Annotated in this window: 47 protein-coding genes, 2 tRNA genes and 1 pseudogene; 22 read left to right on the top strand and 28 right to left on the bottom strand. The window is 64.9% G+C overall.

The window, feature by feature from the left end; all coding sequences use genetic code 11:
* Window positions 1-106 precede the first annotated feature (106 nt).
* Window positions 107-274 (top strand): annotated as a pseudogene (locus tag ACTIFP_RS17210) (hypothetical protein); the annotation flags it as partial.
* A 53-nt stretch (window positions 275-327) separates the two neighbouring features.
* On the opposite strand, the gene ACTIFP_RS17205 reads toward ACTIFP_RS17210, so the two are convergent.
* Together ACTIFP_RS17205 and ACTIFP_RS17200 are read right to left on the bottom strand one after the other, a co-directional pair.
* Entirely contained in the window at window positions 328-540 is a 213-nt protein-coding gene (locus ACTIFP_RS17205; RefSeq protein WP_439569915.1) for a hypothetical protein, read from the bottom strand.
* A gap of 205 nt (window positions 541-745) precedes the next feature.
* On the bottom strand, window positions 746-1,456 hold the full coding sequence (locus tag ACTIFP_RS17200; RefSeq protein WP_439569913.1) for an SDR family NAD(P)-dependent oxidoreductase: 711 nt from the start codon (window positions 1,454-1,456) through the stop codon (window positions 746-748).
* A 107-nt stretch (window positions 1,457-1,563) separates the two neighbouring features.
* On the opposite strand from ACTIFP_RS17200, the gene ACTIFP_RS17195 reads away from it, so the two are divergent.
* On the top strand, window positions 1,564-2,472 hold the full coding sequence (locus tag ACTIFP_RS17195; RefSeq protein WP_439569912.1) for a LysR family transcriptional regulator: 909 nt from the start codon (window positions 1,564-1,566) through the stop codon (window positions 2,470-2,472).
* 78 nt (window positions 2,473-2,550) lie between these two features.
* On the opposite strand, the gene ACTIFP_RS17190 is transcribed toward ACTIFP_RS17195, so the two are convergent.
* The 5 genes from ACTIFP_RS17190 to ACTIFP_RS17170 all read right to left on the bottom strand — a co-directional run bounded on the left by ACTIFP_RS17190 (window position 2,551) and on the right by ACTIFP_RS17170 (window position 7,060).
* Entirely contained in the window at window positions 2,551-2,979 is a 429-nt protein-coding gene (locus ACTIFP_RS17190) for a pseudoazurin (RefSeq protein WP_439569911.1), read from the bottom strand.
* Between the two features lie 52 nt (window positions 2,980-3,031).
* Complete coding sequence (locus tag ACTIFP_RS17185; protein ID WP_439569910.1) at window positions 3,032-4,120, bottom strand: phosphotransferase; 1,089 nt, start codon at window positions 4,118-4,120, stop codon at window positions 3,032-3,034.
* Window positions 4,099-5,241 carry an acyl-CoA dehydrogenase family protein gene (locus ACTIFP_RS17180; RefSeq protein ID WP_439569909.1) on the bottom strand — a complete coding sequence of 381 codons (1,143 nt, stop codon included), beginning with the start codon at window positions 5,239-5,241 and terminating at the stop codon, window positions 4,099-4,101. The genes ACTIFP_RS17185 and ACTIFP_RS17180 overlap by 22 nt, the downstream gene beginning before the upstream one ends.
* 52 nt (window positions 5,242-5,293) lie before the next feature.
* Window positions 5,294-5,674, bottom strand: coding sequence for a DoxX family protein (locus tag ACTIFP_RS17175; RefSeq protein ID WP_439569908.1), 381 nt, complete (start codon window positions 5,672-5,674; stop codon window positions 5,294-5,296).
* 195 nt (window positions 5,675-5,869) lie between these two features.
* Entirely contained in the window at window positions 5,870-7,060 is a 1,191-nt protein-coding gene (locus ACTIFP_RS17170) for a hypothetical protein (RefSeq protein WP_439569907.1), read from the bottom strand.
* A gap of 192 nt (window positions 7,061-7,252) precedes the next feature.
* Here ACTIFP_RS17170 and ACTIFP_RS17165 point away from each other — a divergent pair.
* Window positions 7,253-7,328, top strand: a tRNA-Thr gene (locus tag ACTIFP_RS17165).
* A 79-nt stretch (window positions 7,329-7,407) separates the two neighbouring features.
* Here the strand turns inward: ACTIFP_RS17165 and ACTIFP_RS17160 are convergent.
* From ACTIFP_RS17160 to ACTIFP_RS17150, 3 genes are all read right to left on the bottom strand, one after another.
* Window positions 7,408-7,773: an MbcA/ParS/Xre antitoxin family protein gene (locus ACTIFP_RS17160; RefSeq protein WP_374396576.1), complete on the bottom strand. Its 366-nt coding sequence runs from the start codon at window positions 7,771-7,773 to the stop codon at window positions 7,408-7,410.
* A 20-nt stretch (window positions 7,774-7,793) separates the two neighbouring features.
* The gene (locus ACTIFP_RS17155; protein ID WP_374396579.1) at window positions 7,794-9,011 is read right to left on the bottom strand and encodes a tyrosine-type recombinase/integrase; all 1,218 of its coding nucleotides are present in this window, start codon (window positions 9,009-9,011) and stop codon (window positions 7,794-7,796) included.
* Window positions 9,012-9,233: 222 nt separating this feature from the next.
* A tRNA-Leu gene (locus ACTIFP_RS17150) sits at window positions 9,234-9,320 on the bottom strand.
* Window positions 9,321-9,522: 202 nt separating this feature from the next.
* On the opposite strand from ACTIFP_RS17150, the gene ACTIFP_RS17145 reads away from it, so the two are divergent.
* From ACTIFP_RS17145 to ACTIFP_RS17115, 7 genes are all read left to right on the top strand, one after another.
* On the top strand, window positions 9,523-10,461 hold the full coding sequence (locus ACTIFP_RS17145) for a complex I NDUFA9 subunit family protein (protein WP_439569914.1): 939 nt from the start codon (window positions 9,523-9,525) through the stop codon (window positions 10,459-10,461).
* Between the two features lie 75 nt (window positions 10,462-10,536).
* Window positions 10,537-11,337, top strand: coding sequence for an undecaprenyl-diphosphate phosphatase (locus tag ACTIFP_RS17140; protein WP_439569906.1), 801 nt, complete (start codon window positions 10,537-10,539; stop codon window positions 11,335-11,337).
* A gap of 158 nt (window positions 11,338-11,495) precedes the next feature.
* On the top strand, window positions 11,496-12,938 hold the full coding sequence (locus ACTIFP_RS17135) for an NAD(P)-dependent oxidoreductase (protein ID WP_439569905.1): 1,443 nt from the start codon (window positions 11,496-11,498) through the stop codon (window positions 12,936-12,938).
* 23 nt (window positions 12,939-12,961) lie between these two features.
* Window positions 12,962-14,113 carry a DUF2059 domain-containing protein gene (locus tag ACTIFP_RS17130; protein WP_439569904.1) on the top strand — a complete coding sequence of 384 codons (1,152 nt, stop codon included), beginning with the start codon at window positions 12,962-12,964 and terminating at the stop codon, window positions 14,111-14,113.
* Between the two features lie 17 nt (window positions 14,114-14,130).
* Window positions 14,131-18,657, top strand: a complete 4,527-nt coding sequence (gltB, locus tag ACTIFP_RS17125) for a glutamate synthase large subunit (protein WP_439569903.1) — start codon at window positions 14,131-14,133, stop codon at window positions 18,655-18,657.
* A 231-nt stretch (window positions 18,658-18,888) separates the two neighbouring features.
* A complete protein-coding gene (locus ACTIFP_RS17120) occupies window positions 18,889-19,332 on the top strand; it encodes a hypothetical protein (protein WP_439569902.1) in 444 nt (147 codons plus the stop codon).
* A gap of 182 nt (window positions 19,333-19,514) precedes the next feature.
* Window positions 19,515-20,186, top strand: coding sequence for a glutathione S-transferase family protein (locus tag ACTIFP_RS17115; protein WP_248459872.1), 672 nt, complete (start codon window positions 19,515-19,517; stop codon window positions 20,184-20,186).
* Window positions 20,187-20,283: 97 nt separating this feature from the next.
* On the opposite strand, the gene ACTIFP_RS17110 is transcribed toward ACTIFP_RS17115, so the two are convergent.
* Window positions 20,284-20,889, bottom strand: a complete 606-nt coding sequence (locus tag ACTIFP_RS17110) for a YdeI/OmpD-associated family protein (RefSeq protein WP_439569901.1) — start codon at window positions 20,887-20,889, stop codon at window positions 20,284-20,286.
* A complete protein-coding gene (gene ubiG / locus ACTIFP_RS17105; protein WP_439569900.1) occupies window positions 20,877-21,602 on the bottom strand; it encodes a bifunctional 2-polyprenyl-6-hydroxyphenol methylase/3-demethylubiquinol 3-O-methyltransferase UbiG in 726 nt (241 codons plus the stop codon). Before ubiG ends, ACTIFP_RS17110 begins: the two co-directional genes overlap by 13 nt.
* A gap of 159 nt (window positions 21,603-21,761) precedes the next feature.
* Here ubiG and ACTIFP_RS17100 point away from each other — a divergent pair, with 159 nt between their 5' ends.
* Window positions 21,762-23,009, top strand: a complete 1,248-nt coding sequence (locus tag ACTIFP_RS17100; RefSeq protein ID WP_439569899.1) for an aspartate kinase — start codon at window positions 21,762-21,764, stop codon at window positions 23,007-23,009.
* Window positions 23,010-23,137: 128 nt separating this feature from the next.
* On the opposite strand, the gene ACTIFP_RS17095 is transcribed toward ACTIFP_RS17100, so the two are convergent.
* The 3 genes from ACTIFP_RS17095 to katG all read right to left on the bottom strand — a co-directional run bounded on the left by ACTIFP_RS17095 (window position 23,138) and on the right by katG (window position 26,775).
* Window positions 23,138-23,722 carry a septation protein IspZ gene (locus tag ACTIFP_RS17095; RefSeq protein WP_439569898.1) on the bottom strand — a complete coding sequence of 195 codons (585 nt, stop codon included), beginning with the start codon at window positions 23,720-23,722 and terminating at the stop codon, window positions 23,138-23,140.
* A 589-nt stretch (window positions 23,723-24,311) separates the two neighbouring features.
* Window positions 24,312-24,479, bottom strand: a complete 168-nt coding sequence (locus tag ACTIFP_RS17090) for a hypothetical protein (protein WP_439569897.1) — start codon at window positions 24,477-24,479, stop codon at window positions 24,312-24,314.
* A 106-nt stretch (window positions 24,480-24,585) separates the two neighbouring features.
* A complete protein-coding gene (gene katG, locus ACTIFP_RS17085) occupies window positions 24,586-26,775 on the bottom strand; it encodes a catalase/peroxidase HPI (protein WP_439569896.1) in 2,190 nt (729 codons plus the stop codon).
* A 367-nt stretch (window positions 26,776-27,142) separates the two neighbouring features.
* On the opposite strand from katG, the gene ACTIFP_RS17080 reads away from it, so the two are divergent.
* Complete coding sequence (locus tag ACTIFP_RS17080) at window positions 27,143-27,283, top strand: hypothetical protein (RefSeq protein WP_439569895.1); 141 nt, start codon at window positions 27,143-27,145, stop codon at window positions 27,281-27,283.
* A gap of 76 nt (window positions 27,284-27,359) precedes the next feature.
* Here the strand turns inward: ACTIFP_RS17080 and ACTIFP_RS17075 are convergent, their stop codons facing one another.
* Both ACTIFP_RS17075 and ACTIFP_RS17070 read right to left on the bottom strand, forming a co-directional pair.
* Window positions 27,360-29,912 (bottom strand): TonB-dependent receptor, encoded by a 2,553-nt coding sequence (locus ACTIFP_RS17075; RefSeq protein ID WP_439569894.1) that lies wholly within the window; start codon window positions 29,910-29,912, stop codon window positions 27,360-27,362.
* 90 nt (window positions 29,913-30,002) lie between these two features.
* Window positions 30,003-30,173 (bottom strand): YezD family protein, encoded by a 171-nt coding sequence (locus ACTIFP_RS17070; RefSeq protein ID WP_439569893.1) that lies wholly within the window; start codon window positions 30,171-30,173, stop codon window positions 30,003-30,005.
* A gap of 190 nt (window positions 30,174-30,363) precedes the next feature.
* Between ACTIFP_RS17070 and ACTIFP_RS17065 the strand changes: the two genes are divergently transcribed.
* From ACTIFP_RS17065 to ACTIFP_RS17045, 5 genes are all read left to right on the top strand, one after another.
* On the top strand, window positions 30,364-31,368 hold the full coding sequence (locus tag ACTIFP_RS17065; protein ID WP_439569892.1) for an NAD(P)H-dependent flavin oxidoreductase: 1,005 nt from the start codon (window positions 30,364-30,366) through the stop codon (window positions 31,366-31,368).
* 32 nt (window positions 31,369-31,400) lie between these two features.
* Entirely contained in the window at window positions 31,401-32,120 is a 720-nt protein-coding gene (locus tag ACTIFP_RS17060; RefSeq protein WP_439569891.1) for a hypothetical protein, read from the top strand.
* A gap of 352 nt (window positions 32,121-32,472) precedes the next feature.
* On the top strand, window positions 32,473-33,120 hold the full coding sequence (locus ACTIFP_RS17055; protein ID WP_439569890.1) for a hypothetical protein: 648 nt from the start codon (window positions 32,473-32,475) through the stop codon (window positions 33,118-33,120).
* A 72-nt stretch (window positions 33,121-33,192) separates the two neighbouring features.
* Entirely contained in the window at window positions 33,193-35,490 is a 2,298-nt protein-coding gene (ptsP, locus tag ACTIFP_RS17050; RefSeq protein ID WP_439569889.1) for a phosphoenolpyruvate--protein phosphotransferase, read from the top strand.
* 115 nt (window positions 35,491-35,605) lie between these two features.
* Entirely contained in the window at window positions 35,606-36,484 is an 879-nt protein-coding gene (locus ACTIFP_RS17045; RefSeq protein WP_439569888.1) for a class I SAM-dependent methyltransferase, read from the top strand.
* On the opposite strand, the gene ACTIFP_RS17040 is transcribed toward ACTIFP_RS17045, so the two are convergent.
* The 4 genes from ACTIFP_RS17040 to ACTIFP_RS17025 all read right to left on the bottom strand — a co-directional run bounded on the left by ACTIFP_RS17040 (window position 36,465) and on the right by ACTIFP_RS17025 (window position 40,834).
* Window positions 36,465-36,875, bottom strand: coding sequence for a GtrA family protein (locus tag ACTIFP_RS17040; RefSeq protein WP_439569887.1), 411 nt, complete (start codon window positions 36,873-36,875; stop codon window positions 36,465-36,467). The two genes, ACTIFP_RS17045 and ACTIFP_RS17040, sit on opposite strands and share 20 nt — an antisense overlap.
* Window positions 36,872-37,804, bottom strand: a complete 933-nt coding sequence (locus ACTIFP_RS17035; RefSeq protein WP_439569886.1) for a glycosyltransferase — start codon at window positions 37,802-37,804, stop codon at window positions 36,872-36,874. Before ACTIFP_RS17035 ends, ACTIFP_RS17040 begins: the two co-directional genes overlap by 4 nt.
* Window positions 37,804-39,063, bottom strand: coding sequence for a glycosyltransferase family 2 protein (locus ACTIFP_RS17030; RefSeq protein WP_439569885.1), 1,260 nt, complete (start codon window positions 39,061-39,063; stop codon window positions 37,804-37,806). Before ACTIFP_RS17030 ends, ACTIFP_RS17035 begins: the two co-directional genes overlap by 1 nt.
* A gap of 85 nt (window positions 39,064-39,148) precedes the next feature.
* The gene (locus ACTIFP_RS17025) at window positions 39,149-40,834 is read right to left on the bottom strand and encodes a hypothetical protein (RefSeq protein ID WP_439569884.1); all 1,686 of its coding nucleotides are present in this window, start codon (window positions 40,832-40,834) and stop codon (window positions 39,149-39,151) included.
* 188 nt (window positions 40,835-41,022) lie between these two features.
* Here ACTIFP_RS17025 and ACTIFP_RS17020 point away from each other — a divergent pair, with 188 nt between their 5' ends.
* Entirely contained in the window at window positions 41,023-41,439 is a 417-nt protein-coding gene (locus tag ACTIFP_RS17020) for a GFA family protein (RefSeq protein WP_439569883.1), read from the top strand.
* A 30-nt stretch (window positions 41,440-41,469) separates the two neighbouring features.
* Here ACTIFP_RS17020 and ACTIFP_RS17015 read toward each other — a convergent pair whose 3' ends face one another.
* The 3 genes from ACTIFP_RS17015 to ACTIFP_RS17005 are packed head-to-tail and all read right to left on the bottom strand — an operon-like array spanning window position 41,470 to window position 45,063.
* Complete coding sequence (locus ACTIFP_RS17015) at window positions 41,470-42,795, bottom strand: replication-associated recombination protein A (protein WP_439569882.1); 1,326 nt, start codon at window positions 42,793-42,795, stop codon at window positions 41,470-41,472.
* A gap of 7 nt (window positions 42,796-42,802) precedes the next feature.
* A complete protein-coding gene (locus ACTIFP_RS17010) occupies window positions 42,803-43,960 on the bottom strand; it encodes a glycosyltransferase family 4 protein (protein WP_439569881.1) in 1,158 nt (385 codons plus the stop codon).
* A 44-nt stretch (window positions 43,961-44,004) separates the two neighbouring features.
* Window positions 44,005-45,063 carry a hypothetical protein gene (locus ACTIFP_RS17005; RefSeq protein ID WP_439569880.1) on the bottom strand — a complete coding sequence of 353 codons (1,059 nt, stop codon included), beginning with the start codon at window positions 45,061-45,063 and terminating at the stop codon, window positions 44,005-44,007.
* A gap of 158 nt (window positions 45,064-45,221) precedes the next feature.
* Between ACTIFP_RS17005 and ACTIFP_RS17000 the strand changes: the two genes are divergently transcribed.
* Window positions 45,222-45,938 (top strand): hypothetical protein, encoded by a 717-nt coding sequence (locus ACTIFP_RS17000; RefSeq protein WP_439569879.1) that lies wholly within the window; start codon window positions 45,222-45,224, stop codon window positions 45,936-45,938.
* A gap of 8 nt (window positions 45,939-45,946) precedes the next feature.
* Here ACTIFP_RS17000 and ACTIFP_RS16995 read toward each other — a convergent pair whose 3' ends face one another.
* From ACTIFP_RS16995 to ACTIFP_RS16980, 4 genes are all read right to left on the bottom strand, one after another.
* A complete protein-coding gene (locus tag ACTIFP_RS16995; RefSeq protein ID WP_439569878.1) occupies window positions 45,947-46,885 on the bottom strand; it encodes a hemolysin family protein in 939 nt (312 codons plus the stop codon).
* A 17-nt stretch (window positions 46,886-46,902) separates the two neighbouring features.
* Window positions 46,903-47,409 carry an rRNA maturation RNase YbeY gene (ybeY, locus tag ACTIFP_RS16990; protein ID WP_439569877.1) on the bottom strand — a complete coding sequence of 169 codons (507 nt, stop codon included), beginning with the start codon at window positions 47,407-47,409 and terminating at the stop codon, window positions 46,903-46,905.
* Between the two features lie 168 nt (window positions 47,410-47,577).
* On the bottom strand, window positions 47,578-48,285 hold the full coding sequence (locus tag ACTIFP_RS16985) for a UTRA domain-containing protein (RefSeq protein ID WP_439569876.1): 708 nt from the start codon (window positions 48,283-48,285) through the stop codon (window positions 47,578-47,580).
* The gene (locus ACTIFP_RS16980) at window positions 48,282-49,631 is read right to left on the bottom strand and encodes a formimidoylglutamate deiminase (RefSeq protein WP_439569875.1); all 1,350 of its coding nucleotides are present in this window, start codon (window positions 49,629-49,631) and stop codon (window positions 48,282-48,284) included. The genes ACTIFP_RS16985 and ACTIFP_RS16980 overlap by 4 nt, the downstream gene beginning before the upstream one ends.
* A gap of 29 nt (window positions 49,632-49,660) precedes the next feature.
* On the opposite strand from ACTIFP_RS16980, the gene hutI reads away from it, so the two are divergent.
* From hutI to hutG, 3 genes are read left to right on the top strand one after another with little or no spacing between them, the layout of a single operon-like run.
* Complete coding sequence (gene hutI / locus ACTIFP_RS16975) at window positions 49,661-50,869, top strand: imidazolonepropionase (RefSeq protein ID WP_439569874.1); 1,209 nt, start codon at window positions 49,661-49,663, stop codon at window positions 50,867-50,869.
* Entirely contained in the window at window positions 50,866-52,386 is a 1,521-nt protein-coding gene (gene hutH, locus ACTIFP_RS16970; RefSeq protein WP_439569873.1) for a histidine ammonia-lyase, read from the top strand. The genes hutI and hutH overlap by 4 nt, the downstream gene beginning before the upstream one ends.
* The gene (hutG, locus tag ACTIFP_RS16965; RefSeq protein WP_439569872.1) at window positions 52,386-53,189 is read left to right on the top strand and encodes an N-formylglutamate deformylase; all 804 of its coding nucleotides are present in this window, start codon (window positions 52,386-52,388) and stop codon (window positions 53,187-53,189) included. Before hutH ends, hutG begins: the two co-directional genes overlap by 1 nt.
* The last annotated feature ends 31 nt before the right edge of the window (window positions 53,190-53,220 follow it).

Genomic DNA, 53,220 nt, shown 5'->3' with positions numbered 1-53,220 from the left:
CAAACGCTTCATCTGTCCGTCCTTCCTTCAAGACCGGACTCTAATCACTGTTGGAGGAAAATCAGGGGGTCACGTCAGTTGGGCTGTTGCCGCGCTCTTCATCCTCGTGGCGATCGGCCGGTGTCTGCCCTCGCCCGACACGTCGACTACTGCGGTGGCTGGGACAGCGAAGTGGGTTACCGCGCGTTCGCTCAACTGTCGCTCATCGAACTCGGTCAATGCGAGCGCCGTGAAGAGCTTTGTCAAAGATAATTCGGTGAAGGTGCTCGAAGAACGTGATGGATGGTCGCGACTGGATGACAGCAGCGGCTGCTGGGTTGCATCGCGCTATCTCACCGACACCCCTTCGACCAGCGCTCCCACAGCGCAAATTCCGCAGACCCTGCTCTCGCCGGGTACGGGATCGAGCAGCTCCAACGCAGCCCCCTCGTCATCATCAAGCAGCGGATCGGTAAGCCAGTTCGGCGCGTCATCGAACAGCCCCTCCAATTCCTTCAAAAGCAGCTCATCATCGACGAGAAAGAAGGCGTCGACGCGCAAGAAGAAGCGTAAGAAGAGGTCAAGCGGAGGATATTCAGGATCCTCCTGCCCATGCTCTGGTGGCAATGTGTGCATTGGGCCGCGCGGAGGGCGTTATTGCATCACGAGTGGCGGTAATAAGCGCTACGGCGTATAACTTCACCGCACATTCCCAGCACGGAAGTGTGACATATAAGCGCGGCATTGAAGGGGGCGGAGAAGCACCTCAACCTGGCGTCGGGACGACGACCTCGAATCCCGAACGGACCGCAACCATTTGCCAATATTGCTCGGCAAGCGCATCCGGCTCGACGGTCGGGACCTCACCCGCCATCCCGCCGTGCTCTTCCGCGAAAATTTCCTCCAGCCGGCTGCCCTTGATCATCGCCGCCACGATCAGCATGGCGGCATGGACATTGGTGCCGGCCAGTTCACCGTGCAGCGAGGAGATATAGTTGCGCAGCGCCGCCATCGGCACCGGAGCGCCGCTCATATTCGGCAACGGGCTGACTGCCAACGCGCCCGCACCCATGAGGATGGCGCCATCGCCGCGGGCGAGCATTCCCGGCAGGACGGCCTGCACAAGTTCGACCGGCGTCGACAGGAGCAGATTTGTAAGCATGCCCATTTTCTCCGCGCCAAGGTCCCGCGCGGACGCGAACGGCGACGGAAAGATCGGTGCATATTCCAGGACGTCGATGTGCCCGAAACGGTTCTCGATCGCAGCTACGGTACCGCTCGCCAGTTCGGGTTTGGAAAGATCGGCCACGAAGATATCCGATTCGATGTCGGCCGCACGAAGGGTGGTCGCGAGAGCCTCGAGGCGCGATTCAGTTCGTCCCACGAGAGCGGCCCGATAGCCTTCGCGTCCGAACCGCCGCGCGACCGAAAGGCCGAGCCCCTGCCCCGCGCCAAAGACGGCAATCGTTTTCGACATGCTTTGATCTCCATTATGCTGAGTATTCCTGCCGGATTAACGAGGACGGCCCGGAATTTTAGAGAGATAATCTGGAAAGATTATTCCGATTACCGCATAATGACTGCATGAACCTCGAAGGAATCGAAATTTTCGTGGCGGTGGTCGATGCCCGAAGTTTCACGCGCGCAGGAGAGAAGCTCAGGATTCCCGCATCGACCGTAAGCGCAAAGGTCGCCCGGATCGAAGACCGGCTCGGCGTCACCCTGATCCGCCGAACGACGCGGCAGTTCCGGATCACCGCTGCCGGCCAGACCTACTACGAGCATTGCCTGCGCGCGCTCTCCGAACTGTCGAAGGGCGAACAGGCGCTGACTCTCGACAATAGCGAACCCGTCGGCACGCTTCGTCTGACCGCGCCCGTCAATCTCTGCCACGCGTTGCTGCCGACGTTGATCGAACCCTTCCTTGTCGCTTACCCGGGAGCGCATGTCGAACTGTTCGCGACCGACCGCAGGCCCGACCTGATCGCCGAGGGCATCGATGTTGCGATATGGCCCGGCGGGCTTGCCGATTCTTCCTATATGATGCGCGTGCTGCGAACCTCGACGCTCGGCCTGTGGGCCTCCCCCGCCTATCTTGCCGCCAACGGCACACCGCGTGAACCCGGGGATCTTGCAAACCACAAGTTCGTCCTGTTCGGGCCCGTCAATGAGGCGGTGAGGCTGGAACGGCCGGACGGGACGGGGTTCGACTTCGATCTTCCAGGGCGCATCGTGACCGACGGCTTCGACACCGCACGGACCTTCGTCGCACGAGGCAATGGAATTGGGCTGTTGCCCGACGTGGTTGCGGAAGACGGCACCGCCGCGCCCCTCGCTCGCGTCCTGCCCGGTTACGGAAGCAGCGATTGCACGATCCACCTAGTATATCCCGCGCAGCGCTTCTTGCCCAAGGTGGTCCGTGCCTTTATCGACATGGCAGTCGGGGCCGTGGTCGACGATAACGAGCCTGGAGCAGCCTGCTATGTGAAGTAGCGCGGGATCGCGCGCCGGACCGGGCAGGGCGGCGCCGTTTCCGGCGCCGCGAGCGAAGATGCGACCGCGACCGCCCGCCTAGCGGACGGCGTCAAGGGCGGGCTTCAGCCTTTTGGTCGCAAGCGGCGGCATTTTGGTGGCACGGGCCGCCGTCAGATTGCTTTTGCCCGCTATAACGAGCGCCACCATGCCCATCGAATAATGCGGCAGGCATTTGATGCCGTAAATTCCAGGCGCCTTCACCTCCAGCACGACCTCCTTGTTGAGGGCGCCCTTGATCGGAGCCTGTCCGGCCGGCCATATTCCGGGAATCGTTTCGGCATTGTGCGACGGATCGGTCGGCACGAAACGCACGCGGTCGCCGACCTTGGCCTTCACGACGGCGGGTTCGAAGACCATCGTGCCGTCGGCGCCCCGGTTCTTCATCTGGACGATGATATCCCGCGCCGCAGCCGGGGTGGAAAGCAGCGCGATCGTCAAAAGGGCAAGCAGTTTCAGTTTCGGCATGGGAGAACTCCTGTTCTTGTTGCGAATGGCGGCAAGCGGGGCGGAGGCCGGTTCAGCGGCACGCCTCGAGACTTTCGCACGCGAGCGCGACCAGAAGGGGAAAGCTGCGGGCGCGCTCGCGTGCGTGGGCCGAGGCGGCGGTGCCCCGGATCGCCCTGCCCTTTATTCCATGAAAGATCGCGGCCAGCCGGAAGAAATTGAACGCGAGATAGAAGGCATAGTCGGCTTGCCCGATCGTCGGGCGGCCGACCCGGCCGCAATAGGCCGATATATATTCGGCCTCGCCGGGTATTCCGAGCGCGGCGAGGTCCGCTCCCCGCAGACCGGCGACGATCTCCGGTGGCATGCGATACATCATCGCATGATAGGCGAAGTCCGCGAGCGGATGGCCGATCGTCGACAATTCCCAATCGAGCACGGCCAGAATCCGGGGCTCGCTCGGGTGGAAAATCATATTGTCGCAGCGAAAATCGCCATGAACGATGCGCGCCTCCTCGCAAGCCGGTATGTGGCGAGGCAGCCATTCGACCAGCCTGTCCATCCCGGGATCGCGGCCAGCCTCGGCATCTGCCAGATACTGCCGCGACCATCGCGCGATCTGGCGTTCGAAATAATTGCCCGGCCGGCCATAGTCATCGAGAGAAAGGTCGTGCGAATCGAGCCGGTGCAAGGCGGCGATCGCCTCGTTCATCGCGTCGAAATAGGCCGCACGTTCATGACGGGCGACGTCGGCGAAGGTCGCATCCCAGAAGATGCGACCCTCGACCATTTCCATGACATAGAACCAGCTTCCGATCACGCTATCGTCGGTGCAGAGACCGAACACATGGGCGACCGGGTAGCCGGTCCGCCCGAGCGCCTGGAGGACACGTGCCTCGCGTTCGACCGCGTGCGCGCCCTTGAGCAGGACGCCGGGTGGCTTGCGGCGGAGGACATAGGAGCGCCGCGGCGTCACCAGCTTGTAGGTCGGGTTCGATTGCCCTCCCCTGAACTGCTCGACCGCAAGCGGGCCGCTAAAACCCTCGACATGCGCCTCCATCCAGCGGGCAAGGCGGGCCTCATCGAGCGCGTAGCCATCGCGCACGCCCGTCGTCCCGACATTGGCTGCGGTCCGCGCGGTCACGACCGCCGCTCCCGCCATTCGCGCCCAATCTTCTTCGCAAGGCTCCATTTGTGCACTTCGGTCGGGCCATCGTAGATGCGGAAGGCGCGCACCTCCCGGAATATCTGCTCGACCACCGTGTCTCCGCTCACGCCCTGCCCTCCCATCATCTGCACGCAGCGGTCGGCGATACGCATCAGAAGCTCCGAGACCGCCACCTTGGTCATCGAACTTTCGGCCGTGCCGAGGTGGCCCTCGTCCAGGATGGACGCGCACCAGTCGATCATGAGCTCGGCCTGCTGCAGGTCGATCAGATTTTCCGCGAGCATGAAACCGACGCCTTCATGCTCGATCAGCGTCTTGCCGAAGGCCCGCCGGCGGCAGGCATAGTCGAGGGCGATCTCGTGCGCCCGCTGGCACGCACCGAGCCAGCGCATGCAATGCGACAGACGGGCGGGAGCCAGGCGGACCTGGGCATAATGAAAGCCTTCGCCAGCGCTGCCGAGCATCTGGCTCGCCGGAACGCGCAGCCTGTCGATCGTGACGACGGCGTGTCCACCCGGCATCGAATTGTCGATCGTGTTCGGGACATGGTCGATCCGGATCGCCGGATCGGGCAGATCGACGAGAAACATGCACGCGCCCTCGCTGGCCTTCGCCATGATGATGCCGACACCCGCCCCGCTCGCTCCGGTAATGAAGGCCTTGCGGCCGCTGATCACCCAATGATCGCCGTCGGGTTCGCAGATGGTGGTCATCATCGACGGATCGGATCCCGCCCCGTCCTCTTCGGCCGGCTCGGTCATGAAGAAGGCCGAACGTAGACGACCGTCGACGAGCGGTGCGAGGAAGCGATCGCGAATCTCGGGACTGCCCGCGTGGGCCAGCAGGTACATATTGCCCTCATCGGGCGCCGCGGTATTGCACGCCAGCGGGCCGAGGGGCGACAGCCCGGACTTTCGCAATATGATCGCGGTCTCTCGCTGGGTCAGGTGGCTCCCGTCGGGCCGGATGTGCGGCGACAGGACGCCCGCGGCGCGGGCGCGGTCCTTGAGCTCCGCTACCAGTTCTTCGGTCGGGCAATTATGATGGTCCCGGCGCGAATCCTTTTCGAAGGCGATCACCGTGTCGCGAACGAAGCTTTCGACCCGCGCGGCCATCGCCGCCGCATAGTCGGAAATCAGCTCGTGTCTGGTCGGATTTGCCCGCACCCTATTGACTCACCGCCGCGTCGACGCTCCAGATTCCCGCGCCCCGCGCCGCGATGAACAGGAAGATGAAGCAATAGAGGATGACGGTCTCGCCGCCGTTGAGGATCGGGAAAGGACTTTGTGCGCCATGCGCGACCCAGTAAGCGACCGCCGCCATGCCGCTGGCGAGGAAGGCTGCAGGGCGAGCGAAAAGGCCGATGGCGATGAGGCTGCCCGCAACCAGTTCGATCGCTCCCGCCGCATAGAGCATCGGATTGAGCGGCATGGGAAAGTTGGCCGGAAAATTGAAGAATTTCATCACGCCATGCGCCAAAAACAGCAGGCCCGCGACGATGCGCAGCAACGCATAAGCCTGTTCGCCGAACCGGTCGAGAAACCTCATAAACACCCCCCTCTTGTCAAAATGTCGATGCCGTCCGCATCCGCCCGCTGCCCCGCATGTACGGAGCCCGGTTCCGCCCGTCTGTTTGCGAGCCGGGTCATCGATCGGCCGGTTCGGGCGCGTTGGCGAGGACCCGCAAGGCTTCCTTGAGAAGCTTCCCGTTCGGATTGCGCGGAAGCGCCTCCACGGAGATCATCACCCGTTCGGGCACCTTGTAGTCGGACAGGCGTTCGGCGCAGAAGGCGCGAACGCTCTCCGCCGTGACGGACGCGTCGCTGCTTCGCACAGGCCGAACATCCGCGAGATCACCATGTCCTGGTAGGTAGCGACGGTCGACCCGACCCACATGTTGATGAAGAAATAGGCGACCGGGCTGATCAGCGAATAGGTGAGGAAATCATTGTTGGTGAACATGAGCGGGACGATGAAGAGCGGGACGACCGCGGCGATCATGCAGGTAAAGACCCGGCCACGCGGATCGCGGGCTTTCCAGAAGTCCGAGAGCCGTCCGCCCGCGATCACGCCGATCGCCGATGCGGCCGCGCCGGGAACGCCAAAGCCGCGAACATCGCCATCCGGCGGCGAGCAAAGAGCCCCGAACATAAGTCCGAGATGTTCCAATTTCTGCGACGCCGTCTCCTCGCCCCACATGCCCTGGCGAAGCAGGCCTGATGGCGCGAGCGTCGACGTTTTGAACGCAATGAGACTGTGGACTTCGCTCTGAAGGTGGAGTGGCGCATCGCGGCAGCCAGCCATGCTCTCGTCGGTCGCACCAGCATCGACCAATGCAGTGTTCGAGAATCGGAGCGAGAAGCGCTGCTGCGTCGCTTCTCGCTGAAAGCGGCGATACTCTGTCGCGCCCTCGATGATGACCGACCGCACCCACGCCAGTATTTCCTCACGCTCGCGTTTGGGCCGCTTCGAGAAATCGCCCGGAAGGTGCCAGGCGAGTTTCCGCCGCTCGGCGACCGTAAGCGCTGCTATCGCGGGTCGCGCGGTGGCACGCCCGGTCCGATCGAGTTTCGCCTGAAAATAGCCCTCGGGCAGGCGATAGCGGCGCTCGATTCTGCTCAGGACCGAGAGGCTTTCGATCGTGCCCGGCGCCTTTACGCCGGTCGCCCACGTCTGGATCGTCTTGCGATCGGTCTTGTCGCCCGGTCCGATGATGGCACGGTGGAGATGATTGCAGCTGTCGCCGTGCCGGCGCATGTGCAACGCAAGCGCTTCGGGAAAAGAGGGCGGATCGATCCATTCTTCTCCCGTTGCTTCGGGAAATTCGACAATCAGCTTCGGTTTCGGGCCGCGCTTCTTTTTCGGATGGCCAGCGAGGTCCGCGCTCTCTGCTACGGGTGCGAGCAGCGGGCGTTCCGCCAAAATGGTGGGCACTTTCAATAAACTCCTGCATTGGTGTGGGGCGGCGCCCGATGGCAGAAGCTTCCTTTCAAATGGCAAACGGCTGGATCGCTCTCACGATCACCGCGGATTGCGGCGCCCAAACACCCTCTCGCACTCGTCGCCGGGAAACTGCGCTACGACGCTTGTCTTCGCGCCGACACGCTGGTAGAGGCGCCCCTCGTTGCCGCTTTAGCTCAGTTGGTAGAGCACATCATTCGTAATGATGGGGTCACAGGTTCGAGTCCTGTAAGCGGCACCATCGACCCCATAATTCAATGACTTAGGCCGGATTCTTTTTTCCGGTAGCCGTTGTTCGTGGTCATTTGGCGCCGCCTGAATCAGGACGCTGCCCTCCTCGTCTCCACATAGGAGAGCAGCTCGCGCAAACCGCCTTCTGTCCGGACAAGATCGATCGGCCGTCCACCCAGATCCATATTCTCCGTTTGAAGCCAGGCCATGACGGACCGGTCATCGCCAATCAGTACAGCCAGCTCCTGAAACAGACGCACGAGAAATTGACCGGCCCGGAAGGCCGGGTCCGGTCGAGCAAGTCGGAATGTCCCGTTGCGCAGGTCCGCTGCGCGACTGCCCGCGATGCCGAGTATCTCTCCAAGCAGGTCGTCACCGATACTCCAGAGCACCGCAATGCGCGCCACAGCCTCGGACAGTACACGGTTCTCCGCTTCCGACGATGTCTCCATCATCTCGTCTTTCCCCGGCACGGTCAGTCCTCCAGCAGGGCAGAGATCGCAGCTTCGTCATCGCTCCGCAGTGCATCCAGATAGTCGCTCCACCACTGGTGCATCCGTACCCGCTCCTCCCAGTAGGGCGTCCGGTTATAGATACGGCGGATCTGATTGTTGTCGGCGTGCGCGAGCGACCGTTCGATCGCATCGGGGTTCCACTTGCCGCACTGGTTGAGAAGCGACGAGGCGGTCGCGCGAAATCCGTGGGACGTCAAATCCCGCGGCCCATAGCCCATGCGGCGGTAGGCGGCGTTCATCGTATTCTCGCTGAGCGGTCGCTTCCACGTGTGGAACGCGGGAAAGACATAATCCTCGCCGCCGACATAGGGCCTAAGCTCTTCCAACAGGGCGATCACCTGCCGCGACAACGGGACATAGTGGGGCCGCCGCATCTTCATGCGCTCCGGCGGGACAGTCCAGACGGCCTTCTCGAAATCGAACTCGGCCCAGCGCGCGAGCCGTAGTTCACCGGGCCTCGCCATGACGTGCGGCAATATCTTGCAGGCGAGCAAGGTGATCGGATAGCCCGAGTATCCGTCTAGCGCCCGCAGGAACCCACCCACCTCTTCCGGCTCGACGAGCGCAGCGTGGTGCTTCGGCCTCGGTGCGATCAGCGCGCCGCGCAGAAGCGTTGTCGGATCGGAGTCCGCGCGCCCCGAGGCCGCAGCATAGCGAAACACACGGCTCGCAAAGGAGCGGCAGCGACGCGCTGTCTCGAAGTGCCCCTGCGCCTCGATTTTCTTGAGCACCGCGAAGAGATCGACGGCCTGCAGGTCCGCGATGGGCGTGCCGGCGATCGGCCGAAGCTTTTCGAGAAGCCACTTCGTCTTCTCGATCGTCGCTTCGCTCCGGCCTTCCTTCGTGACCATCTCGATATATTCCTCGGCGAGATCGCCGAAACAATTCGAGGCCTTGAACTTGCCGACGAGCTTGTGACGCTTCCGCTCCGCGAGCGGGTCGGTGCCCTCATGGATCTTCAGCTTGGCCTCGTCGCGCTTGCGCCGGGCTTCGGCGAGGCCGACATTCGGATAGGCGCCAAGCGCAATGCGCTTCTGCTTTCCATGCATCGTATATTTGAACCGCCACAGGCGCGCACCGGTCGGGTGCACCTCGATGTAGAGGCTGTGGGCATCGGAGACTTTGTAGACGCGATCCCGCGGCTTGAGGGACCTGATTTGAACATCGCTAAGAGGCACGGCTCAACTCCTTTAAAAGGGTTAGGACCGGCACCAATCACGGCGCTCGAGGCGAACGGGCCATCGAGCAAAACTCACTCCAAAAAAGACGGGCCATTATGGCTTTTTTGATGGCCCGTTTCGGGGTGAGATTGTGTGAGACACCCTCGGACAATTCGGAACAAAACCCACGGAAAACTAACATATTTCCGGGATTTTGTCGATTGCCCTGAGAAGGGTAAATGGTGCCCAGAAGAGGACTCGAACCTCCACGACCTTGCGATCGCCAGCACCTGAAGCTGGTGCGTCTACCAATTCCGCCATCTGGGCACGGGGTAGGAGCGGGCGCTTAGCGGCGGGGCTGGCGACTTGTCAACTGCGGTGCGCGGGTCACGGCACATTTTATCGCAAAGGTGCCGGTTTCAGGCGATCGAACCGCCGTCGCCCCTTGCCCCCTTCCCCGCTTCGCGGCATGGGGAAGCCGTGCGGCGCGCGCAGCGCCGCGTTCCAGAATCGATCACAGGCGGATGCAATGCAGAAATTCGACGGGCAATTGATCACGGTGCTGGGCGGCGGCGGTTTCGTCGGCCGCTATGTCGTGCAGCGCCTGCTCGCGCGCGGCGCGCGCGTCCGTATCGCGCAGCGCACCCCGCGCGCTGCGACCTTCCTGAAACCGCTGGGCGGGCTGGGCCAGACCCAGTTCGTTACCGCCGACGTCCGCGATGCCGCCAGCGTCGCGCGCGCGGTGCAGGGCAGCGAGGCGGTGATCAACCTGGTCGGCGCCTTCGCCGATATGCAGGCGGTGCAAGCGGCCGGCGCGGGCCATGTCGCCGCCGCCGCCAAAGCCGCCGGCGTCCGCACGCTGGTCCATGTGTCGGCGATCGGTGCCGATCGGGACAGCCTGTCGGCCTATGGCCGCAGCAAGGGCGACGGCGAAGCCGCGGTGCGCGCCGCCTTCCCCGCTGCAGCGATCCTGCGCCCGTCGATCGTCTTTGGCCGCGAAGACCAGTTTATCAATCGCTTTGCCGCGATGATCCGCATGGCGCCGGTCATCCCGGTCGTCGCGCCGACGGCGAAATTCCAGCCGGTCTATGTCGGCGACGTCGCCGATGCCGTCGTCGCCGCGCTGGGCGCTGCCGCGGCGGGCCAGACCTTTGAGCTCGGCGGGCCGCAGGTGCTGACGATGGGCGAGCTGCAACGCTGGATCGCCGATGCGACCGGGCGCGCGCCGCTGTTCGTCGATGTTCCCGACGTTGTCGCCGGGGCGCTCGCATCGGGTTTCGGCTGGGCGCCCGGCGCGCCGATCACCAAGGATCAGTGGCTGATGCTGCAACGGGACAATGTCGTTGCCGACGGCGCCGCAGGGCTCGCCGCGCTGGGCGTCGCACCGACGTCGCTGGCCGCGGTCGCCGACGATTGGCTGGTGCAATATCGCCGCCACGGCCGCTTTGCGGTCCAGAAGCCCGCCTGACCCCCACCACCCGGGCTCCGCCCTGCCCCCGCCCGATCGCCGGGTTGCCCGGGGTGAACAACCCCAGGACAGCAAATGCACGACCTTGCGACCATCATCATCCTCGGCATCATCGAGGGGCTGACCGAATTTCTGCCGGTGTCCTCGACCGGCCACCTGATCCTCGCCGCCGAACTGCTCGGCTTTACCGGCGACGGTTCGGCGGCGTTCAAGATCTCGATCCAGCTCGGCGCGATCCTCGCGGTGCTCGTCGCCTATCGCCAGCGGTTCTGGAATGTCGGCCTGGGGCTGCTGCGCGCCGATCCGCCGTCGATCGCCTTCACCCGCAACATCCTGATCGGCTTTCTGCCCGCAATGCTGATTGGCGCCGTCGCCTATGACAGCATCCGCGCGCTGCTCCAGTCGCCGACGACGGTCGCGGTCGCGCTGATCGTCGGCGGCATCGCGATCCTCGCGATCGAACGGCTGGTCAAGGTGGTCAAGGTCGACAGCGTCGAGGCGATGCCGCTGCGCACCGCGATCCTGATCGGCGCCATCCAGTGTATCGCGATGATCCCCGGGGTCAGCCGGTCGGGCGCGACGATCATGGGGGCGCTGCTGATGGGGGTCGAACGCAAGACCGCCGCCGAATTCAGTTTCTTCCTCGCTGTCCCGACGATGATGGGCGCCACCGCCTATTCGCTGTGGAAGGACCGCGATGTGCTGGTGGTCGACGATCTGACCGCGATCGCGATCGGGTTGGGCGTCGCCTTTGTCGTCGCGCTGGCGGTGGTGAAAGCGCTGGTCGCGGTCGTCGGCCGCTTCGGTTTCGCGCCCTTTGCCTGGTACCGAATCATCCTTGGCAGCGTCGCGCTGATCTGGTTGGCGCTTAGATAGGTCCGAAACGGTATTATCTGTGAAAGATAATTACGCTCAGCCTATCGCGGCACTGTATTGAGTGCAATTTTAGGACAGCAATCATTCCCTAAATGCAATTTCGGCCGTGACAGAGCCGGTCCGCCCATGCATCTGCCCCGCTCAGAAGGGGAATTTGCATGGCTGCCGATCGCATGCTCCAGTTTGTCGAGCGCGAACAACATTATCCGGATAAGCGATCCGCCGACGATCGCGCCCAGGATTTTCGCGAGATCGCCGAGCGCTACGCGGCGCCCGACGCCGACGCGCAGGCGGCGCGCTGCTCGCAGTGCGGCGTCCCCTATTGCTCGGTGCATTGCCCGCTGCACAACCATATCCCCGACTGGCTGCGCCTGACCGCCGAGGGGCGGCTGCGCGAAGCCTATGAGCTCAGCAACGCGACCTCGACGATGCCCGAGATCTGCGGCCGCATCTGCCCGCAGGATCGCCTGTGCGAAGGCAATTGCGTCATCGAATTTTCGGGTCATGGCGCGGTGACAATCGGCAGCGTCGAAAAATACATCACCGACACCGCCTGGGCCGAGGGCTGGGTCGAGCCGCTGCACCCCGGCGCGGCGACCGGCCAGTCGGTCGGCATCATCGGCGCCGGCCCGGCGGGGCTGACCGCCGCCGAATATCTCCGCGTCGCGGGGCACGAGGTCCATGTGTACGACCGCCACGACCGCGCCGGCGGGCTGCTGACCTATGGCATCCCCGGCTTCAAGCTGGAAAAGGACGTCGTGACGCGCCGCATCGACCGGCTCGCCGCGGGCGGCATCCAATTTCATCTGGGGTTCGAAGTCGGCCAGGACGCGACGCTCGACGCGCTGCGCCAGAAACATGACGCGCTGCTGATCGCGACCGGCGTGTATAAGGCGCGCGAGATCAATGTCCCGGGCAACGAAGCCGAGGGTGTGATCGCCGCGCTCGACTATCTCGTCGCCTCCAACCGCAAGGGCTTTGGCGATGCGGTTCCCGCCTTCGACGACGGGCGCCTCAACGCCGCGGGCAAGCATGTCGTCGTCATCGGCGGCGGTGACACCGCGATGGACTGCGTCCGCACCGCGGTGCGCCAGGGCGCCAAATCGGTCAAATGCCTCTATCGCCGCGACCGCGAAAATATGCCCGGCTCGCTGCGCGAAGTGTCGAACGCCGAAGAGGAAGGCGTCGAATTCGTCTGGCTGTCGGCCCCCGCCAGCTTTACCGCCGACAAGCATGTCAAAGAGGTGGCGGTCGCGGGCATGCGCCTCGGCGCCCCCGACGCCAGCGGCCGCCGCAGCCCCGAGGTCGATCCCGGCCGCACCTTCGACCTGCCCGCCGACATGGTCATCAAGGCGCTGGGTTTCGATCCCGAGGAACTGCCCAACCTGTTCGGCGCCCCCGACTTGAGCGTCACCCGCTGGGGCACTTTGCGCGTCGATCATCAGACGATGATGACCAGCCTGCCCGGCGTTTTTGCCGCCGGCGACATCGTCCGCGGCGCCAGCCTGGTGGTGTGGGGCATCCGCGACGGCCGCGATGTCAGCGACCAGATGGCAAAGTGGTTGAAAGCCAAAGCAAAAAGCGAAAAGAAGGCAGCATGACCAACAGGGGAAGGAAGTTCATGATGTCGACCTGGAAATATCTGCTGCTCGCCGGCGCCGCCGCCATCGCGCCCGCCACCGCCCTTGCCGCGCCGACCGAAGCGCCGCTGGCCGAGGTCGTCGCGGCCGAGGACGCGCCGACCGAGTTCAGCAGCGAAGCCGCAATGGCCGACGCGAAAGCCAAGATGCAGAAGGAAATCGATCAGGTGATCGCCCTGATCGAGAAAATCTATGGCACCGACAAACTACCGCCGGTCGCGCCAGCTCAGCTGGCGCTTGCGCAGCAGACGACCGCGGCGCTGGTGCCGCCGGGCAGCCTCGAAAAGATGATCGACAATCTGTACGGCAAGCTGTTCAAGGGCATATTGGGCGAGATGGGCGGCATGTCCGACCTGATGCTGTCGATCAAGACCGGAGTCGAAAGCGAAAAGATCGCGGCGCTCGATGAAGCGAGCAAGACCGCGGCCGCCGACCTGCTCGACCCCTATCGCCAGCAGCGTGAAGACCAGGTGATGAAGGTCGTCAAGCCGCTGATCAGCGAAGCACTGCGCGATATGGAAGCGCCGATGCGCAGCGGCATGGCGCAGGCCTATGCCCGCAAATTCACCGCGGCGCAGCTGACCGATATGAACGGCTTTTTTGCGACCCCGGCAGGTCAGGCTTACACCTCCGAATGGATGGCGCTACAGGCCGATCCGCAGGTGATGCTGGCGATGATCAAGGCGGTGCCGCCGCTGGTCACCAAATTCATGGACCGCGCCCCGGCGATCGAAAAGGACATGAAAGAGCTGCCGAAGGAAAAGCAGCTCAGCGACCTCAGCGAAGCCGAACTGACCAGGCTCGCCAAGCTGATGAAGGTCGATGTGAAGGTGCTGAAGGAACAGCGCGACATGTGGACCGGCGACGCGGTCCACACCACCGCGGTCGATGCCGCGACCGACGAGCCCGCCTACGATACGTCGGCCGATGCTGCCGTCGAAGCAGCGGCCGCCGCCGCCGATGCTGCCGCCGCATCGATCGACCCCGCCTTTGACCGCAGCAACTGGTCGGCTGCCGACCGGAAGCGCGTCGAGGACGCCGAAGCGGCGTTCGAGGCTGCGTCGGTCAGTGCAATCGATGCCGAAGAGACGGCGGTCGCCAATGCGCGCAAGCGCCTGCCCCCTTCCGCCGAATAGGCCACAGGACGAACGACATGACCCACTACCCCACTCCCGAACACGCGCGGCTTGCCGAGCAAGGCATGTATCGCCCCGACCTGGAATCCGATGCCTGCGGCGTCGGCCTGGTCGCGGCGACCGACGGCAAGGCGTCGCGCCGCGTCGTCGAGGCGGCGATCGAGGCGCTGCGTGCAGTCTGGCACCGCGGCGCGGTCGACGCCGACGGCAAGACGGGCGATGGCGCGGGGATCCATGTCGACCTGCCGGTGCGCTTTTTCGACGATGCGATCGCGGCGTCAGGCCACAAGGTGCGCCCGAACCGCCTCGCCGTCGGCATGATCTTCCTGCCGCGCACCGATCTGGGCGCGCAGGAGGAATGCCGCACGATCGTCGAGGCCGAGGTCATCGACGCGGGTTTCACCATCTATGGCTGGCGCCAGGTGCCGGTCGACGTGTCGGTGATCGGCGACAAGGCGCAGCGCACCCGCCCCGAAATCGAGCAGATCATGATCGCCGGGCCGCTGCCCGACGAACAGTCGCTCGCCGAGTTCGAAAAGCAGCTCTATCTGGTCCGCCGCCGGATCGAGAAAAAGGTGATCGCGGCGCAGATCGCCGACTTTTACGTGTGCAGCCTGTCGTGCCGCTCGATCATCTACAAGGGATTGTTCCTGGCCGAGAGCCTCGCCGATTTCTATCCCGACCTGACGAGCAAGCTGTTCGAAAGCCGCGTCGCGATTTTCCACCAGCGCTATTCGACCAACACCTTTCCGCAATGGTGGCTGGCGCAGCCATTCCGCTGCCTCGCGCATAATGGCGAAATCAACACGATCCGCGGCAACAAGAACTGGATGAAAAGCCACGAGATCAAGATGGCGAGCCTCGCGTTCGGCGAGCATAGCGAAGACATCAAGCCGGTGATCCCTGCGGGCGCCAGCGATACTGCGGCGCTCGACGCGGTGTTTGAAACCCTGTGCCGCGCCGGGCGCGATGCGCCGACCGCCAAGCTGATCCTGGTTCCCGAGGCGTGGACCAACGAGAACGACGTCCCCGGCAACCACCGCGCGATGTACAGCTACCTCGCCAGCGTCATGGAGCCGTGGGACGGCCCCGCCGCGCTGGCGATGACCGACGGCCGCTGGGCGGTCGCGGGCATGGACCGCAATGCGCTCCGCCCGCTGCGCTACACGCTGACCGCCGACAATCTGCTCGTCGTCGGGTCGGAAAGCGGCATGGTGCTGCTGCCCGAAGCGAGCATCCGCAAAAAGGGCCGCCTTGGCCCCGGCCAGATGATCGCCGTCGATCTCGACGAAGGCGTCCTCTACGAAGATCTCGCGATCAAGGACAAGATCGCTAACGCCCACGACTATCCCGCCCGCGTCCGCGGCTTCCGCACGATGGCCGACCTGCCCAAGGGCGGGAAATCGACCCTGCCGACCTTCGAGCGCAGCGAATTGCTCCGCCGCCAAGTCGCCGCGGGCCTGACCATGGAGGATATGGAGCTGATCCTGTCGCCGATGGTCGAGGACGCCAAGGAAGCGATCGGGTCGATGGGCGACGACACCCCGCTCGCGGTCATTTCCGACAAGCCGCGCCATGTCGCGCAATTCTTCCGTCAGAATTTCAGCCAGGTCACCAACCCGCCGATCGACAGTCTGCGCGAACGGCATGTGATGAGCCTGAAGACGCGCTTCGCCAACCTCGCCAACATCCTCGATGAGCGCGGGCAGAGCGACCATGTGCTGGTGATCGACAGCCCCGTGCTGGTCGGCGACGACTGGGATCGGCTGCGCGCCTATTTCGGCGATGCGGTCGCCGACATCGATTGCACCTTCAAGGTCGGCGGCGACGCCGCGACCCTGCGCGAAGCCATCGCGCGCGTTCGCCGTGAGGCCGAGGATGCGGTGCGCGCCGGGCGCAGCGAGCTGTTCCTGACCGATCAGGCGATCGGCGAAGGCCGTGTCGGCATGGCGATGGTGCTCGCCGCCGCCGCCGTCCACACCCACCTCGTCCGCAAGGGCCTGCGCAGCTATGCCTCGATCAACGTCCGCTCGGCCGAGGTGCTCGACACCCATGCCTTTGCGGTGCTCGTCGGGGTCGGCGCGACGACGGTCCACGCCTATCTGGCCGAAGCCGCTATCGCCGATCGGCACGCGCGCGGGCTGTTCGGCGGCGAATTGTCGCTGGGCGACTGTCACCTGCGCTTCCGCAAGGCGATCGACGACGGGCTGCTCAAGATTCTCGCCAAAATGGGGATCGCGGTGATCTCCAGCTATCGCGGCGGCTATAATTTCGAAGCGGTCGGCCTGTCGCGCGCGCTCGTCAACGACCTGTTCCCCGGCATGCCCGCCAAGATTTCGGGCGAAGGTTATCAGTCGCTGTTCATCAACGCGACCGAGAAGCATGAGGCGGCGTTCGACAAGCGCGCCACCACCCTGCCGATCGGTGGTTTCTATCGCCAGCGCGCGGGCGGCGAGACGCACGCCTATTCGGCGCAGCTGATGCACCTGCTCCAGACCGCGGTCGCGACCGACAGCTATTCGACCTATCTGCAATTTTCGCGCGGGGTCGCCGACCTGCCGCCCGTCTATCTGCGCGACCTGATGGAATTCAACTATCCGGCGCAGGGCGTCGCGCTCGACAGCGTCGAGGCGATCACCGAAATCCGCAAGCGTTTCGTCACCCCGGGCATGTCGCTCGGCGCGCTGTCGCCGGAGGCGCATGAGACGCTGGCGATCGCGATGAACCGCATCGGCGCCAAGGCGGTGTCGGGCGAAGGCGGCGAAGCGAGCGAACGCTACCAGCCCTATTCCAACGGCGACAACGCCAACAGCAACATCAAGCAGATCGCGAGCGGCCGCTTCGGCGTCACCGCCGAATATCTGGGCGCCTGCGACGAGATCGAGATCAAGGTCGCGCAGGGCGCCAAGCCCGGCGAGGGCGGCCAGCTACCCGGCTTCAAGGTCACCGAGTTCATCGCCCGGCTGCGCCACGCGACACCGGGGGTGACGCTGATCAGCCCGCCGCCGCATCACGACATCTATTCGATCGAGGATCTGGCGCAGCTCATCTACGACCTCAAGCAGATCAACCCCCGCGCACGGGTTTGCGTCAAGCTGGTGTCGAGCGCGGGCATCGGTACCGTCGCGGCGGGCGTCGCCAAGGCACACGCGGACGTCATTCTCGTCGCGGGCAATACCGGCGGCACCGGCGCCTCGCCGCAAACGAGCGTCAAATATGCCGGCACCCCGTGGGAAATGGGCCTCAGCGAAGTCAATCAGGTGCTGACGCTCAATGGCCTACGCCACCGCATCCGCCTGCGCACCGACGGCGGGCTCAAGACCGGGCGCGACATCGTCATCGCCGCCATCTTGGGTGCCGAGGAATATGGCATCGGGACATTGAGCCTCGTCGCGATGGGGTGCATCATGGTGCGCCAGTGCCATTCGAACACCTGCCCGGTCGGCGTCTGCACGCAGGACGAAAAGCTGCGCGCGAAGTTCACCGGCAGCCCGGAGAAGGTCATCAACCTGATGACCTTCATCGCCGAGGAAGTGCGCGAAATCCTCGCCAGGCTCGGCTGCCGCAGCCTCGACGAAGTAATCGGCCGCACCGAACTGCTGCGCCAGGTCAGCCGCGGCGCCGAACATCTCGACGACCTCGACCTCAACCCCATCCTCGCCAAGGTCGATGCGCCTGATAACCAGCGCCGCTCGCAGGGCGGTGGCCGCAACCCGGTCCCCGACAGCCTCGACGCGCAAATCCTGAACGACGCCAAGCCGCTGTTCGAGCGCGGCGAGCGCATGCAGCTGACGTATAACGTCCGCAACACCCACCGCGCCGTCGGCACCCGCCTGTCGGCCGAGGTCACCGCGCGGTTCGGGATGAACGGACTCGCCGACAATCACGTGCAGGTCCGCCTGCGCGGCACCGCGGGCCAGTCGCTCGGCGCCTTTCTGTGCAGCGGCATCACCCTGGAAGTGTTCGGCGACGCCAACGATTATGTCGGCAAGGGCCTGTCGGGCGGGCGCATCGTCGTGCGCCCCACCGTGTCGAGCCCGCTGGTCAGCCAGCATAACAGCATCATTGGCAACACCGTCCTCTATGGCGCGACGTCGGGCACCCTGCTCGCGGCGGGTCAGGCGGGCGAACGATTTGCGGTCCGCAATTCGGGCGCCAAGGTCGTCGTCGAGGGCTGCGGCGCCAATGGCTGCGAATATATGACTGGCGGCGTCGCGGTGATCCTTGGCCCCGTCGGGTCGAACTTCGGCGCCGGGATGACCGGCGGCATGGCGTTCATCCTCGATACCAATGGTCTGTTCGAACGCCACGCCAACGCCGAATCGATCGTCTGGCAGCGGATCGACAGCGCGCATTGGGAACAGGTGCTGAAGGATCTGGTCGAGGACCATGCCAAGGCCACCGGCAGCAAATGGTCGAGCGAAATCCTCGCCGACTGGGACCGCTGGCAGGGTCAATTCTGGCAGGTCTGCCCGAAAGAAATGCTCCCCCGCCTCGCCCACCCGCTGAGCGATGCGGCAGCCGAGGTGGTCGCGGCAGAGTAGATTCAAACCCATATAGGTCGTCATCCCGGCGAAGGCCGGGATCTCCGCGTCGCGTCATTTGGCGAGGGCGAGATCCCGGCCTTCGCCGGGATGACCACATAGAGAACCGAGTTGATCGCGGCATTGCGGCGTTTCATCCCATCGATATGGGGCGTTCAGCCCAGCGAAAGCGTTACATCGCTAACCACACCGCCTTTACCGAACCTTGCGTCCTCTGAAAGGATGACAGCCATGACCCGCCCGACGCCCCGATTCGCCCTGATCGCCCTTCCCCTGCTCGCGCTCGCCGCGCCGCTGCCCGCGGCCGCGGCCGACAGCGAAACGCGCGAGACCGTCGCGACGCTGAACGATCCGGTGGCGCAGGATCGCATGGCCGACACGATCACCGCGATCGTCGGCGCGCTGATGCAGATGCCGGTCGGCCCGCTGGCCGAGGCGGTCGCGCGCGTCGATCCCGATTCCGACGCCGCCTACATCCCGCGCGACGCGACGCTGGGCGAGGTTGCCGGGCGCGATCCCGATTATGCCGACCGAATGGGCGCCGACGTGCGCGCAACGACGCGGATGGCGGGACAGGCCGCCGCGGCGCTCGCGGTTTATGCCCCGGTGCTGAAGGACATGGCGCGCGACATGGCCGCGCAATGGGAACGCGAACGCGAAGCGGCGCGCCGCTAAGCGGCTCTCCCTTCTTTTCCGTTCGCCCTGAGCTTGTCGAAGGGCCGTCCTTCTTTACAACGGTGAAGAAAAGGACGGTGCTTCGACAAGCTCAGCACGAACGGTCTATTTGTAGCACGCAGCATTCGATCGACACGCCATAGCCGTTGCGCGCCCGGCCCCGCTGCCGCTATGCCAAGCCCATGTGGCAACTCTATCAATTCCCGCTCTGTCCCTTTTCGCGCAAGGTCCGCCTTTTGCTGGGCGAAAAGGGCGTCGGCTATGAATTGGTGCGCGAATCGCCGTGGGAACGCCGCGACGAATTCATCGACCTGAACCCGGCCGGGCGCACCCCGGTGATGGTCGATCAGGCGCGCGGCCAGGTGCTCATGGACAGCATGGCCATCGCCGAATATTTCGAGGAAACCGTCGAAGGCAAGGCGATGATCAACGGCACGGCGGCGAGCCGCGCCGAAATCCGCCGGCTGACGTCGTGGTTCGACCATGATTTCTATTATGAGGTCACCGGGCCACTGCTGTTCGAACGGATGCAGAAACGCATCGTCCACCGCCAGCCCCCCGACGGCGGCGCGCTGCGCGAGGCGATGAAGGCGGCGAACAACCATCTCGACTATGTCGATTATCTGATCGACCACCGCACCTGGCTCGCCGGTGCGACGATGAGCCTCGCCGACCTGACCGCTGCTGCACATATTTCGGTCGCCGACTATCTCGGCGGGATCGACTGGACGGGGCACGAACAGACGAAGGGCTGGTATTCGGGGCTCAAGTCACGTCCGAGCTTCCGCCCGCTGCTGGCGGAGCGGATGGAGATTGTGACGCCGCCCAAATATTATGAGGATGTGGACTTTTAAGCCTCGTCATTGCGAGGAGCGCAGCGACGCGGCAATCCAGGGTAGGCGTAAACCGCTCTGGATTGCTTCGCTTCGCTTGCAATGACGGGCTAAAGTCCTAGCACCCCTTATATTTCCAGTTCCGGTCCTTGCCCTCGGCTACCTGCGCGGCGATCGTTTCGATGCGTTTGGCGCGCGTTTCCTCACGCTTTGCTTCCAGCACCCATTCGATATAGTCGCGGCGCTTGCCGGGCGAGAAGGCCTCCCAATGGCCTTGCGCCGCGGCATTGGCCTTGAGCGCGGCGCCCAGATCGTCTGGCAGGTCAAGCGCCGCCTTCGGCTCAATCTTGGGCCGCTTGGGCTTGCCCTCGGCGCAGAGCGCGGCCGCCTTCGCGATCCAGGCGGCCATCTGCTTGTCACCCGGCAGGTCGGCCAACGAGGCGAGCCGCCCCATACTTCCCATCGCGCCCGTGTCGCGCGGCGATCCGGTGACTTCCTCGTCGCGCCAGAATCCGAAGGTCGCATGCTCCTTGAACGCCGCCATGCCGGCGAGATTCTGGCCGTTCAGCACGAAATGCGGCACGCCCCATTTCAGCGTCTCTTCCGCTCCCGGTGCGTATCGATGCACCAGCTCGCGCAAATGGGTCAGGATCGGCTGCGCGAAGGCTTGCCGCCTCGCAATATAGGCGTCGACGCGCGGATCCCGGCCGGTCAGCGCGGCCACCGTGCCGCCACCAGATAGTTGAGCGCCTCGCTGCCCCCAAGCTTGAAGCCCTTGGCGGCAGACGGCGAAAGGCCGGTGCGGTCGATGACCTCCAGCCCTGCGCGTTCAAGCAGCTTCGTCAGCTCCTCGGGCTTCAGGAACTGATCCCAGTCGTGCGTTCCCCGCGGCACCGCGCCGACCCGCTCGGCCGCCTCGACGAGCAGCAGCTTCGACAGCATCGTCCGGTTCGGGGTCGACAGGATCATCAGCCCGCCGGGCGCGAGCCGCGCTGCGAGTTCATCGATAAACGCAGCCGGATCGGTCACATGCTCCACGACCTCCATCGAGGTTACGAGATCGAAGGTCGCGGGCGGCAGCGCAGCGAGTTCGCCCGCAAAATAGCTGATCGCTAGCCCCTGCCCGGCCGCATGGTCGCGCGCTGCGGCGATATTTTCGGGCGCCGCGTCGACCCCCGCCACCTTCGCGCCCAGCCTTGCCAGCGGCTCGGCGAGCAGCCCGGCGCCGCACCCGACGTCGATCGCGCTCCGCCCCGCCAGCGCAAAACGCTCGCGCGCATCGACATGCCAATGCGCATCGATCTGGTCGCGGATATAGGCCAGGCGCACCGGGTTCAGCCGGTGCAGCATCGCCGACGAACCATGCGGATCCCACCAGTCGGCGGCGAGCGCGCCGAAATGGGCGGCTTCATTCGGATTGATCGTCGCGGCGCTCATGCCCTGCGATGTGGCACCGTGGCATCAACGGCGCAAGAAATTCTATCGCGCGCAGGTGTTCGCGCGCTTGCCATCGCCGTCCCCCTTGCCTAACAGCCGAGCGCCGCGGAAATGCTTGGAAAAGTTGCGGCCGAAACCAGTATAGGAAAGCGGGGCGAGATGGCGCGGATCGTGATGAAATTCGGGGGCACGTCGATGGCGGGCACCGAGCGGATTCGCACCGTGGCGAAACTCGTGTCGCGCGAAGTCGCGAACGGTAACGAGGTCGCGGTCGTCGTGTCGGCGATGGCGGGCGAAACCGACCGGCTCGTCAATTTCTGCCGCGAAGCGAACCCGCGCTACGACCCCGCGGAATATGACGTTGTCGTCGCCGCGGGCGAGCAGATCACCTCGGGGCTGCTCGCGCTGACCCTGCAGGCGATGGGCACCCCGGCGCGCAGCTGGCTTGGCTGGCAGCTGCCGATCCGCACCGAAGAAGCACACGCCCGCGCGCGCATCGCCGACATCGACACCGGCGCGCTCGGCGCCGCGATGGCGCGCGGCGAGGTCGCGGTAATCCCGGGCTTCCAGGGGCTGATGGACGACGGCCGCGTCTCGACGCTTGGCCGCGGCGGGTCGGACACCAGCGCCGTCGCGGTCGCCGCGGCGCTGAAGGCCGATCGCTGCGACATCTATACCGACGTCGACGGCGTCTATACCACCGACCCGCGCATCGTCGCGCGGGCGCGCAAGCTCGACTATGTCACCTATGAAGAAATGCTCGAACTGGCGAGCGTCGGCGCGAAAGTGCTCCAGACGCGCTCGGTTGGGCTGGCGATGAAGATGGGCGTGCGCGTGCAGGTGCTGTCCAGCTTTGTCGAGGGCGACGAGGCGCCCAAAAAAGGCACGATGATCGTCAGCGACGAGGAAATAGAGGAACATCAGATGGAACGGCAGCTGATCACCGGCATCGCCCACGACAAGAATGAAGCGAAGATCATCGTGACGCGCGTGCCCGACAAGCCGGGTGCGGTGGCGAACATCTTCGGCCCGCTTGCGGCGTCAGGCATCAACGTCGACATGATCATCCAGAACGTCGGCCGCGAAAAGGGCGAGACCGACGTGACCTTCACCGTCCCGGGCGCCGACTTGTTGCGCTCGATCGACCTGCTCGAGGGATCGAAGGAAAAGATCGGCTTCAACCGCATCATCAGCGACGACAAGGTCGCCAAGATCAGCGTCGTCGGCGTCGGCATGAAAAGCCATGCAGGGGTTGCGAGCACGATGTTCCGCGCGCTGGCCGATCGCGGCATCAACATCCAGGCGATTTCGACCAGCGAGATCAAGGTCAGCGTGCTGATCGACGAGGACGAAACCGAACTCGCGGTGCGCGTGCTGCACACAGCGTACGGGCTGGATGCGGAATAGGGAGGCAGGCCTCCCCATCATCCGTTCGCCCTGAGCTTGTCGAAGGGCTGTCCTTCTTCGGCAACGGTGAAAGGAAGGACGGTGCTTCGACAAGCTCAGCACGAACGGGTTTGGGAGGATCGGTTGAGTTATTCTGCGGCGAGCGGTTCCAGCAGGCCGCCCGCGCGGCGACGCAGCCGCGCCTGCGTGACGACATGCACCACCGCGATGTGGACCGCGAACAGCCCGAATTTCGACGCCAGCGGGAATATCCCGATAAACAGCGGCCACCAGGCGGTGAAGAAAATCGCGACGACCAGGTTCAGCCCCGCGCTGGCAAACATCATCGCGGCCCAGATAAAACCGAACCGGTCCATCACATCGCCGACCAGCGCCAATTGCTCGGGCAGGATATAGCGATTGAGCCAGCCGCGGCGCAGCATCACCGTCCCGACGATCAGATAGACGATCGTCGGCTTCGCCATGACGAAGCGCGGATCGCCGGTGAAGAGGGTCGCGGCGGCGGCGAGGAGCACCGACGCCAGGCTGATCCATTGCAGCGCCGCGACCTTGTGCCCGCGCGCGAGTTCATAGCCGACGACCGCGACCGCAACGACCGTGCCGGCGACCGTGGCGGGAACGATCCCGGCCCCAACGGCGAGCAGCACCGCAAACACGATGACGCCGAGCGAGTCGAACAGCATCGGCCCGATGGCATAAAGCAGCGTTCGCATGGCGCATCCTTTTCGCGAATCAATGTTGTCGTCGTAAACATTGCCGATCGCAACCCTCGCGGTCAAGGATAAATTTACATTGTTAACATTGAGCGCGGTGAGCGTGACAAACGAATGGCGGCTCGCGAGCGGAAGCGGACATACCACTATCGTCATCCCGGCGAAGGCCGGGATCTCGCCGGTGCAGTAAACCGATAGGGTGAGATCCCGGCCTTCGCCGGGATGACGAATATGGGACGGTCGGCAATCCACCTCAAATCAGCTATTCCCACGCCCCCAAAAACCGCTTTCCTACCTTTTTCTGCCGTGCTTCATACTGCCAGATGGAACAGACCGCCCCTCCCGCCCCGCTGCTCTCCGGCACCTGCTTCGCCTTCACCCCAGTCCCCCGGCAACGCCAGCGCGCCGACGGCTGGACACCCGCAACCCAGGCCAGTTTCATCCGCGCGCTGTCGGCGATGGGATCGGTCGGCAAGGCGGCGCGCGCCGTCGGCATGGGCCGCGCCTCGGCCTATCGGCTGCGCGAACGACCCGGCGGCGCCAGCTTTGGCGCGGTGTGGGACAGTGCCATCGCGATGGGACGCACGCATCAGTTCAGCATCGCGATGGACCGCGCGCTCAACGGCGTCACGATCGTCCGCGTTCTGAAGGGCGGCGCGATCGACATCAGCGGCGGACCCGACATGGCCGTCGTCAACGCAGCGCTGCGCGACGAGAGCTTCGCTAAAGCGACGAAGGAGACAGAACGAACGCCCATGCGAATCTTTTGTCGCTTTAGGGTCCGTACTCAAAAAAAGACCCGCCCCCAGGCCCATGTCCCCGGGGGCGGGTCCGCGACCCGTCGTCTGTTCGGCTGGCGCCGATCAGGCGAGGTCGAACCGGTCGGCGTTCATCACCTTGGTCCAGGCCTTGACGAAGTCCTTGACGAACTTTTCCTCATGGCCCGTTTCGGCATAGACTTCGGCGACCGCGCGCAGCTCCGAATTGGACCCGAACACCAGGTCGGCACGGGTGGCGCGCCAGGTTTCGCCGCCGCCCTTGCGGTCGGTGGCGACATATTCCTGATCGTCCGACCCGTCGACGGCCTTCCAGACATTGGTCATGTCGAGCAGGTTGACAAAGAAGTCGTTGGTCAGCTGCCCCGAACGTTTGGTAAAATGGCCATGACCACGTTCGCCATGATTGGCGCCGAGGACGCGGAGGCCACCGACCAGCACCGTCATTTCGGGCACCGACAGGCCGAGCAGCGAGGCGCGATCGAGCATCATTTCTTCGGTCTTCACCGCCAGCTTCTTCTTGCCGAGATAGTTGCGGAACGCGTCGGCTTCGGGCTCCATCACATCGAAGCTCTCGGCATCGGTGTGTTCGTCACTCGCATCGCCGCGCCCGCCGGTGAACGGCACCGCGACGCTGAAGCCTGCATCCTTGATCGCCTTTTCCAGCCCGACCACGCCGCCGAGCACGATGGCATCGGCGATCGACAAATTGCCACGCAGCCCGTCGAGCGTGCTCAACACCTGCGCCAGTACCGCGGGCTCGTTGACGTCCCAGTCCTTTTGCGGTGCCAGCCGAACGCGCGCGCCGTTGGCGCCGCCGCGGTGGTCCGACTTGCGATAGGTGCTGGCCGACGCCCAGGCTGCCTTGACCAGCTGGCTGACGGTCAGCCCGCTTGCCGCAATCGCGGCCTTGACGGCGGCAACGTCGGCGTCCGACGGCGTTGTGCCGGCGGGGATCGGATCCTGCCAGATCAGGTCTTCGGCCGGAACCTCGGGGCCGAGGTAGCGGACCTTCGGACCCATGTCGCGGTGGCACAGCTTGAACCAGGCGCGCGCGAAGGCATCCTTGAACGCCTCATGATCGGTGCGGAACTTTTCGCTGACCTTGCGGAATTCGGGATCCATCTTCAGCGCCATGTCGGCGGTGGTCATCATCGTCGGAACCTTGACGTTCGGATCCCACGCGGCGGGGGCCATATCCTCCGGCTTCTGGTTGATCGGCTGCCACTGCTGCGCGCCCGCGGGCGAGTGGACGAGCTCATAATCATAGTCGAGCAGCAGGCGGAAGTAGTTCTCCGACCACTCGGTGGGGGTGTTGACCCACGACCCTTCGATACCGCTGGTTACGCTATGCTCGCCAATACCGCCGCTGGCGTGGCTGCTGACCCAGCCGAAGCCTTGCGCCGCCAGATCGCCGCCCGAAGGCGCCGCACCGAGCAGCGAGGCATCGCCATTGCCATGCGCCTTGCCAAAGGTATGGCCGCCCGCGGTGAGCGCGACGGTTTCCTCATGGTTCATCGCCATGCGCTCGAAGGTTTCCTTCATGTCGCGCGCCGACAGCAAAGGGTCGGGATTGCCGCCCGGGCCTTCGGGATTGACGTAGATCAGCCCCATCTGGATCGCGGCCAGCGGCCCTTCGATTTCGAGGCCCTTGTCGGGATCGATGCGCGTCTGAACGCCCTCGTTCACCCATTTGTCTTCGCTGCCCCAATAGATGTCGCGCTCGGGCTCGAACACGTCGGCGCGGCCGCCGCCAAAGCCGAACACCGGCCCGCCCATGCTTTCGATCGCGACATTGCCGGTCAGGATGAACAGGTCAGCCCAGCTGATCTTGTTGCCGTATTTCTGTTTGATCGGCCACAGCAGGCGCCGCGCCTTGTCGAGGTTGCCATTGTCGGGCCAGCTGTCGAGCGGCGCGAAGCGCTGTTGCCCGCTGTTGGCGCCGCCGCGGCCGTCGGCGGTGCGATAGGTGCCCGCGGCGTGCCAGGCCATGCGAATGAAGAACGGACCATAATGGCCATAATCGGCCGGCCACCACGGCTGGCTGTCGGTCATCAGCGCGGTCAGGTCAGCCTTGAGCGCCGCATAGTCGAGCAGCGCAAACGCCTTCGAATAGTCGAAATCGTCGCCCAGCGGGTTCGACGAACCATTGGGATTGAGGATTTCGGTGGCCAGCATGTCGGGCCACCAATCCTTGTTGGTGCGGCCGAGCAGCGCGCGCACGCCGCCGGGCTGATGAACCGGGCAGCCGCTGCCGATGGGGGTCTGGTCGTTCATGCAGTCTCTCCTTTGGGGGTTATCGTTGGATCGGGGTGGCGCGGCAGGATGACCGGCGCATGACGCGCGGGCAACCGGAGGGTCGCCGCGAACGCATCGATGCAGGCCGGTCGCGAGTCGATTGGGTCATCCTTTCGCCTTGGGATGGAAAGGATAGGCCGCCCTCCTCCATCGACATAACCGAATAAGCTGAATTCAGTCATTGAACGAACCGATTACAGCGGCAGCGGTTGCCGCAACGAAATGACGTTGGTCGTGCCCCCGCCACGCCCCGGCGAAACGGCTCCGCCGCCGCGCAACATCGTGCCCCGCCAAGGGGTTGAGCCTGTGTCACCCGCACAATGGCGTGACGAAATGGAGAGAGAAAGTGGCTAACCAAAACCCCAATGAGCAACAGCAGCGCGAAGAAGAACAGCGCCGCAAACAACAGCAGCAGCAGGGTGGCCAGGATCGCCAGCAAGGCGAGCAGCGTCCCGACCAGGACAGCAAAAACCCACAGCAGCGCTGACGACAGGCCGCATCGGCAAAAAAGGGGGCGTTCCCTGCGGAACGCCCCCTTCTCTGTGTCCAGCGAATGGGCCGGGTCAGAAGCTGAATTTCACCGTCCCGCCCCACGTCCGGGCATCGCCAGGGGTGCCGGCGATCAGGCCGGTATTGCCGGGGGCGACCTGCAACAGCTCGACATAATTGACGTCAAAGGCATTGCGGACCCACCCGAAGACGTCGAAGCCGTCGGCCCGGAACCCGGCGCGGAAATTGGTCAGCGCATAGCCTTTGACGTTGGTATAGATCGACGGCGACGCGTTCGAATTCCACTGCGAACGATAATTTCCGTCGACGCCCAGATAGAACTGGCCGTCCTTCGCCAGCAGCGTCACCGGCGCATTGGTCTCGGCCCCATAAGAGAAGGCCCATTTCGACACCCCGGGCAGCCGCTGCCCAGAAATATCGCACTGCCGCGGGCTGAGCGCGCCCGGCACCCCTGGCTGCGAATAATTGGGCGCGGAGCCCACGGGCTGGAGCGTGCCGCCCGACAGTTCGGGCGGGCACGGCGCGTTGGTGAATCGCTTGTATTTGGCGTCGGTATAGGCGCCGTTGGCATAAGCGGTGAAACGGTCGCTGGCGACGATCTTCAGGTCGGCCTCGATCCCCTGCGTCCGCACCTTTTCGGCATTGGCAAGATAGCCGCGCACCGTGCCGAACTGGCCGCCGTTCACCGTCGCCTGGAAATTCTTGATCTCCGACCGGAACGCCGACAGGTTGAAGGTCGCCCGCCGGTCGAGAAACTGGGTTTTCAGCCCCACCTCGAAATGGTCGATCGATTCGGGCTTCACCGTACTCGCGGCAAAATTGACTGTGTTGTCGGCGTTGAGCGGCAAACCGTTCTGGTTGATGCCCAGCGTCTTGAAGCTTTTGGCATAGGTCGCATAGGCGAGGATGTCGGGCGCCACCTTGTAATTGACGTTGAAGTCGTAGGTGAAGTTCCACGCGCTGTCCGACGGTGCACTCACCTGCGGCTGATAAATGCCGCACTGCGCCGCCAGCACCGTCCCCGCCGAGGGCGCCGGGGTGCAGGAAATGACATTGCCCGCGCCATTGGTGACGACGCGCTGATAAAAGCCCGACTTCTTGTCATAATTGACCCGCGCCCCCGGCTGGATGGTCAGCGCGTCGGTCACCTTCCAGCTCAGCTGGCCGAACAATGCCGCGCTGGTGCTTTTCAGATATTGGGTGTTGGTGGCGGTCAGCCCGTTGAGGATGGTCGGATCGGCCGCCTGCGCCCCGGTCAGGCTCCAGCGGCTAGCGTCGGCGCCCTGCTGCTCGGTACCCTGCGTATCGATGCGCTGCTTGAAACCGAACAGGCCGACGACGAAGTCGAGATTGTCGCCCTCGTAATTGTAGCGGAATTCCTGACTATACTGGTCCTGCTGCGACGGGTTCTGCGACTTCGAGACGATCGACAGGCCGGTGAAGTCGCGGTCGTTCTCGGGCTTCCAGTCCCAGAAGCGCCAGGCGGTGATCGACGTGAAGGTGCCGGGGCCGACGTCCCATTTCACCCGCGCCGAAACGCCGCCGATCTTGTTACCCGCATTCAGGCTGGCGTCGATGTCGGTCAAACGGTCGAACACATTGCGGCTGGGAACCGCATAGGGGCGGGTCGGATTGGCAGCGTTATACGCCGCGACCAGCCCGTCATATTGGCGCGCGAGGGCGCGCTGCGTCCGGCCGACGCGGACGAGCGCGGTGCCATAGCCCTCGGGATCCTGCTTGCTGTAGTCGCCCGACAGCGTGATGCTCAGATCCTCGCTGGGCTTGAACAACAGCTGGCCGCGGAGGCCCAGATTGTCCTGCTCGTTGATCCAGCGGTCGCTGGTAACTTTGAAGATTGTCCCGCGCCGACTGGTCGCGGCGATCGCGAGCCGCGCCGCAATCGTTTCCGACAGCGGGCCGGACACCGCCGCCTTCGCCTGCCGGTAATTGAGATTGCCGACGCTCACCTCGGCGCGGCCCTCGAAATCAAAGGTCGGCTGGTTGGTCGTGATGTTGATCGCGCCCGCAGTGGTATTCTTGCCGTAGAGTGTTCCCTGCGGCCCGCGCAGCACCTCGACCTGTTCGACGTCGAGGAAGTCGAAAGTCGCGGCGGCGACGCGCGAATTATAGACGTCGTCGACATAGATGCCGACGCCCTGCTCGAAGCCGTCGCTGGTCAGCCCGAAAGGCACGCCAAGGCCGCGGATGTTGACCGAGGTGTTGCGCGGGTTCGAGGTATAGACTTGCAGCGTCGGGGCGAGCTGCTGCAATTTCACGACGTTGAAATTGCCGGTCGCTTCGATCGAATCGCCGCGGATCACCGAGATCGCCACCGGGACTTCCTGCGCGGTTTCCTGACGGCGGCGCGCGGTGACGATGATGATGTCGCCGCGACTGGCGTCGGCATCGGCCTGATCGGCGGCATCGGCGGACGCGGCATCGACCGCTGCGCTGGTCACGGTCGCGGCGACGGCGGCGCCCTCCTCCGCCTTGGTCGCCGAAATCTCCTCCGCGGCGACGGGCGTAGCGGCGAGCGCGAGCAGGAGCGAAAGGGTCAGCGATGATGCCTGCACGCGGCGGCGGACGGAGGGGTATTTTGCGGTCATGGATCGTTTCCTGTTGCAAAGAAAGTCACCACATCCGGTCGTCCGGTCTGCGGCAGTTGAGGGGGAGAGCCCTCGCTGGGAGCTTTGAAATCAGTTGGGGTAGCGGTGCCGCTCGGTCACATCGACCTGCACCAGCCGCCCCTCGTGGACGGTCAGCTGGATCGCGCCGAACTTCAGTTTGTCGAGGGCTTCGAGCACCGTCTGGACGGCGCGCGGCACCTGTTCGGAACCGCCTTTGGCGGCATCCTCGAGCGTGCTCATGGTAGTTCCTTTCCCTGATGGATTCGCCGCAGAAGCATATTCTAAGTGATTTAGTTGACAATGATTGATTTGCTTTCTGCGCCGAAAGGTTCGGTTGTCGCGCCAAACGGATTCCAGCGTGCGACGGGCCGATGGCGCCGATACCGCTAGGGATTGCGCGCGAGTCCCAGTGCTGGCAAAGGCAGCCTCAATGAGCAAAATGAACGAACTGATGGCGCGCGGGACCGACCTTCTCGGCAGCGACTACGCCATATTGTGCGGCGCGATGAGCTGGGTCTCCGAACGCCATCTGGTCAGCGCGATCAGCAACGCCGGCGGATTTGGGGTGATCGCGTGCGGCGCGATGACCCCCGAGCTGCTCGATGCCGAAATCGCCGCGACCAAGGCGCTGGCGACGCGCAATTTCGGGGTCAACCTGATCACCATGCACCCACAGCTGTTCGAGCTGATCGATGTCTGCGCGAAGCATGAGGTCGGCCATGTCGTGCTCGCCGGCGGCCTCCCGCCCAAGGGCAGCCTGGAAGCGATCAAGGCGTCGGGCGCCAAGGTGATCTGTTTTGCGCCGACGCTGGCGATGGGCAAAAAACTGATCCGTTCAGGCGTCGATGCGCTGGTGATCGAGGGGATGGAGGCCGGTGGCCACATCGGCCCGGTATCGACCAGCGTGCTGGCGCAGGAAATCCTGCCGACGCTGGCCGATGAAGTGCCGGTGTTCGTGGCGGGCGGCATCGGCCGCGGCGAAGCGATCGCCGCCTATCTGGAAATGGGCGCTTCGGGCGTCCAGCTTGGCACCCGCTTCGTCTGCGCCACCGAAAGCATCGCGCATCCCAATTTCAAAAAGGCCTTCATGCGTGCGTCGGCGCGCGAAGCGGTCGCGAGCGTCCAGATCGACCCGCGCCTGCCGGTCATTCCAGTTCGCGCGCTCAAAAATGCGGGGACCGAGGCGTTCACCGCCAAGCAGCGCGAAGTCGCCAACAAGCTAGACCAGGGCGAGGTCGACATGATGCAGGCGCAGCTGGAAATCGAGCATTATTGGGCCGGCGCGCTACGCCGCGCCGTGATCGACGGCGACGTCGAAAATGGTTCGTTAATGGCAGGGCAATCTGTCGGTATGGTATCCGAAGAAGAGAGCGTGGCCGCAATCGTCGCGTCTCTGGTGCAACAGGCCGAAGCCGCGTTGCACGCTCGGGGTTGACGCCGCATGGTATCGCGGTTGGGGAGTGGAACATGAATTTGTCGCGCAAGATCATCGTGGTCGGGCTATTGGCGAGCGTTGCCGCCTGTACCAAAGCGCCGCCCCCCCCGCCGCCGCCTCCGCCGCCGGTGCCGGTCGTGATCGTGGTGCCGCCGCGTCCGCTACCACCGGGCAATGCTGCCGTGACGCAGATCCTGCCCGGACGCGGCATCGACGGCCGCTTTGTCACCGCCAACAGCAATATCACCGGCGATCGCGCCTTTTGGCAGCTCAAGATCGGATTGAACGTCGCCGCCATCGGCTGCCGCGGACTTGAGGAAACGACATTGGTGTCGGCGTACAACAATATCATCAAGGCGCATGGCAAGGTGATCCGCTCGACCGAGAAAAATGTGATCACCCAGCTGGGCAAGGAAAACAAAAATAGCGGCGTCGCCGCGCGCGATCGCCTGTCGACGCAGCTGTTCAACTATTTCGCCCAGCCGCCGGCGCAGCGCGGTTTTTGCGCCCGCGCCAACGAAATCGCGCAGCTGGTGTCGTCGACCCCGACCGCACAGATCGTCGAACAGGCGCCCGCCCACCTCGCGCGGCTCGACCAGCCGTTCCATGAATTTTACGAAGCCTATGCGCGTTACCAGTCCGACGCCGTCGCCTGGGACGCCAAATATGCGCCGCCGCCGCCGATCATGAGCGCCCCGCCCGCGCCGATTGTCGGGCCGGTGCCGCCCGCCAACACCCCCACCGGGCTGTAATCGCCGCCGCACCGGGCGGTATTGTTGCATCGATGCAACGCCGCCCGGGCGATGTGGACCAAATCATCTCGGTTCGTCGCATTTCGCCCGGCGGCGGTTGATCGCGCGGTGACGTCATGCCGCCAATCGCGGGTCGGGGCGATCCGTGGGGCCCGCAAAAAACCCCGCCCCTCCGGCGTTTCGTGACTATCGCCGCGCCATCTCAACATCGTCAAGCAAAGGCTGCAAAACAGCCTTTCCGCAGCGTTCATGATGAATTTCCGGCAACCTTTCGACTCTCGCCTTCGCCTTAATCTCCTCCTTGCCGGGATCGCCCGGCGTTGCTCAGGGGAGCATTGGGGGAATTGGGAACATGACCAGATGGATCGGACTCGCTGCCGCGTGCGCGGCGGCCTTGGCTGCTGCACCCGCAGCGGCCCAATATGGCGCACAGGAACCACAGGCACCGGGGTTTGCGGCGCCCAATTTGCGCCTGCCGCCGCGCGACGCGCGCGGCGAATTTACGACGCCCAACCGTGAACTGACCGGCCACGACGCGTTCTGGAACCTGCGCATCGCGCTCAATGTCGCGGCGATCGGCTGCCGTCATCAGGGCTCGCTGCAACTCGTCGCCGACTATAACGGCATCATCGCGCGCCACGGCGGGCTGATCCGCTCGGCCGAAACCGCGGTGATCGCGCGGCTGGGGCGCGCCACCGGCAGCAACGGGATCGCCGCGCGCGACCGGACATCGACCAAGCTGTTCAACTATTTCGCGCAGCCGCCGGCGCAGAAGCAATTCTGCCGCGTCGCGGGATCGATCGCGCAGCAGATGCACGGCATGGACAGCGCCGCGGCAATGACCATGGCCCCGGCGATGCTGGCGCAGATCGACCAGCCATTCGTGGATTTCTATGACGCCTATGCGCGTTATCAGGTCGAACTCGCCGCGCATCGTGCGCAGCGCGGCCACCAGCCGCGGATCGACGCAGGGATCCAGATGGCCGCGGCCCAACCGTAGTTTGTGGACCTTGAGCGAAATTAACTTGGGGTCATAGCAACACTGCCAAGCATCTGTTAGCAGGGCGGAGCGATGACCAATGCTCCGCCCCCTCCTTCGACCGCGGCCCAGTCGGCGCGGACCATATTGACCCGGCTGCACGAGGTGATGGCGTCGCGCGCCAACGCACAGGGCAAGCTCAATCAGGTCGTCGGCATTATCGGCGAATGCCTCGATAGCGAGGTCTGTTCGATCTATCTGCTGCGCGACGGCGCGCTCGAACTGTACGCAACGCGCGGCCTGAAGCAGGAGGCGGTGCACGTCACCCGTCTGGGGCTTGGCGAGGGATTGGTCGGGATGATCGCCGACCAGATCGAAACGCTCAACCTCGACGAAGCGGCGGCGCACCCCGACTTTTCCTATCGCCCCGAAACCGGCGAAGAATTGTTTCACAGCTTCGCCGGCGTGCCGATCATCCGCCGCGAACGCGCGGTCGGCGTCCTGTGCGTCCAGCACGCCGACCCGCGTCGCTATGCCGACATCGAGATCGAGACGTTGCAGACCGTCGCGATGGTCCTGTCCGAACTGATCACCAATGCCGACCTGGTCGATACCGCCGCGCGAACCGACGCCGCCGCCGCCGACCAGTCGGCGCAGCGATTGGGCGGGCAGAAACTGGTCGACGGCATGGGCGCCGGGGTCGCGGTGTTCCATCAGCCGCGCATCACCATCGAACATACCGTCGCCGACGATACCGAGGCCGAGCGGCACCGCGTCTATGCCGCGTTCGACAAGATGCGCGAACAGATCGACCGCATGGCCAGCCAGGCCGATTTCGGGGTCGGCGGCGAGCATGAGGAGGTCATCGAGACCTACAAGATGTTCGCTTATGACGAAGGCTGGTCGCGGCGCATCAACGAGGCGATCGACAGCGGCCTGACCGCCGAAGCGGCGATCGAACGCGTCCAGCAGCGCACCCGGATGCGAATGCGCCAGATCGACGATCCGCTGCTGCGCGATCGCATGCACGACCTGGAGGATCTGTCGAACCGGCTGATCCGCATCGTGTCGGGGCAGATGGGCACCGCGGCGCAGATGGGACTCAGGCAGGATTCAATCCTGATCGCGCGCAACCTTGGACCCGCCGAGCTGCTCGAATATGACCGCCGCCGCCTGAAGGGCGTCGTGCTCGAAGAAGGCTCGCTCACCGCCCATGTCATCATCGTCGCGCGCGCGATGGGGGTGCCGGTGATCGGGCGGGTCAGCGACGTACGCGCGTCGATCCGCGAAGGCGACCTGCTGCTGCTCGATGCCGCGGCGGGGACGCTGCACGTCCGCCCGACGCAGGCGGTGCAGGACGCGTTCGACGCCAAGCTGGAGATTTCGCAGAAGCGCCGCGCCAATCTCGCCGCGCTGCGCGACCTGCCCGCGGTGACCAAGGACGGCGTGCCGATCGAGCTGATGATCAACGCCGGCCTGCGCGAAGATGTCGCCGCGCTCGACCTCACCGGGGCGCGCGGCATCGGCCTGTTCCGCACCGAATTCCAGTTCCTGGTGTCGGCGACGCTGCCGTCGCGCGACCGCCAGCAACGCCTTTATCGCGACGTGCTCGACGCCGCGGGCGACCGGCCGGTGATCTTTCGCACCGTCGACATCGGCGGCGACAAGGCGCTGCCCTATATGAACGTCGGCGATGGCGCGCAGGAAGAAAATCCGGCGATGGGCTGGCGCGCGCTGCGTCTGGCGCTCGAACGCGAAGGACTGCTCAAGGTACAGGCGCGCGCGCTGATGGAGGCGGCCGCCGGGCGCACGCTCAACGTCATGTTCCCGATGGTGTCGGAACCCTGGGAATATGAGGCGGCGCGCGACCTGTTCGTCGGCCAGCGGGCATGGCTGGCGCAGCATAACAAAAAACTGCCGGTCGCAATCCGTTACGGTGCGATGCTCGAAGTGCCGGGGCTGCTCGAAACGCTCGACTTGATGCTGCCGCACCTCGATTTCCTGTCGATCGGGACCAACGACCTGACCCAATTCCTCTTCGCCGCTGACCGCGCCCACCCGCGGCTCGCCGAGCGTTATGACTGGCTGTCACCGATCGTCATGCGCTATCTGGCGCGCGTCGTGCGGACGGTGGCGGGAACCAAGGTCGCGCTGGGCGTATGCGGCGAGATGGGCGGGCGCCCGCTGGAGGCGATGGCGCTGCTCGGCGTCGGCATCGAACGCCTGTCGATCACCCCGGCGGGGGTCGGTCCGGTCAAGGCGATGATCCGCTCGCTCGACCTCGGCGCCCTGCGCGCCGACATGCCCGCAATCCTCGGCCAGCCGACATCGAACCCGCGCGGCCAGTATCAGGCGTGGGCAGAGGCACATCAGGTTGATTTGGGGGATTGATACGATTGCGATTGCGCGCGCTCGCCGATCGATCACTCAACCCCGGCGCGGTTAGGCGGTAGTTAACCATATTGGCGCAGAATTTGCCAAGCGGATCGCTTTGCTGGAATCAATAATGATATATGCCGATCATCGACCCTGCGCAGCGAACGACGGATCGGCCTGCGAATTCATCTCGCTCGGATCGTTTGACGACAAAAGTGGCCTCGTTGGCGATGTGAGCGTTTCGCAGTGCAAGTGCTGCGGCCTCGGGATCAGCCTGCCCCCCCTGCGCGATGTCGGTTTCCTCTATGCCGACCGCGAGAGTCAGGATTTCCAGCCCGATACGAAAGGGTTGGCGCATGCAATCAAGGACTGGTTCTTTCGGCGGCAGGCCGCGGCCCTGATCCGTCAACTCGGCAAGCCGCCTGCATCGATCCTCGATTTCGGCTGCGGCAGTGGCCAGTTCACGCGCTGCCTGGGCGATCTCGTCGGGCCTGAGCGCGTCACGGGATCCGATTTTCACGAAGATCCACCGAAGAACCTGCGAGGACGCAGCTATCTGTCGGCAGCGGCACGGGAAAATCATCCGGGCGCGTTCGAGGCGATCATCGCCATGCATGTTCTGGAACATGACGACGATAGCGAAGCATTACTCGAACAGATCGTTTCCATGGTTCGTCGGGGCGGTACGGTCGTGATCGAGGTGCCGAACATCCAATGCGTATGGGCGCAGATATTGGGTCGGCACTGGGACGCATGGTATCTGCCCTACCATCGCACCCATTTCAGTCGCCGCGCCCTGCGCGCGATGATGACCCAGGCCGGGCTGACGATCGTGGCGGAACGGGGGGCGTGCGTGCCGACCATGGGCCGATCGCTTGCCAACCTGTTCGGCGCGCGGAACAACCTGTTCTTTCTGCTGGCCGGCGCGGCGCTTCATCCCGTTCAATGGCTGGGAGAAAAAATCTCCGGCGAAGCATCCGCGATCCGGATCATCGCCCGGCGCGACTGAGCGGCCCTTTTCCAACCATGGCAAAACGTGCCGCGAGATAATTATACGCCATAATAAGCCCGGTGATGAGCGGCGACGCAATGACCATAGGGACATTCAGCGCATCATAAATGAGCGCATAGAGTGCAGTCGAAATCACGAACGCGCTGATCAGGCCCGTCATGAAACGCCAGTAACGAGCCCAGTTCATGGCCACCGCGAAGGTCCGGCGCGCATGAAGAATGAACGCCAGCGTACTCACGATGGCGAATGCCGCAATATTCGACGCGATATAATGAACGCCGAGCGCATCGCCGCCAATCAGGATGACGCTGTTCAGCACGGCGCAAAAGCCGCCGACCACAAGATAGCGGAATGGCTCTGTCGCGTCGGGTGCCGGGCTGGCCGTCATAATCCGCGGGCCAATTTCAGCCGCAGCCGCGGCCAGATGCGTTCGACAAGCCGGGCTTCCCGTGCATAGCGAAAGGCCTCTACGGGCCCGAGCCGTGCGAGCGCCGTGATCGCGCCGGACAGCGCGGAAATTTTCCCGGTCGACGCCTCGGCGAGCGATACATTAACCGCAATGGAAGCCTTCGCCCTCGCCAGTTCGCCCGCCCCAACCGCGTGGGAATAGCGCGACAGGACGACGTCCATCTGCTCCTTGAACGCGCCCTTTTCCATGCGGCCCGTCATCGTCAGCGAGCCGCCGTGGATACGAAAGGCCGTGGTTGTTTCCGGCCGCACGGCGATATTACCGAGCAGCGCCAGCTTCAGATAGAGATCCCAGTCCGCCGTGTACCAGAGCGCGGGATCCAAGCCGCCCACCCTGTTCCAGGCTTCCCGCCGGATGACCGAGCTCGGGATTGCGATGCCGTTCTGGACGATCAGATGCCGCGCGGCAGCCGTTCCCTCGATGGCTCCTTCGGCAAGTCCGCAATTCCAGTCGCCGACCGTCCGGCCGCGAAAGTCGATCAGGCGGCTCGACCCCACCTGCATGACCGCATCCGGGAACGCCGCGATGGCGCTGCTGACACTCCGCAGATGGCCTTTGATCCACAAATCGTCCTGATGCAGCATGGCGACATAAACGCCGCGTGCGATCCGCATCGCTTCGTTGGTCTTGGCAGTCCAGGGCAGAATGTCCGGGACGTATCGGTACGCGATGTTCATGCGCGAGGAAAAGCTCTCCGCGATTCGTCGGCAGCCATAGCCCGCACTGCTGTCGAGCAGGATGAATTCGACCCCGTCGGGGCGCTCCGATGCTGCGCTGTCGAGCGTGGCGGCAAGCGTGGCTTCGCCGTTGTGAACGGGCAATGCGACCGTCAGCCACGGTTCGACCATCACGCTATCTTCGCAGCATCGTTCGTCGGCGGGCGATCTCCGGCAATGGCAGGCGTGAAGCGCGCGTCATGGCCGCCGATGATAGCGAGCAGGAAACCGCCCAGCACGGTCTGCGCACCCACCACGCCCATAACCGCCGCCAGAACAAGCGGCAGGGTATTTTCGAGCGCCGCATAATTGATCGCCGACCAGTGGATGCCGATGCCCACGAAGGCGGCCGCGGCAATTGCGATGAGGGACGAACCCAGAACCAGCGCAACCTCCAGCGTCAATATGTTCGACCATCGATCGATCGCGGGTCGCAACCGCCGATACCCTTGGCGGACGCCGTATAGATGCGTCGCGAGAGCCATGATGAGCGACAGATGCCCCAGCGTGAAGAGGAAGCCGGCGACGATCGTCCAGCTGGTCCCGAACCGCCCGGTTCCCGGCAGGATACCGAGCGCGTGCAAGGCTGCGCTGAAAAACAACGCCATCGCGACCCCCATCGCGAGCATTGCCGGCACCCCGAATACCCAGGTCGGGCTGAGCATCAGCAGGTAGCGAAGATGGCGCCAGCCGTCGCGCCAGGGGCGCAGGTGCGGCGCGCGATCGCGCAGGTCGACCGACAGGGTCGCAGGAACCTGAACGACACGCATTTTCTTGAGCGAGGCCTTGATGACCATTTCGCTGGCGAATTCCATGCCTTCGCCGGAAAGCCCGAGCTGCGCGAACGCGTCGCGGCTGATCGCGCGCAGCCCGCAATGCGCATCGTTGATGCCCGAGCGGAAGAAGAGATTGAGGATACCCGTCAGCGCCGGATTCCCGATGTGCCGGTTTTTCCACGGCATGGCGCCGGGCGCGATCCCGCCGTCAAAGCGCGAGCCCATGCAGAGATCATGGCCCTCGATCAGCTTGCCGATCATCGCGACGCCTTCGGTGAAATTATAGCTGCCGTCGCAATCGCCCATCAGGATATAGTCGCCATAGGCCGCCTGACAGCCGCCGATGAGCGCCGCGCCATAACCGCGCCGCCTGACGGCTACGACCCGCGCGCCGAGAGATTCGGCGAGCGCCTGACTGCCGTCGGTCGATCCGTTGTCGGCGATGACGATTTCGCCCGCCAGCCCGAAACGGTCCTCGATCATCCGCAGCGCGTCCTGCGCGTTCGCAATGCAGTGCGGCAGGCTGATCGTTTCGTTGAGGCACGGCATGACGATCGTCACGCCCAGCACCTGCGCCTGATCGAGCGCCAGCGCCTCGGCCCGCTGCTGATACATCCAAAACTCCCCACAAATCCACGCGCTCTCCGGTCTACGAACTTGTGGTTAACATTCGATAAAAAGCTGCCTGCGTAACGCCCTTTCACCCGATCGGAACAACGCGGCAGCCGGCGCGCCGAAGATCATCGGCAAGCGCCGAGCTGGCGTCGTCGGGGCGGGGCGGAACCATATCGTAATAAGCGAGGATCGGTGCCAGTTCGTCGGGCCCGGTCAGCGCGACCCGCGACTGCGGTGCGCAGAGGCGACGCGCCAGCGCGGGGCTGATCGCCTCGCGCAGCAGCCGGATCGGGCGTTCGCCGAGAGAGGGCGGATTGATCACGAGGTCGGCAGCAAAAGGTGCATCACCCGCCCCGACGACAACATAGTCGGCGTCGGTCACCGAAAGCCGTTTCGACACTTTGGCTGGCGGCGCGTAGAAGCTGTGCGCCATCCACGCCTGAATGGGCAGAAGGATGACGAGGCCCGCCACCGTCGAGCGCATCAGCAGCGTGCGCCACTGACCGGCTTGGTCGCCGAGCGACACCCAGCCGTAAATGGCAAGAAGCATGCAATTCCCAATCAAGCCATGGAGATAGCGATAACCAAAGCCATGTCCCTGATAGGGCAGGATCACCGTGACCACCGCCAGGGTGAGGAGAATGCCCCCCGCCAGCGCCCCGGCCATCCGGTTGCGGCGCACGATCCGCAACCCTACGATGAGCAGCGGCAACAACAGCAGATGCTGCCAGGCGGCAAAGCGGAGCAGGTTCGCCACCATAAGGACAAGTCCGCCCGTGCTTCCTTCCATGGCCAGCGCAATGCGGCTGAAAAAATCGATGCCCGCGATCTGCGGGGCACCCGCGCCGGCATCGACCAGCGACCACATCCAGCCGGGCCAGCATATCCAGAAGGCCCCGATTGCTGCATATCCCGCAAAATAGAGAGCCGCACGGCGCCAGTCGCGTTCCAGCACGAGGAGGAACAGGATCGGGGCGGCGAACATCGGATGCAGGATCGGCTGGTGCAGCCCGACCGCGACAAATGCGATCATCAGCGCGGCGATGTCGGCCCATGGCGCGCGGCGCAAAAACAGCCAGAGCCAGCATAGATTCAGGGCGAGATGCGCTGGCATCGCGTAGGCGGTCATGGCATTGAACCATATCTGCCCCGATCCGAGGTAGAGCAGCAGCGCGACGACAGGAACCTCACGGTTGTCGGGCCAGATACGTCGCACGCACCCCCATAGCGCCGCCGCGCCGAGCAGCGTCATCGCCGGTCCAGTGAGCGCCGCATCGCCGAACAGCGCGAAAAGGGATCGCAGCGCGGCGTTGAACGGCAGATAGGTCGAGACCCACGCGGCGCTCTGCCCCGTCGGATACATGAACATCGTGTTGAGCGCCGCCGCATGGTCGCGCCAGACACCGGTCAGCGGCGCGACGAACTGGCCTTGCGCGAAGATCGCCGCATCAAAGGTCGCCATCTGTTCATCGCGGCTCAGGTCGTGGCCCGAAAGGATGAGATAATGTCCTGCAAAAGCGACGATCGCCATCAAAGTTCCGATGGCCAATGCCGTTCGCCAGCTGCCGGTGAACGGCTTGCCCGCGGGAAGACGCCATACGCAAAGCGCGAGCAACAGCACGCCGACGAGCAAGAGCCAACGGTCCTGTCGATGCAGAAAAAACAGGCTGAGATTGGCGTCCGCGCCGTGGAGAGCGGCCAATGCAAAGGCCATCAGCGCGAAAAGCGCGGGTCGTTGCACCGTCAGGCCGAAAAACTGTTGCTTCGTCATCGCGGCGTCCTGCCACATTATGGATAATTCGATGTTAATTTGGGCCCAAGCTGTGCCGCGTTGATAGCGCGTGCGATGAGCTATTCGTCGGAAAGTGCCCGAACCGTCGGCGCGATTGACGCGCGAGGTAATTGCGTTCGCATTGATGTTTATGTTATGTTCTCCATCTTGGGATAAGGAGAACGAGGATGAGTGATTCGAACCCGCGCGCCAGCGGCCAATGCCATTGCGGGGCGATCCGCTATGCGATGTCGACCGCGGTTCAGCATCATGCGCTGTGCCATTGTAGCGATTGCCGCCGCCATGCCGGCGCGCCGATGGTCGGGTGGGCGCTGGTCGGGCAGGACGAGATCGAAATCTCCGGTACGCCCAAAATCTATGCGTCGTCCGAACATGGCCGCCGCCATTTCTGCGGCGAATGCGGGACCGGGCTGTTTTACACCAGCGAAGCCATTTTTCCCGGCCAGATCGATGTGCAGACCGCGACACTCGACGATCCCGATCTCATCCCGGCGCAGGTGCAGATCCAGACCGCCGAACGGATCGGCTGGATGGAGAAGCTGGACGGCCTGCCCAGTTTCGAGCGTTATCCGCCGTTCGAATAGGGTGGCGGCAGCGTTACGCGCGCCGCGATGTCACTCCTCGCGCCGTGACCGGCGTTGGTCGTCCCACCAGGCGATGCGTTCGGCGATCCGCTTTTCGAACCCGCGATCGGTCGGCTGGTAGTAGGACTGCGCGCCCATCCCCTCGGGCCAGTAGTCGGCGCCCGAAAAGCCATCGGGTGCGTCATGGTCATAGGCGTAGCCCTCGCCATAGCCCAGATCTTTCATCAGCTTGGTCGGGGCGTTGAGGATGTTCGCGGGCGGCGCCAGCGATCCGGTGTCGCGCGCCGATGCGAACGCCGCCTTCTGCGCCGCATAGGCGGCGTTCGATTTGGGCGCGGTGGCGAGATAGAGACACGCCTGCACGATCGCGAGTTCGCCCTCGGGCGAGCCGAGAAACTGATAGGCGTCCTTGGCGGCGAGACATTGCACCAGCGCCTGCGGGTCGGCGAGGCCGACATCCTCGCTCGCAAAGCGCACCAGCCGCCGCAGCACATAGAGCGGCTCCTCGCCCGCCACCAGCATCCGCGCCAGATAATAGAGCGACGCCTGCGGATCGGACCCGCGTAGCGCCTTGTGCAGCGCCGAAATCAGATTGTAATGGCCATCGCGGTCCTTGTCATAGACCGGCATCCGGCGGTGCAGAAACTGCGCGAGCGCGGCGGGGTCGAGCGGGTCGGGAATCGCGGCGGCGAACAAAGTCTCGACCTGGTTGAGCAGGAAGCGCCCGTCGCCGTCGGCACTTGCGACGAGGCCCGCCCGCGCATCGTCGGTCACCGGCAGGCGGCGCCCGATGTCGGCCTCGGCGCGCGTCACCAGCAGCGCCAGCGCATCCTCGCAGAGCCGGTTCAGCACCAGCACCTGCGCGCGCGACAACAGCGCGGCGTTCAGGGCAAAGCTGGGATTCTCGGTCGTCGCGCCGACGAGCACCACCGTGCCGCGCTCGACATAGGGCAGGAACCCGTCCTGCTGGGCGCGATTGAAACGGTGGATCTCGTCGACGAACAGCAACGTCCGTTTGCCCGCCGCGGCCATTTTTTCGGCATCGGCAAAGGCTTGACGCAAATCGGCGACCCCCGAAAACACCGCCGACAGTGCCGAAAAGCGCATGCCGACCGCTTCGGCGAGCAACCGCGCGATCGTCGTCTTGCCGGTGCCCGGCGGTCCCCACAGGATGATCGACGACAATTGCCCCGCCGCGACCATGCGGCCGATCGTGCCCTCGGGTCCGGTCAGATGTTCCTGCCCGACAACGTCGGCCAGCGTGCGGGGACGCAGGCGCTCGGCAAGCGGCACCGGGCCAGACGCGGCGCTTTCGCGCTGGACCGGGGTATCGCCGCCGAACAAATCTCCGGCCATCGGACGCTCAGCCCCCGCGCCGCTGTTTCTGGCGGATCAGGCGCAAATAGGTGTCGGCGACCGCCTGGTTGATCGCGTCCCATTGATAGGCGCCGCTTTCGAGCACCGCCGCCGAACCATGGTCGGCGCGCAGCGGGATGTCGCGGCAATAGCGCTGAAGATGATCGGCAAAGCCGGTGATCGAGCCGGGCGGGACGAGATAGCCGGTCTGGCCATGCTTGACGATGCTGGCGCTGCCGGTGGCGCGCGCCGCGACGACCGGGAGCCCGCAGGCCATCGCCTCGAGCGTCACATTGCCAAAGGTTTCGGTGACCGAGGGGTTGAAGAAAATGTCGCACGACGCCAGCGCATGCGCGAGATCCTCGCCGCCCTGAAAGCCGACAAAGCTTGCGTTCGGCAGCCGCGATTCGAACCATTCGCCCGCCGGCCCCTCACCGATCACGACGACCTTGTGCGCCACGCCGCGCCGCGCGAGCACGTCGACCGCGTCGGCGAACACGTCGAGCCCCTTTTCCATCACCAGCCGCCCGAGGAAGGCGATCGCGGGCACGTCGTCGTCGATGCCGAGCGAGCGGCGCCAGTCCATGTCGCGGCGCTCCGGGTTGAAAATCCCCTGTTCGACGCCGCGGGTCCAGATGCCGATGTCGTAATTCATCCGCTGATCGCGCAGCACCTGCGCAAAGCTTTCCGACGGCGCGATCAGCGCGTCGCACTTGCGGTACAGCTTGCGCAGCCATGCGACGATCACGGGTTCGAGGAACGACAGGTTGTAATAGCGAAAATAGGTTTCGAAGCGCGTGTGGACCGAACAGGCGACCGGCAAGCGGCGTCGCCGCGCCCATGCCGCCGCCTGCCGCGAGACGCGATCGGGGCTGGAGATATGCAGCACGTTGGGCGCAAAGGCGGCGATGTCCTGGCGCACGCGTGACGAAAAAGTCACCGGAATGCGATATTCGCTGCGGCCCGGAATCGCGAAGGACGGCACGCTGACCAGGTCGCCGGTCGGCTCGAAATCGGGGTTGGCGACGGTCGGCGAATAGACGCGCACCGCGGCACCATGGGCGAGCAGATAGCCGACAAGGCGGTTCAGCGCCTTGTTCGCGCCGTCGACGGTCATGTTGTAGTTGCCGCTGAACAGGGCGATGCGCAGGTCGGAGACGTCCATCGCGCCTGCGCTAACCCCCTCGCCGCGCAAACGCAACGCCGCCGTCAGGCCATGATGCTGTACGGCTCACCGGGTTTCGACCGGCACATCCGCTTCGACACGCGCGTTTCCTCGCCCTCGACAATCGCGATGTCGGTGATCGACAGGCATTTGCTGCCATTGGGTTCGGTGTTCAGCGCCGTGATCGTCGACGACCCTGCCACCCCTTCGCGCGTCGGGCTGGTCCAGTTGGCGGTGGCGCCGACCTCTTCCTTCTTGGTCACCGCGACGGTCGCCTCTGCCGCAACTTTCTGTTCTTTTTCGTCGAGCTGGCACGCGATCTCGGCGACGAGCACCGCGCCGAACAGCCCCGACACCGCGGTGCCGATACCTTTCAGCCCCACAGCATTCCCCGTCACGCCGCCGATCAGCCCGCCGAGCGCTCCGCCGCGCTTGCGCGCGCGCTTGCATTTGGCATCGGGGCTGGTGCTGTCGGCGCGCTTGGCCTCGTCGCCCTTCTTCTTCGCGGGCTTATCGACGTTTTCGGGTGCGGCCGCCTGGACAACCGGCGCGGGCGCCGGATAGCCGTTGCAACCGGTGTTGAAGCAGAAACGGTCGGCGAGATAGGCGCGATCGGTCTGATATTGCGCCTCGATCCCGCGATAGGCGGCAAGGTTGGCGCCGTCGGGATTGGACGCCGCATGTTCGGCCATGACGGTCTGGAAAAAGCGATATTGGGTGTCTGCCGAATAGCGCTTGTTTGCGCCGACCTGGGTCGAATAGAGCGACGACAGGGCGTCCTGATAAGCGATCATCGCCTGCCGATAGGGCAGCATTTTCTGGCGATAATAGGTGTCGATCGCGACGGTGCAGCGGTTGATCGCTTCCGCCCGGTCGAACGGTGCGTCCTGTTTGCGATAATCCTCACGGCAGCCGGGATAGCTGTCGGTATCGAGCGCGGGCCGGGCCGGCAGCGCCGGCAGCGGCGCTTCGACGACCGCCGGCGGGACATAGGCCTTGTCGCCTTCGCCTGGCGCGCCCTGCCACGCCGCGGCGGCGCTGTTCGACAACAACAGTGCGCCGATCGCTACGAGCGCCGAATGATGCCGCAAGCTGGTCCGCATATCCCGTTTCCCCACCCTTTGTTTTTCAAAGGCTAGGCCCGAATAGTCGACCCGACAAGCGCGGTCAGTGACGCGGGTCATACCGCGAGGCCGCGGTGCGGCGATATTGTTTTGGCGCAATCGGTGGATTAGAGTCGGGGCTGGATAGAGGTGGTCATATGCGTAGCTGGATCAGATCGGTCACCGCACTCGCCGCGATGCTGGCGTGCACCGCCGCGACCCCGCCGGGCATGGACCCCGACAATCCGACCTGTCCCGCCAAACCCAATTGGTCCGACTACAAGACGATGGTGCTGACGCCGTTCAAGCGGAGCGGCGAGCTGGTGCTGCTGGCCGAAGGCCGCGTCGACAGCGAGCTGCCCGTGCGGCTCGAAAAAGTCCTGACCGACAATCCGACGATCAGCGAAATCTGGATCCGGTCGCCCGGCGGCGACGCCCGCGCCGGCAATGCGGCGGGCCTGCTGATCCGCAAATTCAGCAAGGACCGGCAGATGGTCACGCGCATCCCGTCGGGGTGGACTTGTTTCAGCGCGTGCAATTTCGTCTTCATGGGCGGCCGCGCGCGCACGATCGACCCCGGCGGCCATTTCATGGTCCATATGTTCACGATGACCGGCGACAAGGACACAATCCAGTCGAGCGTCGCGCTGGGCGCCGAATCGACCACCGAACTGATCAGCGATGTCGAGCGCGAAGCGGCGCTGATGGCGACCGAGGACAATGACCTGCTCATCCGCCTCGACGTCTCGCGCGACCTGCTGTCCGACATCATGTACCGGCAAAAGGCGATCGCGACAGACAGCGACCGTTCGACGCGGCGCTGCCTGACCCGCAAGGAAGCGCTGCGTTACAATGTCGTCAACATCGACGATTAAGTGGCCGTTTAGTCGCCGGTTTCGGACGGTGCTTCCAGATCGACGACGACCGGCGGGTGCAGGCGCAGGCGGTGGACGCGGCGTTCGTCGGCCTCGGTCACCTCGATCCGCCAGCCGCTCGGGTGAAGCAATATCTCGCCGACCTCGGGAACATGGCCCGCGAGCACCGCGGCAAGACCGCCCAGCGTATCGACATCTTCCTCGATCTCGGCGAGCCGCGGATCGATTGCTTCGCCGACATCGTCGAGTTCGGCGCGCGCATCGGCGTCCCAGCAACCACCCTCGCCCGGTGCGAACAGCGCGGTCGGCTCGTCGTCATGCTCGTCCTCGATCTCGCCGACGATTTCCTCGACCAGATCCTCGATCGTCAGCAGGCCTTCGGTGCCCGAATATTCGTCGATCACGATCGCCAGATGGGTACGCTTGGCGCGCATTTCGGCGAGCAGGTCGAGCACCCCCATCGATTGCGGGACGTAAAGCGGCTGGCGGATCAGGTCGATCAGCGGCGGCGGCGGGCGCCCCTCGGCCAGCACCGCGAACACATCCTTGACATGGATCATCCCGACGACTTCATCCAGATTCTCGCGGTACACCGGCAGGCGGCTGTGCCCAGCCTCGGCAAATTGCGCAACGATGTCTGCAAAACTGGCGCTTTCGGGGATGGCGATGATGTCGGCGCGCGGCACCGCGACATCGTCGACCGTCTGTTCGCCGAAATGGAGCAAGTTGCGCAGCATCTTGCGTTCGATCAGCGACAGGTCGCCGACGATATTGCTGCCACGCCGCTCGTGGCTTTCTTCCTCGGCCTCGTCGATGACCTCTTCGATCTGTTCGCGCAGCGACGGTTCCTTGTCGCCGCCGAACAGCAGATTTCTCAGTCCGGACAGCAGTCCGGACCTACTACTGTCCTCTTCCGATCGGTTCGAAGACCCCTGGTCGTCGGGCATTGTTCAGCGTTTCCCTGTTAATCCTGGTCCGCATATGGATTGGCGATGCCCAGCGATGCAAGCGCTTTCACCTCGATCGCCTCCATCGCGGCGGCGCTCGCATCGTCCATATGGTCGTAACCGACCAGATGCAGCGTGCCGTGGACGATCAGATGCGTCGCATGGTCGGCGATCGAGATCGCCTTCTCGTCCGCCTCGCGTGCGCAGGTTTCGCGCGCCAGCACGATGTCGCCCAGCAGGATCTCGCCGTCGTCGCTGTTGGCGAGGCCTTCGAGCAGATCGTCCTGCACCTGCGGGAAGGACAGCACATTGGTCGGCTTGTCCTTGCCGCGAAAATCGCGGTTGAGCGTCTGAACCTCGACATCGTCGGTCAGCCGCACCGCGACCTCGACCAGCGGCGCCGCATCGGCGAGCGCGGCATAGGGCGTGAGCGCCAGCGCCGCGGCGACCGCCTCGCCCGCCCGCGCTTCCCAATCGAGCGCGTCGGGCCAGGGCGTTGCGGCGTGCGTTTCGACGCTCAGCATGACCGGATCGGCCCAAGAAGATCGCAAGAAATCGGCGCAACTTCACGCGCAAATCGCCGATTTCGAACAGTGGGCGCGGGTGGCAAATCGATAGGGAGCATCGATCGACGCTAGAGCGGCGGCGTTCGGGAGGACAGCGAAAAAATCGCGCAGGCCGCCCGTCGCGGCCTACAGCCCGCCGTCGCGCCGCGCCATCCCGGCCTGAAACTCTGCAATCAGGTCGAAACGGTCGCCACGAAACAGCTGGCGGACATGCGTCACCGGTCGGTCGCCGCGCCAGGTGTCGCGTTCGAGCTGGAGGCAAGCGGCACCGCTGCCGGTCGCCAGCGCCTTCGCTTCGGCGCGGGTGGCGGCGATGGCGCGCACGACATGCCGCGCCGAGGTCCAGGGAATATGCGCGAGCAGCCAGGTTCCCGGCGCCTCGACGGTGAAATCGGCCGCGGCGGCGGCAGGGACTTCGGCGAGTTCGATCGTGCGATTCTCAAGCGCAAAGGGTTCGGCGGCGGCGAAATGGACGCCGTCGATCTGCAGCGTGTCGGCGCCCGCCGCGTTCTTGCGGCGAACGATCGTCCGCGCTTCCCAGCGATAGGCCTCACCGCGCGCTGCAATCAGCTCGGCCAGGTCAGGGACGGTCATCACCGCCGAATGCACCGGCGGATGCGCGACGAACGAGCCCGCCTTGCGCCGCCGTTCGACCAGCCCTGCGGCAACAAGTTCGCCCAGCGCCTTGCTGACCGTCGCGCGCGCGCAGCCATAATGCTGTGCGAGATCCTGCTCGATCGGGATGCGCGTTCCCGGCCGCCATTCGCCCGACCGGATCCGCGCCTCAATCTCTTCGCGAATCCGGCGCGAGGGATTGGTCGCGCTGCGCGTCACCCGACGATCCGCGCGACGCTCTGGCGATAGGCGGCGGCGATCGCGGTGCGATCGACATGGCGGCCCTGCGCGACACGCTTCACCCCGGCGCGCCACACGCAATCGATCGTCCCTGTGCCGCCCGCAAAGATCCAGCGGTCGAGCAGCGTCGCATCGTCGGTTCCCGCAAAGCTGGGGTGATCGAGGTCGAGCGAGACGATGTCGGCGGGCTGGCCGACCGCGAAACCTGCCTCGACCCCCAGCGCCTGCGCGCCGCCGGCGAGCGCCCGGGCATAGAGGTTGGCACCGACGAACGGCGACGCCTCACCCGCCAGCAAGGCGCGGGCGCGGTGCGCCAGACGCTGCGAATATTCGAGCGCGCGCAGCTCGCCCGCCGCATCGATCAGGATATTGCTGTCGGTGCCGATCCCGAAGCCGCCGCCCGCCACCAGATAGTCGACCGCCGGGAAGATGCCGTCGCCAAGGTTCGCCTCGGTGATCGGGCAGAGTCCGGCGGCCGCGCCGCTGGCGGCGAGCCGCGGCGCTTCGTGCGCGTCGACATGCGTCGAATGAATGAGGCACCAGCGCGCGTCGACCGCCGCGTTGTCGAGCAGCCATTCGACCGGTCGCGCGCCGCTCCATGCGACGCAATCCTCGACCTCTTTCACCTGTTCGGCGGCGTGGATATGGACCGGGCCGGTGGGCGACAGGGCGAGCAGCGCCGCGAGTTGGTCTGGGCCGACCGCGCGCAGCGAGTGCGGCGCGATGCCGATATTCGCATCCCCCACCAGTTTCGATCGCGACGCGTCGAGAAGCGCCGCAAAACCATCGACATCATTCAGAAACCGCCGCTGGCCGGGGCTCGGCGCGGCGCCGCCGAAATTGCCATGCGCGTAAAAGACAGGGAGCAGGGTCAGCCCGATGCCCGTCGCCGCGCTGGCTTCGACGATCGCGCTCGCCATTGCGGCGGGATCGGCGTAGGCCGCGCCTGCCGGATCGTGGTGGAGATAGTGGAACTCACCGACGCGGGTGAAGCCGCCCTCGAGCATCTCGGCATAGGCCTGCGCGGTGATCGCCGCGACGTCCTCGGGAGTCAGCCGGTCGAGGAAGCGATACATGATCTCGCGCCAGCTCCAGAAATTATCGTCAGGCCGGCTGCGGCGCTCCGAAAGCCCCGCCATCCCGCGCTGGAACCCGTGGCTGTGGACGTTGCACAGGCCGGGGAGCGCGGCGGCGTGGCGTTCGTCGCCCGCGGCCGCTCCGACGCCGGTTTCAAGCGCGGAAATCCGGCCATTCTCGACCGTCAGGCGCACATCGCGCTGCCAGCGATTGTCGATCCACGCGCGCCCAAACCAGTAAGTCGCCATTTCAAGCCCTCATATTATGTCTAGACATAATGACGCATTCGCGAGATGTTGTCCAGATGGAGCATAGCTGGACCAACGCGCGACTCGCGACGATGACCGATGCCGGGCTGGGGCTGATCGACGATGGCGTCGTCACGGCCGTGGACGGCCGAATCGTCTATGTTGGCCAGGCCGACGGGGCGCCGATGGTGGCGCAAAGCAGCGATTGCGGCGGCCGGTTGATCACCCCCGGACTGATCGATTGCCACACCCACCTGATCCACGGCGGCAACCGCGCCAATGAATGGGCGATGCGGCTCGACGGTGCGAGCTATGAAGAGATCGCGCGTGCGGGGGGCGGCATCGTCTCGACGATGCGCGCGACGCGCGAGGCGAGCGAAGCCGACCTCGTCGATAGCGCCGTCCCCCGCCTCGACGCGCTGATCGCCGAGGGCGTCACGACGATCGAGATCAAATCGGGCTATGGCCTGTCGACCGACGACGAACTCAAGATGCTGCGCGCCGCCCGCGCGCTTGGCAAGCATCGCAACATCCGCGTCGAACCAACCTTCCTCGGCGCGCACGCGCTGCCCCCCGAATATAAGGGCGACAGCGACGCCTATATCGACCTCGTCGTGGGCGAGATGATTCCCGCCGCCGCGCCGCTCGCGACCGCGGTCGACGCCTTTTGCGAAGGCATCGGCTTCTCGCCCGCGCAGTGCGAGCGCGTTTTTGCCGCCGCACAGGCGCATGGATTAAAAGTCAAACTCCACGCCGAACAATTGTCGGCGCTCCACGGCAGCGCGCTTGCCGCGCGCCACGGCGCGCTGTCGGCCGATCATCTGGAGCACGCAACCGACGACGATGTCCGCGCAATGGCCGCGGCGGGCACCGTCGCGGTGCTGCTGCCCGGCGCCTATTATTTCATGCGCGAGACCAAGCTGCCGCCGATCGCGGCGATGCGCCGCGATGGCGTGAAGATCGCGCTTGCGACCGATTGCAATCCCGGCACCTCGCCGGTGACCTCGCTGCTCCTCATGCTCAACATGGGCGCAACCTTGTTCGGGCTGACCGTCGTCGAGGCGCTGCGCGGGGTGACGGTCAACGCTGCCGCGGCGCTCGGCCTGTCCGACGAAGTCGGAACGCTCGCGGTCGGCAAGGCGTGCGACCTCGCGATCTGGGACGTCACCGACCCCGCCGAGCTGGTCTACCGCATCGGCTTCAACCCGCTGCACCAACGCATCAAGGACGGACAATGATCATCACCCCCGGCGCCATGAGGCTCGCCGACTGGCGCGAAATTTACGAGGGCGCGAGCGCCGAATTGAGCGCCGACGCATGGGACGCAATCGACGCCAGTGCCGCCGCGGTGGCGCGCATCGTTGCCAAGGGTGCGCCCGTCTATGGCATCAACACCGGCTTTGGAAAGCTGGCGAGCGTGCGGATCGCGAGCGAGGATCTGGCGACGCTCCAGCGCAATATCGTGCTCAGCCACGCCGCGGGTACCGGCGCGCCGTCGCCGACGAAGATCGTCCGACTGATGATGGCGCTGAAGCTCGCGAGTTTCGGCATGGGCGCGTCGGGGGTGAAGCGCGAGACGGTCGCGATGATCGAAGCGATGCTGGCAAAAGGCCTGACTCCGGTCGTCCCGTCGCAGGGCTCAGTCGGCGCGAGCGGCGACCTCGCGCCGCTGTCGCATATGGCCGCCGCGATGATCGGCGTCGGTGCGATCGAGGTCGACGGCAAGGCCTTGCCCGCCGCCGAAGCACTCGCGCAGGCGGACCTCGCGCCGCTCGATCTCGGCCCCAAGGAAGGCCTCGCCCTCCTCAACGGCACCCAGTTCTCGACCGCCAATGCGCTCGCTGGCCTCTTCCGCGCCCAAACCGTCTTCCGGTCGGCGCTGATCACCGGCGCGCTGTCGACCGAAGCCGCGAAGGGTTCCGACGCGCCGTTCGACACGCGCATCCACGCTTTGCGCGGCCACGCGGGCCAACGCGAGGTCGGTGATACGCTCCGCAATCTGATGGCGGGATCGGCGATCCGCGCGTCGCACGCGGTCGACGATCCACGCGTGCAGGACCCCTACTGCCTCCGCTGCCAGCCGCAGGTGATGGGCGCGGTACTCGACCTGCTGCGTCAGGCCGGAACGACGCTCGGGATCGAGGCGAACGGCGTTTCGGACAACCCGCTGATCTTCGCCGATACCGACGAGGCACTGTCGGGCGGCAACTTCCACGCCGAGCCCGTCGCCTTCGCCGCCGACATGATCGCGATGGCCTTGTGCGAAATCGGGTCGATTTCCGAACGCCGCATCGCGATGCTCGTCGATCCGGCGCTGTCGGGCCTCCCCGCCTTCCTGACGCCGCGCCCCGGCCTCAATTCGGGCTTCATGATCCCGCAGGTCACCGCCGCCGCGCTGGTCAGCGAAAACAAGCAGCGCGCCTATCCCGCCAGCGTCGATTCGATCCCCACCTCGGCCAACCAGGAAGATCATGTGTCGATGGCCGCGCACGGCGCGCGGCGTCTGCTCGACATGGCCGACAATGTCAGCGCGGTGATCGGCATCGAATATCTTGCCGCGTGCCAGGGGATCGACTTCCACGCGCCGCTGAAGTCGAGCGACGCATTGGAGGCAGCACATAAGCATTTGCGCGCCGCGGTCCCGACGCTCGAAGACGACCGCCATTTCTATCCCGATATGGAGGCCGCGACCGCGCTGGTCCGCACCGGCAGCCTGGTCGCTGCCGTGCCCGCCAGCCTGCCGGGCGTCGGCTGATGGACTGGCTGCGCGTCCATCGCGGCGACGCGCCGCTCGTCATCGCCTTCCCGCACGGCGGCACCGACCTTGCGGGGCTCGACGAGCAGTTTATTTCGCCCTGGCATGCACAGATCGACACCGACTGGTGGATCGCCGATTTGTACGCCTTTGCCGCCGATCTCGGCGCGACGCTGGTCGCGACTGACATCTCGCGCAGCGTGATCGATATGAACCGCGATCCCTCGGGCGCGTCGCTCTATCCGGGGCAGGCGACGACTGAGTTATGCCCGACGACGACCTTTGACGGGGAGCCGCTGTACCGGTTCGGCGAGCCGGACGCGGCCGAGATCATGCAGCGGCTGCATAGCTATCACCGGCCGTATCACGACACGCTGACGACCGAACTCGACCGCCTGAAAGCCGCGCACGGCCGCGCCGTTCTCTACGACGCGCATTCGATCCGCAGCCATGTCCCGCGGCTGTTCGACGGCGATCTGCCGCAATTCAACATCGGCACCAACGGCGGCGCGACATGCGCCCCCGAACTCGAAACCATCGTCGCCAACATCTGCGCGGCGAGCGGCAAAAGCCATGTCGTCAACGGCCGCTTCAAGGGCGGCTGGACGACGCGCCATTACGGCCGTCCCGACGAGGGCATCCACGCAATCCAGATGGAGTTGGCGCAGCGCGGCTACATGGCCGAGCCCGCCGCGATCACGCACGCCAACTGGCCCTCCCCCATCGATCCGAACCCCGCGATCCGGCCCGTGCTGGAGCAAGTGATCGCCGCGACCCTCGATTTTGCGAAAGGAAAAGCATGACCACCCGCCTCGACAACAGCCGCGTGATCCG

This window comes from Sphingopyxis sp. (assembly GCF_051861155.1).
GTDB lineage: Bacteria > Pseudomonadota > Alphaproteobacteria > Sphingomonadales > Sphingomonadaceae > Sphingopyxis.
This window is presented reverse-complemented; position numbering and strand designations above follow the sequence as displayed.

Coding starts and splice junctions, on each gene's coding strand:
- ACTIFP_RS17200 (WP_439569913.1), bottom strand. CDS start 1,456: ATGTCGAAAACGATTGCCGTCTTTGGCGCGGGGCAGGGGCTCGGCCTT.
- ACTIFP_RS17195 (WP_439569912.1), top strand. CDS start 1,564: ATGAACCTCGAAGGAATCGAAATTTTCGTGGCGGTGGTCGATGCCCGA.
- ACTIFP_RS17190 (WP_439569911.1), bottom strand. CDS start 2,979: ATGCCGAAACTGAAACTGCTTGCCCTTTTGACGATCGCGCTGCTTTCC.
- ACTIFP_RS17185 (WP_439569910.1), bottom strand. CDS start 4,120: ATGGCGGGAGCGGCGGTCGTGACCGCGCGGACCGCAGCCAATGTCGGG.
- ACTIFP_RS17180 (WP_439569909.1), bottom strand. CDS start 5,241: ATGGCCGCGCGGGTCGAAAGCTTCGTTCGCGACACGGTGATCGCCTTC.
- ACTIFP_RS17175 (WP_439569908.1), bottom strand. CDS start 5,674: ATGAGGTTTCTCGACCGGTTCGGCGAACAGGCTTATGCGTTGCTGCGC.
- ACTIFP_RS17160 (WP_374396576.1), bottom strand. CDS start 7,773: ATGATGGAGACATCGTCGGAAGCGGAGAACCGTGTACTGTCCGAGGCT.
- ACTIFP_RS17145 (WP_439569914.1), top strand. CDS start 9,523: ATGCAGAAATTCGACGGGCAATTGATCACGGTGCTGGGCGGCGGCGGT.
- ACTIFP_RS17140 (WP_439569906.1), top strand. CDS start 10,537: ATGCACGACCTTGCGACCATCATCATCCTCGGCATCATCGAGGGGCTG.
- ACTIFP_RS17135 (WP_439569905.1), top strand. CDS start 11,496: ATGGCTGCCGATCGCATGCTCCAGTTTGTCGAGCGCGAACAACATTAT.
- ACTIFP_RS17130 (WP_439569904.1), top strand. CDS start 12,962: ATGTCGACCTGGAAATATCTGCTGCTCGCCGGCGCCGCCGCCATCGCG.
- gltB (WP_439569903.1), top strand. CDS start 14,131: ATGACCCACTACCCCACTCCCGAACACGCGCGGCTTGCCGAGCAAGGC.
- ACTIFP_RS17120 (WP_439569902.1), top strand. CDS start 18,889: ATGACCCGCCCGACGCCCCGATTCGCCCTGATCGCCCTTCCCCTGCTC.
- ACTIFP_RS17115 (WP_248459872.1), top strand. CDS start 19,515: ATGTGGCAACTCTATCAATTCCCGCTCTGTCCCTTTTCGCGCAAGGTC.
- ubiG (WP_439569900.1), bottom strand. CDS start 21,602: ATGAGCGCCGCGACGATCAATCCGAATGAAGCCGCCCATTTCGGCGCG.
- ACTIFP_RS17100 (WP_439569899.1), top strand. CDS start 21,762: ATGGCGCGGATCGTGATGAAATTCGGGGGCACGTCGATGGCGGGCACC.
- ACTIFP_RS17095 (WP_439569898.1), bottom strand. CDS start 23,722: ATGCGAACGCTGCTTTATGCCATCGGGCCGATGCTGTTCGACTCGCTC.
- ACTIFP_RS17090 (WP_439569897.1), bottom strand. CDS start 24,479: ATGGGCGTTCGTTCTGTCTCCTTCGTCGCTTTAGCGAAGCTCTCGTCG.
- katG (WP_439569896.1), bottom strand. CDS start 26,775: ATGAACGACCAGACCCCCATCGGCAGCGGCTGCCCGGTTCATCAGCCC.
- ACTIFP_RS17075 (WP_439569894.1), bottom strand. CDS start 29,912: ATGACCGCAAAATACCCCTCCGTCCGCCGCCGCGTGCAGGCATCATCG.
- ACTIFP_RS17070 (WP_439569893.1), bottom strand. CDS start 30,173: ATGAGCACGCTCGAGGATGCCGCCAAAGGCGGTTCCGAACAGGTGCCG.
- ACTIFP_RS17065 (WP_439569892.1), top strand. CDS start 30,364: ATGAGCAAAATGAACGAACTGATGGCGCGCGGGACCGACCTTCTCGGC.
- ACTIFP_RS17060 (WP_439569891.1), top strand. CDS start 31,401: ATGAATTTGTCGCGCAAGATCATCGTGGTCGGGCTATTGGCGAGCGTT.
- ACTIFP_RS17055 (WP_439569890.1), top strand. CDS start 32,473: ATGACCAGATGGATCGGACTCGCTGCCGCGTGCGCGGCGGCCTTGGCT.
- ptsP (WP_439569889.1), top strand. CDS start 33,193: ATGACCAATGCTCCGCCCCCTCCTTCGACCGCGGCCCAGTCGGCGCGG.
- ACTIFP_RS17045 (WP_439569888.1), top strand. CDS start 35,606: ATGATATATGCCGATCATCGACCCTGCGCAGCGAACGACGGATCGGCC.
- ACTIFP_RS17040 (WP_439569887.1), bottom strand. CDS start 36,875: ATGACGGCCAGCCCGGCACCCGACGCGACAGAGCCATTCCGCTATCTT.
- ACTIFP_RS17035 (WP_439569886.1), bottom strand. CDS start 37,804: ATGGTCGAACCGTGGCTGACGGTCGCATTGCCCGTTCACAACGGCGAA.
- ACTIFP_RS17030 (WP_439569885.1), bottom strand. CDS start 39,063: ATGTATCAGCAGCGGGCCGAGGCGCTGGCGCTCGATCAGGCGCAGGTG.
- ACTIFP_RS17025 (WP_439569884.1), bottom strand. CDS start 40,834: ATGACGAAGCAACAGTTTTTCGGCCTGACGGTGCAACGACCCGCGCTT.
- ACTIFP_RS17020 (WP_439569883.1), top strand. CDS start 41,023: ATGAGTGATTCGAACCCGCGCGCCAGCGGCCAATGCCATTGCGGGGCG.
- ACTIFP_RS17015 (WP_439569882.1), bottom strand. CDS start 42,795: ATGGCCGGAGATTTGTTCGGCGGCGATACCCCGGTCCAGCGCGAAAGC.
- ACTIFP_RS17010 (WP_439569881.1), bottom strand. CDS start 43,960: ATGGACGTCTCCGACCTGCGCATCGCCCTGTTCAGCGGCAACTACAAC.
- ACTIFP_RS17005 (WP_439569880.1), bottom strand. CDS start 45,063: ATGCGGACCAGCTTGCGGCATCATTCGGCGCTCGTAGCGATCGGCGCA.
- ACTIFP_RS17000 (WP_439569879.1), top strand. CDS start 45,222: ATGCGTAGCTGGATCAGATCGGTCACCGCACTCGCCGCGATGCTGGCG.
- ACTIFP_RS16995 (WP_439569878.1), bottom strand. CDS start 46,885: ATGCCCGACGACCAGGGGTCTTCGAACCGATCGGAAGAGGACAGTAGT.
- ybeY (WP_439569877.1), bottom strand. CDS start 47,409: ATGCTGAGCGTCGAAACGCACGCCGCAACGCCCTGGCCCGACGCGCTC.
- ACTIFP_RS16980 (WP_439569875.1), bottom strand. CDS start 49,631: ATGGCGACTTACTGGTTTGGGCGCGCGTGGATCGACAATCGCTGGCAG.
- hutI (WP_439569874.1), top strand. CDS start 49,661: ATGACGCATTCGCGAGATGTTGTCCAGATGGAGCATAGCTGGACCAAC.
- hutH (WP_439569873.1), top strand. CDS start 50,866: ATGATCATCACCCCCGGCGCCATGAGGCTCGCCGACTGGCGCGAAATT.
- hutG (WP_439569872.1), top strand. CDS start 52,386: ATGGACTGGCTGCGCGTCCATCGCGGCGACGCGCCGCTCGTCATCGCC.